We start from the raw sequence: 52,533 nt of genomic DNA, 5'->3' as shown, positions 1-52,533 counted from the left end.
TCCTCGCCGCCTGGGCCTGGGCCAAGAAGACTTACGGCGGCGATGACGCGAAGATCCGCGACTACATCACCAAGCTCTTCCAGCATGTTCCGGTTCTCGACACCGGCGCCCGCGGCGCAACACAGACCTTCGCAGAACGTGGCCTCGGCGACGTGCTGATTGCCTGGGAAAACGAAGCCTACCTCGCCGGTGACGAACTTGGCGCAGACAAGTTCGAGATCATTTCGCCTTCCATCTCGATCAAGGCCGAACCGCCGGTCGCCCTCGTAAAGGGCAATGCGGACGCCCATGGCACGACCAAGGTTGCCCAGGCGTACCTCGAGTATCTATACTCGCCCGAAGCCCAGAAGCTGATCGCCAAGAACTACTACCGTCCGAACGACCCGACCAAGGCAGACCCGGCTGATATTGCCCGCTTTGCGAAGATCAACCTAGCGACGATTGAAGATTTCGGCGGCTGGAAGAAGGCACAACCCGAGTTCTTCGGCGACGGCGGCGTCTTCGATCAGCTCTACAAGCCGGCGAAGTGATACTGATACATGGCATCAACGCAATCCTCCCAAGGATGGCAGTGGAAGCACCCGAGCGTCATTCCAGGATTTGGAATGGCGCTCGGCCTTTCATTGACCATGCTGACCCTGATCGTTCTGATCCCGCTCGCAGCGCTCGCGCTTCGGGCGGCAGCGCTCGGTCCGGCCGGACTTTACGAACTGGTTCTCGATCCGCGCGTCTTCGCGGCGCTCAAGATCAGTTTCCTCACAGCCCTTGCCGCAGCACTCGCCAATGCGGTTTTCGGCACGTTGACCGCCTGGGTTCTGGTCCGCTATGACTTCTATGGTCGTCGCATCTTCGATGCGCTGATCGACCTGCCCTTCGCCATGCCGACCGCCGTGGCCGGCATCGCGCTGACAGCGGTCTATTCGCCGAAGGGTCTCATCGGCCAATACCTCGCCCCTCTCGGCATTCAGGTGGCTTATACGCCGCTCGGCATTATTGTCGCACTGATCGCGGTCGGCTTCCCCTTTGTCGTGCGCACGGTGCAGCCGGTTCTCGAAGAGATCAACCGCGAGACGGAGGAAGTATCCGCCACACTCGGTGCAAACCGCTTCCAGACGATCTTCTTCGTCGTGCTCCCGCCTCTCATTCCGGCGATCCTCACCGGCTTCGCGCTGGCGCTCGCGCGCGGTGTGGGCGAATACGGCTCGGTCATCTTCATTGCCGGCAACCTGCCGTTCAAATCGGAGATCGCACCGCTGCTCATCGTCATCAAGCTGGAAGAGTTCAACTACGCGGGCGCCACAGCCATTGCTGCCGTCATGCTGGCGATCTCGTTCCTGATGCTATTCGTCATCAACGGCATCCAGAGCTGGAGCCAGAAGAGGTTTGGCCATGGTTGATCAATCCGCCACACCCTCTCGCCGCCGCAATCCGGTCAGCGAACCCGTCCTCGTCCGCTGGCTGCTTATCGGCATCTGCGCGCTTTTCCTGGCGCTGTTTCTGGTCCTGCCGCTCGGCACCGTCATCGGACGCGTCTTCGCGGCCGGCTGGGACAGTTTTGCCGAGACGCTCACAGACAGCGACACCAAATCGGCGATCTGGCTGACGCTGTCGGTCGCAGCATTGGCAGTGCCGTTCAACCTTGTCTTCGGTATTGCGACCGCCTGGGCGATCGCCAAGTTCGAGTTCAAGGGAAAGACCTTTCTGACCACGCTGATCGACCTGCCCTTTTCGGTTTCGCCGGTCATTTCGGGTCTCGTCTATGTCCTGCTCTTTGGCGCGGACACATGGCTCGGGCCACAGCTGAAGTCCATGGGATTCCCGATCATCTTCGCCTTCCCCGGTATTTTCCTCGCCACCGTCTTCGTAACATTCCCCTTTATCGCGCGCGAGCTGATCCCGCTGATGCAGGCGCAAGGGACCGCAGACGAGGAAGCGGCAATCTCGCTTGGCGCCTCCGGCTGGCAAACATTCGTTCGCGTCACGCTTCCCAATATCAAATGGGCGCTGCTTTACGGCGTTCTTCTCTGTAACGCCCGCGCCATGGGCGAATTCGGGGCCGTCTCGGTCGTATCAGGCCATGTGCGCGGCAAGACGCTCACCATGCCGCTGCAGATCGAGGCCCTATACAACGACTATGCGACCGACAGCGCCTTTGCCGTCGCCTCGCTGCTGGCCGCACTCGCCCTCGTCACCCTCATACTGCGCACCCTGCTCGAAATGAAATTCGGTGCCGAAGTCGGCAACGGCCGGCACAAATAGGAATACATTCATGGATATCCGCATCGACAAGATCCGCAAGGAATTCGGCGACTTCCCGGCCCTACACGATGTTTCGCTGAACATCCGCTCCGGCGAACTCATTGCGCTTCTCGGCCCCTCCGGCTCCGGCAAGACGACGCTTCTGCGCCTCGTCGCCGGCCTCGAATATCCGACCCAGGGCCGCATCCTCTTCGGCGAGGAGGATGCCTCGTGGAAGAGCGTGCAGGAGCGTAATGTCGGCTTCGTCTTCCAGCATTACGCGCTTTTCAAGCACATGACCGTCTTCGACAATGTCGCCTTTGGCCTCCGGGTGCGCGGCTCCGAAACGCGCCCGCCGAAGGCTGAAATACGCCGCCGGGTCGAGGAACTGATCGACATGGTGCAGCTCTCCGGCATGGAAGGCCGCTATCCCGGACAGCTCTCCGGCGGCCAGCGTCAGCGCGTCGCGCTTGCCCGCGCCATGGCGATTGAGCCCCGTGTCCTGCTGCTCGACGAGCCCTTCGGCGCACTCGACGCCAAGGTTCGCAAGGACCTGCGCAAGTGGCTGCGCGAATTCCACGACCGCACCGGCCACACCACCCTCTTCGTCACCCACGACCAGGAAGAGGCCCTCGAGCTTGCCGACCGCGTCGTCGTCATGAGCCAGGGCAAGATCGAACAGGTCGGCTCGGCCGACGACATCTACGACCGTCCGCAATCCGCCTTCGTCTTTTCCTTCGTCGGCGACAGCGCCAGGCTTCCGGTCACGATCACAGATGGGGACGTGATCTTCAGGGGCTCCGGAACCGGCCTGCGCACGAAGGCCGCCAATGGCGCGAGACACATCTTCTTCCGCCCCGGCGATATCCAGCTGAAAAGCGAAGGTCCCGCATTTGAAGGGCGTATCCTCTCCATGCGACGTCTGGCCGGCGCGCGGATCGCCGAAATCGATGCGGGTCTGGGAGAAGGTGCTGAACGCGTGGAAATCGAACTGCCGCTCGGTGTACCGGCGGAACAGGGCAGCCTGATCCGCTTCCTCCCCCACCGTTTCGCCATCTTCTGAGGAAGCGGCCGGGGTCCTCCCCGGCCCGAGCCGGCTTCAGGACGCGTCGAGCAGATGTTCGAAACCAGAGCCTTCGCGCTCAACCATCTCCCGCATGTCCGACAGGGATTTGTTGTCGAGCACGGAGGCAATCGCCTCGCGCACTTCCAGCATGGTGAGCCGCACGGGGCACACCGTCTCGTCGACGCAATCCTGGCAGCGATGATAGGCGGTGCGGCTAGCGCAGGCAATCGGCGCCAGCGGCCCGTCGAGCACCCGCAGCGCCTGCCCGACCATGATCTCGTCTGCCGAGCGCGACAGACAGTAACCGCCTGAACGCCCCTTCTTCGCATAGACGAAGCCACCGTTGCGCAGGTCAGCCAGAATGGCGTCGAGGAACTTCTTCGACATCCCGTGCGCGGTGGCAATTTCGCTCGACTGTATCACCTCGCCCGCCGGCAGACCCGCCAGATGGAACAGGGCCTTCAGCCCATACTTACCCTTCATCGACAACATTGCCGCAAATTTCCTGTCATGCGCATGTGAATGGCGGTCCGATGCAGGACTCTACACCAGTCTGGCTCACCATCGAATTGAGGGATTTCAGCGACTTAATGCGGATTGATTGCGGACCTGATAAATTTATCTCTACGCCACGAAACGCAAATGTCAACACCGGGAGATTTCGGGCGAACCGAGCGAAAAAAGCGTTTACGCGGCGGAAAATGTTCCGTCACAAAAAAGCTCAAGTGGCAGGAGAGGTGTGATCGCAAGGGACAAATGAAATCGCGCGGCGCTGTCATAGATGCCGACGCGCGGCGATGCAGCAGACTTTCGACAAGACATTTGCGCGAGACCTCACAATGTCCCTTGGTTTTTCACCCTATATCGACACCTATCGCAAGGCCGTCAGCCTGGTTCTGGCCGCCGCCCTCATGCTCGCAGGCTTTGTCGCCGCCGACCCGGCGCTCGCGCAAACCGCGCCCGAAAAGCGGCTGGCTTTCGTGGTCGGCAACGCCGCCTACAAGGCAGGCCCGCTCCCCACACCCGCCAATGACGCCGGCCTGATCGCCCAGACCCTGCAGGCCGCCGGCTTCGATGTGGTGGGCGCCCGCGATCTTGACGACAACGCCCTGCATGATGCGATGCGTGACTTTCTCACCAAGGTCACCGCTGCCGGGCCCAATGCGGTCGCCTTCGTTTACCTTTCGGGCTACGGGCTGCAATATCAGGGCGATAACTATTTCGCGCCCGTCGACGCCCAGATCGCTAACGCCGCCGACGTGCCGGTCCAGACGCTCAGGCTCTCCGATTTCACCAAGGCACTCGCCGCGATCAACAATCGCGGCAGCATCGTCGTGCTGGATGGCGCACGCGCCAATCCTTTCGTGGCGAACGGCCAGCCGCTTGCCGGCGGCCTCGCTCTGGTCGAGCCCGACGCCAGCCAGCTGATCGCCTTCAATGCCACGCCCGGAACCGTCGCCCCACCGGAAAGCGGGCCTTACGGCGCTTACGCCCATGCGCTGGCCGAAACCATCCGCACCGGCGGCCTCTCGCTTGCCGATGTCTTCGACCGCACGCGGCTGCGAGTCGGCGAATTGACGAAGGGCGCGGAAATCTCCTGGGACGCCGACAAGTTCAAGGGGCCCTTCACCTTCTTCAACCGCGCACCGAACGCACCGGCGGCCGACGTGCCGGCCTATGACGCTGCCAATATCCGCAGCAAGCCGATCCGCGATTTCGACGAGCGCGACGCCTATTTCGCCGCGCTCTACCGCGACACACTCGCCGGCTATGAGGACTTCCTCGCCGCCTACCCGAACGACGCCATGGCAAGACGCGTCCGCGCCATTGTTGCCGCCCGGCGCGAGGCGATCACCTGGCGCGAAACCTGGCTGGCCGACACCCCGCAGGCCTATTGGTCATACCTGCGGCGCTATCCGCATGGTCCGCATATGTGGGACGCGCGTCGCCGCCTTGCCCATCTCGAAGCCGCGCTCGAACCGCCGCCGACCTTCACGGTCATCGAATATGACGTTCCGCCGCCGCCGCCCACGGAAATCGTCTTCGTGGACCGCCATGTCCTCTATTTCGACGATGCAGATTTCGGCTATGCGCCGCCGCCACCGCCCGTCTTTCTGGCCCCGCCGCAGCGCGCCTTCATCGAACTTGCGCCGCCCCCGCCGCCGGTCAGCCTCTATGCACTGCCGACACCAGCCTATGTGCCCGTGCCCGCCTGGGTCGAACCACCTGCCTATGTGGAGCCGCCGCATGACAACTTCATCTTCCGAAACATCCACAATACGGTCGTGAACAACACGGTCGTCAACAACAACACCACCAACACAATGACCACCGAGCCCGGATCCGCACAGGCCCCGCCTGCGCCCCCGGCACAAGCTCCAGCAGCGCCCGCGGGCACTCCCCTGGGCCAAAAGCTTGCGGGCACCGCGCTCGCTGCAGGCGCAGGCGCGGCCGCCATGCATGTGGCACTGCCGCCATCGCTGCAAAGGAAGGTTCAGCATCTGCAAAACGCCGGCCAGCCTGCGGCGCCGCAGGCGGCACCCGCCCCGCTCATGGACAACAAGGCGATAGTTCAAACGCCGGCAGACACACACGCACTCCCGGGCGAGAACGGCAAGGCGCTGCCGCCGATCGCCAACATGCCGCCGCTCAAGAACGAGACCCGGCAGGAGCCACCCCGGGCCGCCGCCCATCAGATGGCTGCACCGCAGCCGCCGGCACCTGAAGCTCAGCAACGAAACCTGCCGGCGAACGGCTCCAGCCGCCCCACGCCCGACATCATGGAAGTACCCGCGCGCAGCGCGGATCACCACAGGCCGCGCCCGCTCGACCAGACGGATGCCGCCCCCGCCCCGCCGAAACATCAGCCAGATCCGCAGGCCCTGCCCCCGCGCCCCGACAGGCGCGCCGCCGCGCCACAGCGCGCGGAAGACCCAAGACCCGCACCCCCGCCGAAAATGGCGCGTCAGGACGCAAAGCCTGCACATGTCTCGGCACCCAAGCCCCCTAAGGCACCGAAACCGCCAAAGCCTCCCAAGCCGCCGAAGAAAAAGAAGAAATGCCACGCTGGCCATGAGTGCCACTAGGGTCGAGGCAACCACAGCAGTGGCGGGCGTGGCGCCAGCAATTGCGCCATGCCGGGGCGGCCCGCTATCGCCTCCCCGGAGCCCGCGTCGGGACCGACAAACCTGCCGACATGCCTTCGGCACCTGCCCAAACAGCGTGCCGAAGGTTGACAGCATTGCTTCTACCGGCGGACGCTCAGGCCATGATCATCGGAAATGAAAAAGATCCGCATCCGGATCGGATCTGCCAGCAATCAGGGCTGAAACGATCTCTGCGCCGATCATGGAGAAGGTGATACCGTTTCCGCCGAACCCCATGACTGTGAAAACCCTGTCGAAGCCGGGAACCCGATCGATGATCGGCAATCCGTCGCGGGTCACGCTGAAGGGCGCAGACCACCGATAGGCGGGTTTGCCGATGTTGACGCCGGTCAGCGCCTCAAGCTTGCGGGCAATCACCTTCGCCTTGCTCGAAAGTTTGCCCGGATCGGAACTGCTGTCGGACGTATTCTCATCCTCGCCGCCGGCAATCACCCGACCTGCCTCGTCGGTGCGGAAGTAGAGATACGGATCGGAAGCTTCCCAGACCATCACGTCCCGCAGCCATCTGGGCAGCCCGGTCATAGGCTCAGAAGCCAGCGCCCAGGTGGATGTCACCCGATGGAATGCCGATTTCATCTGCGCAAGATACTCATAGCCTGTGCAGAACACTGCATGATCAGCCACCAGGACCTCCCCCTTGGCGGTGGCAAGCGCAATGCCGCTAGAGAGCTCTGCCATGTCGGTGATCTCGATCGGCGAAACAACCCGGGCGCCCCGCGACATCGCAACACGCAGGAGACCCGCAGCAAGCTGCGCAGGATTGGCCGAAGCCGAGGCCTGCGAAAGAATGGCTCCGTCTCTTTCCATCCCAAAGCCATCCACAAGGTCAGCGCGGTTCAGATACGCAGCCGCAATTCCGATATCCTGCCGCGCCTTCGCCTCTACAGCCAGTCCGCGCGCGCCCGTCACGTCTCCGGCCAGATAAAGCACGGGTCTCGGCCGCATCTGGCAATCGATCTGAAGCTTCGTGACGAGCGTTTCGAGCGCCTCGACCGACGCCGCAGAGCGTAACCAGGCCCGATCCGCACGATCCGCCCCCACCTTCCTGCGCAATCTCGTCAAGGGAACATCGATCTCATGCTGGATCATCGCGGTAGAGGCCGGCGTCGAACCGCGCACCGGCGCGCGGCGATCCAGGACCAGCACCGACCGCCCGTCCCGCGTCAACGCCTCCGCCATGAGCGCACCCGATATCCCCGCCCCGACCACGATGACATCATACCGGTCACGAACGAGCTGCGTCGCTGCATCGACGGTTGAATGCGGGGTCCGAACCCAAAGCGGCGTTCCGATCCGAAGCCTGTCTTTCCGCGTTTCCGCCTTGTGCTTTGCCATGGTACCTTTGAAATAGATGAGAAAAATTGAAACGACCCGACACAAACCCTCGCCGCGCCGCGTCAACGGGACACGGAAGTCCGCGGGGCTTAGGGAAGGAAACGGGAAAGGTGGGGTAAGGGTTCCATACTGGGTCGGGCAGCGCGGTGGGATTCCCCCCCAAGTTCTATTCCGCGGCCTGCGTCCCGCCGCCTCGCAGTCAAGGCCATTTAGAATGGCCGCGAAGCCCACACGGGCGAAGTGTTGTTTGACACCCAGTTCTGGAATTGACGGGCAAAGCCGGGATTATCCGGGAACAAGTGGGAAGTACCGGGAACCTGGGGCTTTCAGCACGTTCGACCGACGTAGCGTGGGCGAGTTGGCTTGACACCACCAGCATGGCGCGGCGGCTCAAAAAACGAAGGCAGTAAACGGGCTCCGCGTTTTGAATAGTCGCCTTCAAATTATCAGTCCGCGCTTCAAAATTGCCCTCAAACGCCTTTGAGTAAGGCCTTAGGCTTTGCCCCCTCTCTGTGAGAGACCATAGACCAGGCACCTGCAACACCACCGTTTCCAATTCGAACTTTGCCATTTTGACAAAGTTGGCTTTCGCACGTTCCGAAGCGCCGAGTTCTAGGCATCGGCACGCGATTTTTAGCTGAAAATACCAGTCCGTAACTTTGCCATCGGACCAGCAAATCCTCTAAGCTTTTGGCGGGCTCGGCAATGACCCGTAGACCGCTCAGAACCGGCATCGTTAATGCGTCCACTCGCACATCAATCGCTTCAGCCAGCTGGATCAGTGTGGCAATAAAACCAAGAAAACTCGGCAGGCGGGGCGATCGGGGGTAAGAGATAAGCGATCTGAAAGTGCCCTGGCGAGTCGCTGCGTTTCAAAGCAAATTTGATATATTGAGGCTTATGCGGCGTGCAAAGGGATCAGAATTAATGTCGACACCACCTAGTCTTGCAAATGAAATTGGACTTTTGCGCCGCATAGCGGAGAATGTTGCAACCAAGCCAGCACCGCAGAAACGAAGCCGGATCACTGAAGACGATCTTCGCGCCGGAGGGTTCTTTTGGGCACGGCAAAGCCCCGATGGCTTGTGCGGCATACTTCGGCCCGGCAACGAACCGTTCAATGAGTTTGCTGAGAAACTATTTTCGAGTTCGCCAAAAATGGAACGTGGGACATCTTTTTCTGCGTTCCAGGAGGAACTCTTTGTAATTCTCACGTCAGATTATTTGGGCCGAGACCCAATGCAAATTGGCGAAGCTGATGTTCTAGCGTTACAAGAACGCCTCGCATTTTGGTTCAAAGAACGAGCAGCTAAGCGGACCATTTTCGTTCCCTGCATGATTTCGCCCTGGCCTTCGCCGCGTTTTTCAATTGGTCCCGTCACGTTCCTATTCATAGAAGACGTCGTGAAGAGCGAATACTATTTGGACCTTAGAGCGCAATCGCCATCCGCGGGCGGCTTGGATCGTCTAATTGAAGCCATGGGGAAGGAGCGCGCCCACTGGCTAGCAGTCGTGAATATCGACGACTGTGACCGAGAGCGAGGGTACGAAATCGGCGACCTCGCAGTTGATCTCGCGCTCGTCGCTCTCCAACTTGCGGCCCCCGGATTAGATACGCGAAACATTTCGCGGCTTGCGACGAGGCGGGGACCCGGAATGAAGGTTTTTCTATCCGTATCTGCCGGTCGTGAAACTGGCGGCTTCTCGAACACGGAGCCAGGACTTTCCATTGGCAACGGCTATCTTGGACACATCATACGCGAAACGAACACGGTGATTTCAGCGGTTGGAAAGTGCGTTCAATCCTTTGCGACGGGAAACTTTCGCCTCCCTAAGCTTGAGCAAGCATGGTGCGATGCGGCCTATTGGCTTCATCAAGGATTGGCGGAGCCCATCGATTCGATTGCCGTAGCAAAACTCGAAACCGCGATCGAAGTTCTGCTCCATGCTGAAAGCTCAGCCGGAAGTGAGGGCCGAATTCTGGCTGCCATGGACACATTTTATTCTCTTAAGCCGGACGACCCAATTACCCCTTCCAGTCCGATTACGACAAAAGCATTTGCAAAGAGATTCGTACGAGACAGATCTAGGGTTCTGCACGGCACGTGGTCCACCTTGAGCGTAAGATTGAGCGGTAGTCGTGATAGCTTGGCAGATCTGGCTAGAACTCTCGTTCGATCCACAGCACAAGAACTCGAACTCTATTTTCAAAGTTCGGCAGCGGCGGACGATACGCAAACGTTTTTGAATTGGGTGAAACACCGCAGGCAGCGAATCTAAGCTCTGCAACCATCTATTGCCGACTGTGAGAAAGCTGCCAGCGAACGGCCCTTCCGTGAACCGTCCGGGTACGGGCGCGGCGGAATGGGAGGACGATAAACTTTGGCTCGGCGAACATAGGAACTTTCTCCTTGACGATAGGTTTATGTTCCTATTTTGTTCACGTATGGTTACTGGAGTCAAGCGGGCCTGCAAGTGGGGTTTCAAGCCTGTGTATAGTGTTGATAAACAAGCACTTTTGCCGCCGATCCTTGCGCAACCGAACCGAATGTTAAACGTTTGATCACGCGCTTGGCGCGAAGGGAGACATCATGAAAAGACGAGTATTTCTAGGGTTCGTTCTGGCCTCGGCGCCGGTGAAAAGCATTGCATCCGATAGGCTCAAGGGAGCACTCGACGAGTTGGAAAAGGCGGCCCGAGCCACCTTCGGCGATGTGCGGTTTGAGGTCTCACTCGACGAGAATAAGCGCGCACCGCTCATGGTGCAGGCTTGGAAACCACGAGATTGAATTCAGCGTGTTCCTGAACGATGTCCTGCCGCTCTTTGGGCAGTCGACGAAAAACGGACAAGAGTGATGCCTCTTCAACCGTGAGGTCGGAGGCATCGGACCGCAGCACATCCCCGATCCCTGTCACGATCCATCCGACATCGATCCGGTGCGTGTCCGACAGCCAAACCAGAAGGGCCATAGGGATTTCGCGAGCACCCTGTTCGTACTTCGCAAGTGTCGGCTCCGGTTTGCCAAAAGCCTCGGCAAACTGCTTTCGAGAGGCGTAGCCGGCTCGTGCGCGAGCCTCTGCAAGCCGCTTTCCCGCCGCCTTCCAGATATCCTTTTCGTCAACCATCGCCATGCACCCATTTTGGGTGTTTACAACACACCCATTTTGGGTTAGTCCTTTCGATAGATACCGAACACAAACCCATTGAAAAGGGAGGCGTTGCAGGCCTCCCTTTCAAGATCGAAGGGCGATTATGCATATGCGCATAGACAAGTCCATGCAGCGCCGGCTCGACGCCATCGCGAAGATTAAGGCCCGGCTCGTCCTGGCCGGCATCACCTTCCGCGACATTGACCGCCGTTACGGCCTCGCCCGTTGCACGGCCTCCCGCACTCTGCAGGAGCCCAACCTGGCCGGAGAACGCGCTATCGCCGCGGCCCTCAAGACCCACCCGCACCTCCTGTGGCGCGAGCGCTACCACGCCGATGGCCGCCGCAAGGATCCGCAGCCGATGGAAAACTACCATCGCCCACTCACTCGCAAGAAGCGCCAGCGCGCTGTTGAGCCGATCGACCCCATCCAGGCGGCGGCCTGACTGCGGCGGGGTGCTCTAGCCCTTCAGGTGTCCATTCCGGCAGGCCGATCCTCCCCTTTAGCCCAGGAAAAGGTCGCCCGGCTGTCACCCCGCCGCTGAGACGAGAAAAGCAGAAATCGAAAGCCCGCACATGTCCAAACTGAAGTCTGAAATCGTCAAGCCGTTCATACCCGCAACGAGCCCTGCCCTTTGCCGCGCCGCCGATTTGTTCTGCGTTTGGTCGGTCGCGGTGGCGGGGCTGGTTGCGGCCATCGCAGCCTTCGCGAGGGCCTATCTGTGAACCCGTACTCGGCTCAGGATCGCCTCGACGCCCAAATGGCCGCCAGCTTCGCGGCCGTCAAAACCATTTTCGCCTGGCTTCCTCTGCGCGACATCATCGAGCCGCCGCATCAGCAGTTCGATGCGATGCTGGCGCGCCAGATCGCCCTCCACATCACCATCCGCACCTTCCATGTCCCAAAGCGCCGCGTCGTCGAGCTGCAGCAACGCTCTCGCGAAGCGGTCAACCGCGCACTTCGCACCATCGATGAGCGCCTCGATAGCCCCGAATTCGCATCCATTTACCGGCTCATACAGACCCGCGCCCGCGAGTTTTTCGGCCAGAAAATGACCGACGCAAGGAATGCAGCATGACCGAGTTCAAGATCATCCCTCTCAAAGACATCTTCGTTCCGGAGCGCCTCCGCGAGGTCGAAGAAGAGCAAGCGCTGATCATCGCGCAGAGCATCGTCGAGCACGGCCTCATCAACCCGATCTCGGTCCGCGCGACGCCTGCCAAAACAGGCTTCAAGTTTACGCTGATCGCCGGCGCTCACCGCATGCGCGCCTTCGAGATCAATGACGAGACCGAGATTGAAGCCCTTGTCTTCAAGGCCGATGCCGCCGAAGGCCAGTTGCTTGAGATCACGGAAAACCTCTTCCGCAACGAGCTTTCCGTCATCGACCGCGCCATCTTTGTCCAATCCTACCGAGAGATTTGGGAGCGAAAGCACGGCAAGATCGAGCCCGGCCGCCCCGGTAATTCCGCCAACTTGGCGGAATTAATCGGCGCAGAAGCCGAGAAGACGACCTTTGCCCAACATGTCGCCGACCGGATGGGCCTTTCCACGCGCTCCTACGAGCGCCTGAACCAGATCGCCCAAAACCTCAATTCGAACCTGCGCGCCAAGCTTCGCGGCACTCCCCATGCGGACAACCAGTCCACGCTCCTGAAGCTCGCGAAATTGGAGCCAAAAAAGCAGGCCGATATCTCCGTCGGGCTGCAATTCGGTGCCGATCTGGAGACCGCCCTGAAGGCCGTCAGCGACCCCAAGCCGAAGCCCGACGCTCAAACCGTCCTTTTCTCCCGTCTCATCGACACTTGGCGGCGCGCCAGTGCCGAGACCAAGGCGAAGTTCGTCGAGCACATCCAGCCCGACATCGACGAGGCCGCCTGATGTCCCGCAACCCGCTCCAGTTCGAACTCTTCGACCAGGACAAGGCGAGCTTTCCCGTCCGCTCTGCCGTTGACCAGCTCGACATCGACAAGTTCCGCAGCCGCATCAAGCGCGCCATGGCCCGCGCCATCCGCGAATGCCCGCATGACCGCAGCGTCATCGCCGCCCGCATGGCGCAATATCTCGGCCTGCCCTCGGTCAGCCGCGCCACGCTCGATGCCTACACGGCCGAGAGCAAGCCGCATGATCCTTCCCTCTCCCGCTTCAAAGCCTTTGTGCGCGCCACCGGCGCTTACTGGCTCTGGGACGAGGTCATCAAGGATGACGGCCTGACGCTGCTCGCCGGTGAGGAGGCGCTGCTCGCCCAGATCGGCGAAATCCAGAAGGAACGCGCCGAACTCGGCAAGCAGCTGAAGGCGCTGATGGCGACGCGCATCAACGTGAAGGACGTGCGCCGATGAGCAAGGTCTCGATCGACAGCCAGATCGGCGCGCTGGAAACCTTCCTCCGGCTGAACGTCCGCATTGATGCCGGCGCGCGCGGCGAGCTGCATATCGACCACATGAAAGCCGCCCTCGAAACGCTCCGTTTCGTCAAGACCCACCAGGACGCCTTCCGCGCCTACATGACAGCCAGAAAGACAGGTCAGGCATGACGCGCGAGTGGTTCACCATAGCCGAGCTGGCCGGCCTCAACCTGCCCGACCTGCCGCCATCAGAGCGCCAACTCGCCCGCGCGGCCAAGGCCTGGGATGCCCACGCCCGGAAGCGCTCTGGTCGCGGCGGCGGCATGGAATACCACATCAACGCACTGCCCGCCGCCGCCCGCCTGAAGCTGCAGATCATGGCCGTGGATCAGGCAAAGACCGATCGCACCGCCAATCCAGTCCGTGAGGCGCTCTGGGCGCGCTACAATGCCCTTCCGGAAGCACATAAAATCATGTGCGAAGGCCGGTTGAAGGCACTTCAGGAAGCCCTCGAACTGGAAGCCGCAGGCCTTTCACAGACCGCCGCCATGCAGCTCTCCGCAAGCCGCCACGATGTGAGCCTCGCCACGATCTACAATTGGTTCGGCATGGTGGTGAACATCCAGCGCGCCGACTGGCTGCCTGCGCTCGCTCCAAACTACGCCGCCACGGCCAAACGCGCCGATTGCCATCCGGACGCTTGGGATTTCCTGAAGTCCGACTTCCTCCGCAACAGCAAGTCCGGCTTCTCCAGCTGCTATCGCCGCATGCTGGACGCTGCCGAGAAGCAGAAATGGGCACCAATCCCCAACGAGCGGTCACTCCGCCGTCGCTTCGACGCCGAGGTGCCGGACAGCGTCGTTATTCTCGCCCGCGACGGCGAGGAAAAAGCAAAGAAACTCTTCCCTGCCCAGCGCCGCAGCCGCACCCACCTTCATGCCATGCAGGCCGTCAACATGGACGGCCACAAGCTGGACGTCTTCGTCCGCGTGCCATGGTCCGACAAGCCGGTGCGCCTCTATCTCATCGGCATCCAGGATCTCCATTCCGGCAAGGTGCTGGCATGGCGCTTGACCGACGCCGAAACCTGGGAGGCCGTGCGTCTGGTCATCGGCGACATGGTCGAGCAGTTCGGCATCCCCGACAAGATTTTCCTCGATAACGGCCGGGCCTTTGCCTCCAAATGGATCACGGGCGGCAGCCGCACGCGCTTCCGCTTCAAGATCCGCGAAGAAGACCCGCGCGGGCTTCTGACGACGCTCGGCGTCGAGACGATCTGGACAACGCCCTATTCCGGGCAGTCCAAGCCGATCGAGCGTGCCTGGCGCGACCTGGCCGAGGAGATTTCCAAGCACCCCTATTGCGACGGGGCCTATACCGGCAACAACCCGATGGCCAAGCCCGAGAACTACGGCAACGCCGCTGTGCCTCTCGATGGCTTCCGCGACCATGTCGCCCGCGAAATCGCCCGCCACAATGCCCGCACCGGCCGCAAGGCCGTCGCCTGCAAGGGCCGGTCCTTCGACGAGACCTTCAGCGCCTCCATGGAAGACCTGTCCTGGGTGGTTCGTTGGCCGACCGAAGGCCAGAAGAGCCTCTGGCTGCTCGCCTCTGATGTCGTGAGAGCCCAGCGCGGCTCCGGCGAAATCCACTTCCAGGGTAACCGATACTGGAACGTCGCGCTCAACGCCCATGCGGGCCAGAAGGTGACGCTCCGCTTCGATCCGGACAAACTGCACCAGCCGATCCAGGTCTACGATCTGAAGAACCGCCTGATCTGCGAAGCAGCCTGCATTGAGGACACCGGCTTCGACAACACGGACGCCGCCCGCCACCACGCGCGTTTGCGCCGCGACCATATCAAGTCGGTCAAGGCCGCAACCGAAACCCACAAGAAGCTCACCGCCCAGGAACTCGCCGACATTCTGGCGCGCGGTGAACAAACCACCCAACCGCAGCCGGTTCGCCCGGCCGTCACCCGCATCGCCACCGGCAATCTCGCGGCGGCGATCGACACTGATCAGATGCTGGCCGACCAGCCGGAGGAGATCGATTTTGCCAAGACATTCGGGCAGGCGCTGAGAGTGATCAGCGGCGGCCTCGACGACTGAATTCCCGGCCCTGCCGGGGATGGACCGACATGTAGTGCGTACGGTTCCAAAAAAGAAAGGGCGGGAAAACCCGCCCGAATTGAGGGCTTCGCGGCCCCTTTTGACGAAGGAACCATAAATGAACATCGCAGCGAACACAACCACATCCAACACCAGCGCCTGGGAACTGGCGGCGACCGCGCCCGAACTCGCGGCCAACCGCACGGATGAACAGATCGCCGACTGGCGGCGTCTGACCGAGCGGCTGAAGCAGCTTTCGGAGGAAAAGGGCTGGTCGAAGGCCGAAGCCGCCCGCCGCATCGGCATGGCGGACGGCACCTTCAGCCAATGGTTCTCCGGAAAATACAGCGGCCGTCTGGATACGACCAACGCACAGGTCGCGAAATTCATCGACCAACAGGACGAGCAGGCCAGCTTCTTCGCCTCGATCCCGCAATCACCCCCCTATTTCCCGACAAGGACAAGCCGGGAGGTCATGGAAGCGCTCGCCTGGGCACATGTCGCGAGCGATCTCGTCACCATCACGCTCGGCGCAGGAATGGGCAAGTCGCAGTCCTGCAAGGAATACAAGGCGCGTCGGCCCAACGTCTGGATGACCACGGTTTCGGAATACACGAAAACCGTCAACGCGATGCTGGTCGAAATCGTCGCGACCCTTGGCATTCATGAACACAACCCGGCGCGGCTTGTCCGCGCGATCGGCGAACGCCTCAAGGCCTCCGGCAATGCTCTGCTCATCATCGACGAGGCGCAGCACCTGATCCCCGAGGCCATCAATCAGCTCCGGCATTTTTCAGATCTCTACGAATGCGGCATCGCGCTCGTCGGCAACAACGAGATTTACGACCGGGTGCGCGACAACAAGGAAAAGAAACGCACCTATGCGCAGCTTCGCCGCCGCGTCGGCATGCGCCTTGACCGGCTGACCCCCTATCCCGAGGACATCGCAGCCTCGATCGCGGCCTGGGGCATCAAGGACGACGCATGCGTCAAGCTGCTCACCGGCATCGGCAAAAAGCCCGGCGCGCTCGGCCAGATCGACAAGACAATGCGGGCCGCCACCATGCTGGCGTTGGCGACGGGTGAGTCGGTCGGCTTCAAGCACATTTCCGCCGCCTGGAAGAACCGCAACGTGGAGGACTTCGCATGAGCGCCGTCCTTTCCACCAGCCTCTCCACGCTCTCCGGCGACATGATGACTGGCCATGTCTCCCCCGCCTACGCTTCCGCCCAGCTCCGCCTCATGGCGGAAATGGCGCTGCTGCTCGAACAGGAGGTGGAAGCGTTCCGCGTGCTGGAGCGAAACCGCGCCCTGGCCCGTAGCCTCGAAGCCGAGTCGATGCGCAGCCTGCACGACCTGGCCCGTATGCCGGACCCGAACTTCCGGCCGATCAAGACGGGAGCCGATATCGTGACGTTGCACCCGAAAACGGGGGGCCGCGACGATGGCTGACCTCAAGCCCTCCGCCGATGTCGAAAATCTCCGCGCGGCTTTCCTGCCATACGCCGGCGTCGGCAAGCATTTCAGCTCGGGCGACATCGCCCAGCTGGTCAAGCAACTCCGCACGATCGGCGAAATGTGCGCCGAGCTGGAAGCCGAAGTGGCTCTCTCGCAGCAGGCGCAGTCGCGGCGGTTGATCGCGGTGGGCCAGCGCCGCAGCGAACCGGCCGTCATCGTCGCCGGCCGCCGCCTCGAAGGCCTCTCCCCCGTCATCCAGGCGCTCGCCAGCGCCTGGGAAACCTATGACCAGGCGCGCGGCACGGCCGGAGAACGCCAAGCCTACCTCAACCTCAATCTCAGACTGAACGCGCTCCAGGCAGCGCTAAAGGGAGCATGAAAATGGAAGCTGTTATTCTGGAAGGCCCGCGTGAAGATGGCGTGCTCCTCGTCAATGGGCGCGAGTTCATGATCGACGCAAAAGAGCGGCACGTCCCTCTCGCCAACATCAAGGCCGAAGACAAACTCCAGGACGAAACGGTACGGAAGATCATCCGCTACGCCTTGGAACTCAATGCGCAAATCGACCGCTTCCGGGCGCACACGATGCTCGACCTCGGAAGTCTCGACGCCCTGCTGGAACAAGAATACGGCGCGAAGATCGGCGGCAAAAAGGGCAACCGGACCTATCAGTCCTTCGACGGCCTCATGCAGGTCAAGGTGCAGGTCGCTGACCAGATCGACTTTGGCCCGCAACTGCATATCGCCAAATCGCTGCTCGACGAATGCATGATCGAGTGGACCGCAGACAGCCGACCTGAGATCCAGTCAATCATCACCCGCGCCTTCAACACCGACAAGGAAGGCCAGATCAACCGTTCGGAGCTGTTCATGCTGCTCCGCCTCGACATTGAGGATGAGCGCTGGCAGCGCGCTATGGACGCGATCCGTAACTCGATCCGCATCACCGGCTCGAAGGAATACGTCCGCTTCTACCACCGCACCTCAATCAACGATCAGTTCCAGGCGATCACGATCGACCTTGCGAAGGCAGGTGCGTGATGAGGTCGATAACAGCACAATCCTCTTGTATAAGAAAATCTCCTCGCTTCACTCTGACACGGCGAACATCAAAGAGACATTTCAGCAGCATATCTGCGCATAAGCCGCTGAAAACGATCATCCAATCCCGTCATCAGATCCGGCAATTCGCGGAGTGCTTCTTCGGCCTTGGCGTAATTGTCTTCGATGAAATCATCCGGGAAATTCATGTTTACAGCGAAAACCTCGCAAAGCTGAGCAGCCGAGGTCTCAAGTTTCCCGATACCATTGTCGAAACGAGTGTAGGCTGCCAACAGATCAGCATCCATGACCTGTTGGGCGTCGGCCCAGCGAGATCCACGCAAATTGTAGGTAGCTGCGGCCGCCCACCCGCGAAGAGAGCGAACGACTTTTTCCGCCTCTCGATCCTTTGCATAGACAGCACGCAAGTTCGGCAATTCTTTCGACGCCAGCGCTGTGCAGATTTCGCGAAGTCCAGCAAGATCAGCTCGTTCAACTCGTTCAAGTCGCAGCCAATCCGGTCGAAAACTCAGGGAAATAACTTCCCTATGACGCTGGTTGGCGCGCCCCTCCACCACAACCATCACGATGATAGTACAAAGGGCCGCAAAGACCGCCAGCACACCCGCCAGCATGCCCTGATATTTGTAGATCCAACGAGCAGTAGACCTGTCCGGCCCCATGCCCAGCCAACTAACGAATTCCCCCGGAGCCCTGCTCCAAAACGGGCTTGTTTCCGGAATGGTGGGAACAACGAGCCAGAGACACGCGCCCAGGACGAAAGTGACAAACACAATGACGACGGTGTTCTGGACCGTCAGAAACCTTTTGAACCACATAACCTAAACGCCACTTCAACTTTTCCAGGTCTACGTTTGCAATTGCCGGATTGCAGCGAGCAGCGGAGGCGGGTGCCATGAAAAGCACGATTGCCGCCATACACGTCGCTAAAAAGCAGCTTGGCCTGGATGAAGACACCTATAGAGCGAAGTTGGAAGTTATCACCGGCAAGACCTCAGTCAAGAATATGACCGAGGCCGAGCGCGAGAAGGTTTTGAACGTCTTCCGGTCGGAGGGTTTCAAGCCAAAGGCGGACCGCCGTCCAAACGGCCGGCTGAAACTCTCCGGCCGGTTCGCCGGCAAGCTCCAGGCGCTTTGGATCGCCGGCTGGAACCTCGGTATATTTGACCACCGCGACGACGCGGCACTAGAGGCTTTCGTCAAGCGTCAGACCGGTCTGGATGCCGTGCGGTTCTGCCGAGATGCGGTCGACGCACGCAAGGCGATCGAGGCGCTCAAGGCAATTCTTGCCCGCGAGGGTGGCGTGGATTGGACCGTCAACAACCTCGCACAAGACTTCACTCAGACGGATGGACATCGGGTCGCAAGGGCACAATGGAGAAAGCTTGGGGGTGCCCCGGCAGATTTCTGGCCAGTCGTGACGGACCTTATTGATTTCGACGTCTTGCACCGAGATTTTTCGAGCCAGCAATGGATCGAAGTCATGAACGCGCTCGGCAAGCGCATCCGCGCGGCCAAGAAGGCAGGTGCGCAATGAACCACCGCCTCGCCTCCCCGGCCGTCACCAACCAGCGCCACCAGGCGGCCGCCAGCCTCGACTATTTCCCCACGCCGCCATTCGCCGCCCGTGCGCTGATGGAAGAGTTGATCATCCCGATCGTCGGGCCAGTTTCCCATCTGGTCGCCGATGACCCGGCCTGTGGAGAGCTGCACCTGGTCGAAGGTCTGCTCGGTAGCTTCGCTTGGGTTCAATATTCGGACGTCGAAGATTGGGGCCGCCAGCCACCACTCCGCGACTTCACATTCCAGACCCGCGCCTCTCTCCTTGAACGGGGCGCGGTCGTTCCGGACTGGATCATCACCAACCCGCCCTTCAATCTCCTGGAAGAGTTCATTCTGAAGGCGCTGGAGATCGCCACGGTCGGCGTCGCGATGTTCGTCCGTATCAACGCCCTGCCCGGCCAGGGCCGTTACAATCGGATTTACCGTGACACGCCGCCAACCGTCGTCGGCGTCTTTGCCGAGCGCATCGCTCTCATCGAGGGCGCTTACGACCCGGAGGCTTCGACCGCGACCGACTACATCTGGCTCGTCTGGATAAAGGGCGAAGCACCCCGGCCGACCTTCTTCTTCCCGCCCGGCATGGCCGCGAAATACACGCGCCTGTCCGATCTCCGCCTCGCCAAGCCCGGCGAAGCCGCCCGCCGCGCCGCCGCGCGGAAAGCCGCAGCAAAGGAAGGTGCGTGATGAAGGAAACCGGCCTTTATCCCATCGTCTCCGATCATGCCGTGCTCCGCTACCTGGAGCGCTGCCACGGCCTCAATGTCGAAGTCATCCGCGCCCAGATCCGCGAGAGCGTCCGAACCGGCGTCCGCTACGGCGCGTCTGCCGTGATCACCGATGGCGTCAAATACGTCCTGCGCGAGGAAACTGTAGTGACCGTCCACACGCGAGGGGGAGCCTGATGGGTGCTCTCCGATCGGATCGTGGTCTCGACCTCTTCCAGACCGTCGAAAATCGCGCGGCTTTGAAGAGGCTTGAAGAGCGCCGAAATGCGCTTTTGAAGTCTCTTCAAAACGCCCGCCCCGGCTCGCATCGCCGCTGGAAGATCCAGGCTCGCCTCTGTGATGTCACCACCGAGCTGATGCGCCGGCAGCTGCTGGATCAAGCGGGAGGGCGTGGATGAACGCCGACCTGACGGGAGAATTGATGGCTGCCCTCGGCGAGGACGGTTTTTTCGTGCTCACTGAAGCCTATGCAGGCGTTCGTCTCTATGTTCCCGCAAACATCGAGCGATCCGATCTTCCCGAAACGATAGGCCGTGATCACGCTGCCCGACTAGCCAAAGCGTATCCGGGCGGATATATAAGAGTACCTCTAGCGCGCGAGTTTCGTGCGCGCCGCTATGTGGCCAGCGGCATGACGATCCGCGAGATCGCTCTGAAGCTCGGCCTCACCGAAACGGGCGTGAACAAGCTGATCAAGCGAGCCCGTCACGCTGCGCCGATTGTGCGGCCATCGCGCAAAGATCCCCGTCAGCTCGATCTCCTTTGACCCGACCGCCTGGGCGGTCATGAATGGCGCTCGCCATAGCGGCTAGTTTGGCTCCAATCGCGGAGCTAAATCATGCCGAAACTCACATCCCTCGTCACCGCAGCCACATTGCTCGCCATTGGCGGCGTCAGCACCGTCGCCGCGCGACAGCATGTCGATATGATCGACGACAATCTGCCGGGCCTGATGGAGCAGTTCGCGATCAACACGCCGCTGCGCATCGAGCATTTCCTTGCCCAGGTTGCCCACGAAAGCGACAGCTTCGCGGCGCTGGAGGAATATGCGTCCGGTCGCGCCTATGAAGGTCGTGGGGATCTGGGAAATGTACGCCCTGGCGACGGCGTCCGCTTTAAGGGTCGCGGCCTGATCATGGTGACAGGCCGCGCGAATTACCGCGCATTTACGAGTTGGATGCGTTCGTTCAATCCGAATGCTCCTGACTTCGAGGCGCAACCCGATCTTGTTGACGATAAGGAGTGGGCGTCCTGGTCGGCAATCTGGTTCTGGGATGTCAAGCGGCTCAATGTCGTCGCAGACCGGGACGATCTGCGTGCTGTCACGAAAATCGTCAATGGCGGTTACAACGGCTATGCCGACCGGGCCGCCAAGCTCGCGCGCGCCAAGGCGATTTTCGCCAAGGCTGCCGGCGATGCCGTCGCCGCTGTCCAGGGCGCGCCCGCGCTCCATCGTGGCAGCAAAGGCGATGCCGTCGGGGATCTTCAGGAGCAGCTCAAGAAGCTCGGTTATTATCATCTCGCCATTGATGAAGATTTCGGCGGCGGCACTGAGGGTGCCGTGATCGCCTTCCAGATGGCAAAAGGCCTGCTTGTCGATGGCGTCGTCGGGAAAAACACAGCCGCCGCGATCAAGGCCGCGTTGATCGGAGCGGTCGCCTGATGGAAAAGCCGCGCTACTCCGCCTCCAAACGCATGATCTACGGCTCACTCGTGGCCGCCTGGGGGCTCGTCTACCTGTTGGCCTATGGCGCGATCTTCCGGCCGCAGACGGAAACGTCGGTTGCGTTCACGTCATTCGCGTCACTCGTCATACCGCTGACATTTGCGCTTATCGTCGCCCTTCTCGGCGTCCATCGCGGCTTTGGATCGCTAGATATGCGCACCCAGCTCAAGCATGGCCCTTTGGCCCGAGACCAGCCGGCGTTGCCGTCCCCGGAAGCCGCAACGGACGGGGGCCAGACATGAGCGCGTTGTTCGCCGGGATATCCGGCAAGGCTCTTGCTATAGCCCTCGTCCTCCTCGCCGCCGGCGGTCTCATGATCGGGGCGGCAAGTCTCATCTTCAAGGCATCAGAGAATTTCAAGGCGGTCACCGACCAGGCCGTCACCAAGGCAGAGGGCGCGATGCGCGCCGAATGCAAAGCGCAGATCGCGCAATCCAATTCAGAGGCCAACGCCAGGATCGCCGCGCAGTCGCGCGCGATCGTCCAGGTGCAGGCCGAAGCAACCGACAAGATCGCCGAGATCGAGAGAGACCGGGCGGCAGCGAGGAAAGACAATGAAAGCCTACCGAATGGCGGTTCTTGCGGCATCGACGCTGCTCATATCCGCCTGCTCATCCGCTGAACAGCCGAAGCCGGATATTACCGTGCGCACGGTCTTTGTCAGTCCCGATCTGCCACCGGCAGCAGCAGCACCCGACCCGCAGCTGAGCAATCCGCCGCGCGACATCGCCCTGTTGAGTCAGCAGGAAACGACTGATTTCTGGAACGAAGACCGCTCCGGTCTGAAGGCCTGCATAGTCCAGAAGCATGCTGCTCTTCGCGCGATCACCGGAGCCGCGAAATGAACGAGCGTTGCGACGAGATCGAGCGCGCTGCGCACTATGTCGAGGCTGAGAACGCCCGCACGATCGCCGAGGCGCGCGCTGCCCTTGCTACCTCCGGAACGGCCGAGTGCATTGAATGCGGCCGTGAGATCGAACCGAAGCGCCGCGCCGCCATGCCGGCCGCGCGTCGCTGCATCGAATGCCAGAGCCTGATCGAGGCGGAGAAGTACCACAAATGATTGACCTCTCCCTCATGAAGGACTGGCTGGGCGTGATTTCCACCTGCATTGCGGTTCTGACCGCGATCTATGCCTGGCTAACCAAGCGCGCGGCCGACAATTCCAGAGAGCTCAAAGACCTGACGACTAAGGTCACCGAACTTGCCACAGCGACCGACAAGCGCCTCGGCAAGATCGAGGCCGATATGAAGCATATGCCTGACGCGGAGGCACTGGTGGAGTTGAAGCTGGCGCTCGCGGATATGAAAGGGAGCTTTGGTCGCTTCGAAGAGAAGATGGCAGCGGTGTCGCGAACGGTGGTTCGCGTGGAAGAATTCCTGCTGAAGAACGGAGGCGAACGAGGCGACCGATGAGCGATTTTGAGAACTACCTGGCTGAAGATGCGCGCTTGGTTATCCTGAAGGAACTGGCAGCTCAGCCCAATGCCAGCCTCAACGAGACCATTTTGACGAAGGTTCTGGAAACTTTCGGCTATAACAAGTCGCGCGAATGGGTACGCACCCAGATGCGGAAGCTGGCCGAACTTGGTGCCGTTTCCATTACCGAGGCAGGCACCGTCCTGATCGCCACCCTGAGACAGCCCGGCCTCGATCACGTCAAGCGCCGCGTTTTCCTTGACGGGGTTAATCAGCCCTCCTTGGATAGGTGATCGAATGGCTGGCCGCGGACGTCTCTCAAGCCTTGACCTCTTGCCGGAAGAAGCCCGCGACGATCTCATCTGGGCGATCGGCGAGCTGAACAAGCGTGAGCGGACGCAGGCGGACATACATTTCGAGTTCAACGATCGCCTCGAAGCCAAGGGCATCGAGACGATTTCGCGCTCGGCCTTCAACCGAAAGGCCATGCGTCTGGCGAAGCGGACGCTGCAGCTTGAAGAACGTCGCCATATCTATGCCGGCATCGCCGAGCGCTTGACGCCGGAGGAGATCGGCAAGGCCGATATCGTCCTGGGCGAGTTCCTGAAGACGCTGCTCGACGAGCTGCTCGACGGCGATGGCCTCGATTCGAAGAATGCCATGGAGCTGGCGCGCGCTTATAAGGACACCGTCATGGCGCAGCGCCACTCGGCTGAACTGCGCGAGAAGGCCGAGGCGCTGGCGAAGGCGAAGCTGGAGAAGGCCGTGTCGCAGGTTGAGGGCGCGGTTGAGGGAACGAAACCGGACGGCAAGGAAGTCCTGCGCAAGATTCGCGAAGAGATTTACGGGATCTTCGACAATGGCTGAACCGGCAGTTCCGCTCTACGGCTACCAGCGCCGCTGGTTCCTCGACAAGTCGCGCTTCAAGGCTGGCATGTTTGCTCGTCAGACCGGCAAAACATTCACGACATCGCTTGAGGTCGTCGATGATGGTTTCACAGCAGCCGTCCAACAGCGGCGGTCGCCCTGGGTGATCCTCTCGCGCGGGGAACGGCAGGCGCGCGAGGCGATGAACGAGGGTATCAAGCCGCATGCCAAGGCCTATGGCATGGTCTTTGAAGAGAATGAATTCGACTGGCAGGGAGAGACGGGCACTCATAAGGCCCTTGAGGTCATCCTTCCATACGGCAATTCGATCATGGCGTTGCCGGCCAACCCGGACACGGCGCGGGGCTTCTCTCGCAACGTCTTCCTGGACGAATTCGCGATCCACAAAGATAGTCGTGAAATCTGGGGTGCACTCTTCCCGGTCATCTCAAAGGGCTGGAAAATCCGCGTCACATCGACGCCGAAGGGCAAGGGAAACAAGTTCTACGAGATCATGACGTCGGAGGGCGACACATGGTCTCGCCATATCGTCGATATCTACCAGGCCGTCGCGGAGGGGCTGCCCCGGAATGTCGACGAGCTGCGCGCCGGCCTCGCCGATGATGAGCTATGGTCACAGGAATTCGAGCTGAAGTGGCTCGACGAGGCGAGCGCCTGGCTGCCTTACGACCTGATCTTCGCAGTCGAAGACGATGCGGCCGGGGATCCTTCGCGTTATCAGGGCGGTGTATGCTTTGTCGGTCGCGATATCGGCCGCCGCAAGGACCTGCATGTCATCTGGGTGTGGGAGCTGGTAGGCGATGTCCTTTGGTGCCGCGAACGCATCGAGCAGAAGGGCGCGACATTCCTTGAAATGGATGAAGCATTCGACGAGATCATGCGGCGTTACCGCGTCGGCCGCGCCTGCATTGACCAGACCGGCATGGGCGAAAAGGTTGTCGAGGATGCCCAGCGCCGTTACGGCAGCGCCATAGAAGGCGTTCTCTTTACAGGCCCGAATAAGCTTGTCATGGCGACGGAAGGAAAGAACAAGTTTGAGGATCGGAAGGTCCGCATTCCTGAAGGCGACCTCAAGCTGCGCGCGGATCTGCACAAGCTTCGGCGCGTCTCGTCCGCCACAGGCGCGCCCCGCTTTGTTGCCGAGCGCGACGATGACCATGCAGACCGCACCTGGGCAGCATTCCTCGGCATCCATGCCGCGAGCGATGGCGCCTCCGAATACGCCTACAGGCCCGCGAGCACTGCCCCGTCAAGCCCCTGGGCACGGCCGCAGGACGATGAAGATTCCGGGTTGGTCGGAAACTTTGGCTTTAAAGGGAAAATCTACTGATGGCTGGTCTTCGCGACTTCCTCAACATCATCCGCAATCCGAAGGAGCTGCTTGAAAAGATCGCGGCCGGCAGGGTCGGGACAACACGCGACCCTCATTCGCCGTCGCCCGCCAACGGCATGACGCCAGTCCGACTTGCGCGGATCCTCGATGCCGCAGCTCATGGCGATCCGCTCGCCTATTATGAACTCGCCGAGGACATGGAAGAGCGGGATCCGCACTATCTTGCAGTTCTCAACACCCGCAAGCGGTCGGTTGCGCAGCTGCCCATCACCGTCAACTCCGCCTCCGACGATCCGGCGCACAAGAAGCATGCCGAGTTTATCCAGGCATGGATCAAGGGCGGTGTCCTTCGATCGGGTCTCTACGATATGCTGGATGCGATCGGCAAAGGCTTCTCCGTCATGGAGGTCGATTGGCAGACAACGCCCGAGGGATGGATGCCGCGTTGCCTCGACTGGCGCTCGCAGCGCTTCTTCGACTTCGATCGCGAGGATGGCGAGACTGTCATGCTGCGCGATCTCGGCCAGCTCGTGCCGCTCGCGCCTCACAAATTCATTGTTCACCGCTCGAAGGCCAAGTCCGGTCTGACGGTCCGCTCCGGCCTCGCCCGCATCGTCGCCTGGTCGTGGATGTTCAAGCATTTCACGGTCAGGGATTGGGCAATCTTCGTCCAGAACTACGGCCAGCCGATCCGTATTGGCAAGTACGACAACAATGCGACCGAAGAGCAAAAGGACATTCTCTGGAAGGCTGTCTCCCGGATCGCGGGCGATTGCGCGGCGATCCTGCCGAAGTCGATGGAGATCGAGTTCCAGGAGATCGGTTCGAAGAGCGCGTCCACCGACATGTTCGAACGCCGCGCCGACTGGTTTGACAAGCAAGTTTCCAAAGCCGTGCTCGGCCAGACCACAACCACGGACGCGATCTCAGGAGGCCATGCTGTCAGCCAGGAGCACCGGCAGGTTCAGCAGGACATCGAGCGATCGGATGCTCTCGATGTATCTGACACCCTCAATCAGCAGCTCATTCCGAACCTGATTGCCTTCAACTTCGGACCGCAGGACAAATACCCCACGGTTTCCGTGGGGCGGCCGGACGAACCGCCGCTGAAGGAATTTGCCGACGCCTTCGCGCGCCTTGCGCCGCAAGGCCTGACAGCACCGGCCTCGCATATTCGCCAGCGCATGGGCATCCCCGCGCCACAGGAGGGCGAGGAAATCATCGGCGGCAAGATGATGGGGCCGCGCGGCGGCCAGGTCGGAGGCCAAGACCCAGGCAACGACCCGACGCCGGCCAAGCAGGCCATGGACCGGCTCTTCGCCTCGGCCCATTCCAGCCGTCGCCTCGCGCTGCCGGCCGATCCCGTCGAGGAACTGACGGCTCGCCTGGAACAGGACGCGGCTGCGGCGCTCGACGAACAGATCGACACGGTGCGGGCGATCTTCGAAAAGGCCGATAGCCTGGAAGACGCCGCCCGCCAGCTCGCGGATCTCGATCTCGATCCTGAAGCCATGGCGAAGGCCATGGCGAGTGGCATGGTTCTGGCCCATCTTGCGGGGCAAGCGGCACTGGTTGACGCCCTTGGTTCGACCGATGACTAGCGCCACGAGGACGGCCGCAGGCACGCTCCTGGGACGGTGGGCGCAGAAAAACCCGCCGAGCGCGTCCACGGCCTTCAAACCGGCTTCAAATTTGAAGGTAAGGTCCGTTCTTCGGTCGCTGATGGCGGCGGCTGTCAGCGTCTTCGATCAGCCCTTCGAAGAAGCCGCCCGTTACCTCCGCCAGAAGGCAGCGGTCCCGACAAAATCCTATCGCGATGTCTGGGACGCGGCGCATTCCAAAATGTTCATGGTCGCCGGCGCGCAGACCGAAGCGCTGGTCAAGGATTTCCAGGGCGCTGTGGCCAAGGCCATCGAGAAAGGCACCACGCTCGACGAGTTCCGCAAGGACTTCGACAAGATCGTCCAGACCCATGGCTGGCAATACAACGGCACGCGCGGATGGCGGTCTAAACTCATCTTCGAAACCAATTTGAGCACGGCTTATTCTGCGGGCCGCTATGCCAAGCTCACCGCGCCCGACACGCTCAAACAGTATCCCGGATGGCGTTACAATCACTCTGGGGCGAAACATCCGCGCCTGGAACACAAGTCGTGGGATGGGAACACCTGGCCAGCGAAAGATCCAATATGGGGGAAGATTTTCCCGCCGAACGGCTATGGCTGCGGCTGCTTCGTGACGCCGGTTTCATTCCGCGCCATCGAGGTCAAGGGCGGCTATGACAGTGTCCCTGACCTCGACCAGGTCGGAACAGACCAACCGCGCGGTGTCGATCCGTCCTTCGCGTACAATCCGGGTGCGGCTTGGCTAGCACGCACAGCGCCAGGTCCAAAGGCGGTGACGGCAAGCCAGGTACAGATCGCGAACTTCGTCAAGGCGGCGCTGCGCGGCAAGTGGCCGGATGGATCATGGACGCCGGTCGGTGTCGCGCGTGGCGAGGTCGCGGAGAAGCTGCAGGTCGCGGCGAAAACCGAGATCAGGCTATCGGCCTCGACGATTCGCAGTCACACCCACCACGACAAAATCACGGCCGACGGCTACGCCACCCTTCCGAAATGGCTCCTGACCAACGGCGAGCTTGTCGAGGATGCGAACGGTCGGCTGTCCTTCGTGGGTGAATTTGAAGGCAAGGATTATCAGGCAGCCATCAAGGTTGTTGCGAAGGAAGACCATGACGAAGTCTATCTGATCTCGCTGCGCCGCGCTGAGAAGCGAAAAACCAAGAAGCTGAAAAGGAAATGACGCGCGGGGGGCCGGAAATCGCCTGGTCCCAATCTCCAAATGAGGAGTGCTTCCTGCTCGCGCGTCTTCCTGAATATGGGGCATTCCACCCGGAAAGACAAGCATGGCTGGCATAACCGTCACCTATGAGCTGAAGGACAGCGGCGTCTTGAGCGGGCTGAACGGCCTACTCATGATGTTCCGTAACACGCAGCCCATGATGGCCGCGATCGGCACTGGCCTCGTGGCCTCGACTCATATGCGTTTCGTATCGCAGAAAGATCCCGAGGGGCAGGCGTGGGCTCCCCTCAACCCGCTTTATGCGGAAGGGAAACGCAATGCGCGAATCCTCACAGAGAGCGGCCGGCTGCGCAATTCCATCAACGACCAGGCCGGCAACGGCTGGGTGCGGGTCGGCACCAATGTTCTTTACGCCGCCGCGCAGCATTTCGGGGTGACGATTGTGCCAAAGAAGTCCGATCACCTCTATTTCCGGATGGGGGGCCTGTTCATCCAGGCGGACGAGGTCACCTTGCCGTCCCGCAAGTTCATGGGTATATCGAGAGATGACGAAGACATGATTGCCGACACCGTGCAGGACTTCGTCATGCGCCTCACCAAAGCCCGTTGATGACCCGACCGCCCCTGCGGTCATGAACAGCCATGAGGCCGGTTGCTAAAACCGGTTCATGCTGAACCAGACCGCTTCCATCGTTATCGCGCTTAATGCTGCCTCCGGTGTTCCGGATTGGCTGCAGCTGTTGCCATCCACCAGCTTCTCTGGCGTGGATGGGCGCGGCCCCTATGAAGCGCCCGACCTCAACATGCTTGTCGCGAAGTTCGCAAGCGAGGGACGTAAGCTACCGATCGACGAGAACCACGCCATCGACATCTTGGGAAAGAATGGCAAGCCATCACCGGCCCGAGGCTGGATCGTTGAAATGCAAGCGCGTGAAGATGGTCTCTACGGTCGCGTTGAGTGGACTGCCGAGGGTCGCGAGCTTGTAGACGGCAAATCTTACGGCTTCATCTCGCCGGTCTTTTTTCACACCAAGCAGAAGCCTTTCCGCATTGTCAGCGTCGATCGCGCGGCGCTGACGAACGATCCCAATCTTCCCTTTCTGAAATCACTGAACTCTAGACAGGAGCCAGACATGCTGGAGCTGCTGAGGAAGGCTCTTGGCCTTCCCGAGACCGCAACCGAGGAACAGGTCCTCGAGGCGGTTTCTTCCGCCCATTCCGCCCGCACGAAATATGACACGCTGCTGAAGCGCGTCGGCGGCCTGGTCGCTTCGGATGGCGACGAGATGGCCGTCGTCACGGCGCTGCAGTCGCGGCTCGCATCGGCTACCGCAGCCGGCGGCGACGAAGTCGTCAAGTCGCTGAACAGCCAGATCGCAACGCTCAACAGCGAGCTGGCGACCCTGAAGGCTTCACACGCCCAGGATCGCGCCGTCTCCGTCATCGACGAGGCGATAAAGACCGGCAAGCTCTTCCCGGCGCTGCGCGACCACTACATCGCGCGCCACGCCAAGAACCCGACCGAGGTCGAGGAAGAGCTGAAGCTCCTCCCGTCGATCCATTCCGGCTCGCTCAAGGGCCGCAACCCTTCCGACGACAGCCGCGACGGACAGCTTTCCGAGGCTGATCGCATGGTCATCGCCCAGATGGGCGTATCGGAGGAAGACTTCCTCAAGAACCGCAAGCTGGAGAAGGGAGTCTGACATGGCCGCCAGCAATGATGTCGATCGCCGGACGCGCAATGGCGAAGAACTGAGCTTCCCGGCCGCTGCGGCCACGCTCTACTACGGCGGCACGATCGTCGCCGTCACGGCGGCCGGCGTCGCCGTCAAGCCGGACAACGGTTCTGCCGTCGTCTGTGTCGGCTGGAACAAGCACCGGGTGGATAATTCGGCCGGTATCGCCGGTGACATGCAGGTTCGTGTTTCGAAGAAGCCGATCCTTATTCCTCTCGCCGGCGCTACGGCCGCAAACATCGGCGCGTCGGTCTACGCGATCGACGACAACACCTTCAGCCTCACCAATCCGGGCGGCAAGCTCGTCTGCGGCACGATCTTCGCGGTCGATGCTGACGGCGTCTGGCTGCAGCCGAAGTAAGGGACACCTTCCATGGATATCAATGCCTCCTCGCTCCGGTCGATCTATACCGGCCTCTCGACTGCCTTCAACGGCCGCTTCGGCTCTGTCGCGTCGTTCTATAACACGGTTGCGATGACCGTGAATTCGACGGGCGCGCAGAACGAATACCCGCGTCTGGATGATCTGAAGGGCATCCGCGAATGGGTCGGTGAACGCATCTACAATCGCCTCGGCGGTTCCAGCTTCGTCATCAAGAACAAGCGTTTCGAAGAGACGATCACCATCAACCGCGACAACATCGCGGATGACCAGCTCGGCATCTACTTCAATGTCGCTGCCCAGATGGGCCAGAACGCAGCCGAGTTCCCGGACCGGCTCATCTTCCCGCTCCTGAAGAACGGCGAGAACGCGGTCTGCTATGACGGCCAGTATTTCTTCGACATTGACCATCCGGGCTTTGACGCCAATGGCGCTGACACCGTTGTCTCGAACTTTACCTCCGGCGCTTATCCTGCCTGGTATCTGATGGATGACAGCCAGGTGCTGAAGCCGATCATCTACCAGACCCGCGAAGCCTTCGGCATCGTGGCCCGCCAGAACCCCGACGATCCCCGCGTCTTCGACTACAACGAATACACCTGGGGCTCCACAGGCCGCATGAATGCCGGCTATGGCGCCTGGCAGACGATCTACAAGTCGAAGGCAGACCTGAATGCCGCGAACTACGAGGCAGCCCGCGTCAAGCTCGCCTCACAGTACAAGCGCTCCGGCGAGCCGTTGAACATCGCAGGCAAGGTGCTGCTGGTGCCGCCGGCGCTGGAAGGCGCGGCGCGCAAGCTCATCATCAACGAACGCAATGATGCAGGCGCAACCAACGTCTGGAAGGACACGGCGCGCATCGTCGTGATTCCGCATCTGGCCTGACGGACGAGGCCGCAACCGGCCCGATGGCCTTCCTGCGCGGATCTCACCCGCGCGGGATTTTCCAGAACCGCGAAAGTCGCGGCTCCGGCAAGTCCCGAAACTAGGAGATCGACATGACTTCCAAGGTCACCATCATCTGCCGGCGTCCCGGCATGTATCGCAACGGCGTCTCACATGAGGCGAAGGCCGTCTATGACGCCGACCATTGGACGCCCGAGCAGCTGCAGAACTTCCGCAACGACCCCGCATTCGAAGTCATCGAGGGCGAGGACCTGTCCGAAGACGTCAACACTCTCGCTTCCGAAAACAGCACGCTCAAGTCCCAGGTTGCCGACCTGACGTCCAAGTTCGCCGCCATGACAGCCGAGCGCGATCAGCTTTTCAGCCAGGCGGAACAGGCGAAGACCCTGATCGCGAAGCTGGAAACCGAAATCACCGATGCCAAGGCTGCCGCCGAGACCGTCAAGGCCGAGCTGGAGCAGCTGAAGGCCGCAGCCGCCAAACCGGCCGATGAAAAGGCCGGCGGCAAGAAATAACCCCAAAAGCACAAGCCCAACGGCGGGGCGGCAATTCGGCCGCCCCGCCATACAAACAATAAGGCAGAGCGATGAACAACGGTCTTCCCGTTTCCGGCTACAAGCCGCAGTCCGACGATAGCGTTGGCAAGGTCAACGTGAACAAGCGCCTGGAAGAGATGGTGCTTCGTCAGCTCGATGAGCTGGCTGCTGATCCGGACACCGACAAGCGCTGGCTTGCGATCGGCCGCACCTCCATCGAACAAGGCTTCATGGCCGCCAATCGCGCCATCTTCAAGCCCGGCCGAATCGAGCTTTGAGGAACATCCGATGTACGCGACCGCAACCGACATGATCGCCCGCTTTGGAGAAACGCAGATCCTGCGTCTGTCCAATCCGGAAGACTTGACCGCAACGACGGTTAATGTCGCCAAGGTCAATCAGGCCATTGCCGACGCCACAGCGCTGATCGACGGCTACCTGCGCAAGCGTTACGCCGTGCCGGTGCTTGCGCCGCCGGTCGATCTGATCGCCGGCTGCTGCAAGATCGCCCGCTACGAGCTGGCCCAGGGCGAGCGCACCACGCCGACCGAGCAGATGAAGACCGACCGTTCCGACGTCATGAAATGGCTGGAACAGATCTCGCGGGGCGTCGTGCATCTGGACGCACCGCTTGCAGACGGCGCAACGGGCCAGGCGATCGGCTCCGGTCCGCGCTACAGCGACAGGCCCCGCGACTTTGACCACACCACATTGAGGGACATGTGATGGTCAATAAGTCGCTCGCCCCGATCGCCGTCCAGGAGCCGCTTCTCGTCGAGCGGCTGCGCACCGGCTTCCCCGCGCAGATCTTCACGATCGAGCGTGTCTCTTCGGCCATGACGAAGAATGAGTTCAACCGCTGGATCAACAACGGTTGCTTTCTCGGTCTTGCCTGGAACGGCATGAAGGCCGGAGACACCGAACGTCGCCTGACCGGCGATCAGCGCTGGAGCCTCTTCATCGTCTACCGCTCGACCGGCAGCCTTGAAGCCCGCTTCAAGGGGGATTCGAGAGGCCTTGGAATGGACGCCATGGTCGATGTTGCCTGCGCGCTCATCCACGGCTTTTCCAACACGACCGGCCGCTGCGCCGTCACGGCAGCGAACGCTGTCGTTCCGGAAGGTTTTGCCGATGACGCGGTCGTCGTCGCGCAGGTGGATTTCACCTTCTCATTCGCCACCGACACCGCCGCGCTGGACATCGAGGCCAGCGACGATCTCGCCGCGATCGGCGTGACCTGGTCGCTCGCCGATGCGCCGGAAGGCGCACCCACCCAAACCGACATCATCAATCCGGGAGCCTGAAAATGGCAGAGACGAAATTCCTGAAACAGGGCGAAGGCCGCACGGTGCGGCAGGAGAACGGCCAGCCGTGGCCGGCCGAGGGGATGGAGGCGGAAGACACGCTCTATATCCGCCGGCGTATCCGCGATGAGGACTTGGTGCCAGCCGATCGGCCGACCGAGCCTGCGCCGTCCATCGAGGAGCCGGCCGAGATCGCAAAGCGAGGCCGCAAGCCCGCCGAGACTGAAGGAGACGCCAAATGATGACGTTCAACGAGATCCCGACAAACTGGCTTGATCCGGCTGTTTTCGGCGAGGTCAAGCCGAACTACACCAAGAAGGGTGTTCTGGCTTACCCGGAAAAGACCATCGTCGTCAGCCAGAAGCTCGCCGGCGGCACGCTGACTGCCGGGCGTATCGTCGAAGTGACCCGCGCCGATGAAGGCTATGCCCATTTTGGCGAAGGCTCGATCGGTGCAGAGCAGGTCGTGGCCTTCCGCAAGGCCAACAAATCGACGCCGCTCTATGTGATGGCCATGGATGATGCAGCCGGCGCGACGGCGGCCACGGGCACGATCACGTTTGCGGGCGCAACCTCCGTTTCGTCCACGCTCTATTTCAAGATCGGCGGCCGGCGCGTCTACATCACGGCGCTGGCGACCGATACGCCCACCGCGCTGGCAACCAAGCTTGCGGCGGCGGTCAACGCTGACACGCGCTGTGTCGCCAGTGCGACCTCGGCGCTGGGTGTCGTCACGCTTACGGCGAAGAACAAGGGAGCCTGCGGCAACGAGATCAACGTTCGCGTCGATCGGAAGGCCGCCGATCTCCCGGCTGGACTGACTGCTACGATCGTCGACATGGCTGGCGGTGCAACCAACCCCAACCTGCAGACGGCGCTCGACGCCATCGACGTCAGCTGGTTTACCAAGATTTGCGTTCCGTGGAACGACACGGCCAACCTGCAGCTGCTCGATACGTGGCTGAAGGCGCGTTACGTCGCCACCGCAAAGCTCGACTGCCACGGCTTCGTTTACAAGTCCGGCACCTTCGGCCAGCGCACCACCTTTGGCGACCTGACCAACTGCGCCTTCGTCACCTGCGGCGGGCTCTATCGTAGCCCTACGTCGCCTTGGGTCCACGCGGCGACGGCGATGGCCGTTGCTTCGTTCTTCCTCACGCAGGACCCCGCGCGCCAGCTGAAGAGCCTCGTGTTGCCCGGCGTCGAGGCTCCCGACCCTGCGGACCAGGACACGCAGGAGGAACGCAACTTCCTCCTTCAGCACGGCATGTCGGCCGACATCTGCATGGATGACGGCACCGTCGTGATCAACCGCATGATCACGACCTACAAGAAGACCACGCTCAACGTTGCCGATGATGCCTGGCTGGACATCATGGTGCCGGCCACCAACAGCCGCATCCGCTACGACTGGTCGGGCTATGTGAACCTCACCTATCCGCGCGCCAAGCTGGTGGACGACGATCGCGCCGTCTCGGTTCGCCGGGCGGAGGGCGACACAGCCGCAGGCGCTGCCGTCGTTTCGCCCCGCATCATGAAGGGCGCGTGGGCGTCGCGTTGCCAGGTCTACGAGCGCAACGTCTGGATCGAGAATGTCCAGGAGACACTGGCCATGTCGATCTTCGAGCGGGATGCCGACACGCGCAATCGCATGAACTCGAAGCAGGTCTACCAGATCGTCGGCAACCTCATGGTTCAGGCCGCGTCCCTGGAATTCCTCGTCTAACCTGAAGGAAGCAAGACATGCAGGTCTTAGGCATTATCGACATCTACTGGAGAGGTCGAAATATCCCCGTCGAAAAGGGCGCGAAGCTTCGGCTCGGCGGCATCAAGAACAACGCCGTCACCTATGGGCGTACCGTTGCCAGAGCCCAGGAATACCAGGGCTCTGAAGTTACCGCGACCACGCATGTCGAGCGCGGTCAGTCGTTGCTGGGCCTGCTCGATGCGGGCGAAGGCGAGCTGCAGGTCGTGTGCGACACCGGCCAGACCTATGTCTGGCCTGACGCCTTCCTGGAGGGCGACCGGCCCGACGCGACCGGCGGCGAAGGCGGCAAAGTGGAACTCAAATGGGCGGCCGGCGAGCCCGAGGAGATCATCGGATGAAAAAGCCGCTTGAAGTTGACCTGGACGCGCTCGAAGAGCGTTTGGAGAAGCCCGTTGTGATCGTTGAGGAAGACGGAATTGCCAACAAGGCAAGCCGCATCATCGACGAAGATGGCGATCCGATGGACAAGCTGCCCGAGCAGGCTGTCCAGAACGAGGACGGATCGGTCACGCTGCCACTCTCTGAAACGGTGACCGTGACGACCCGGAAGGACGGGAAGGTTCGCGATCGCGTTTACAGCGAACTCGTCTTCCATCGCCTGCGCGGTGTTGACCTCCGGTCGATCAACTCAACCTCGGCCGAGATGCAGACCGTCATGGCTCTTGCCAGGTCAACCCGCATCACCGCGCCTCTCATGTCGGCGATCTACGACCAGATGGATGGTGCTGACATCACGGCAGCGGCGCAGGTAATTGGCCATTTTTTGACCCGTGGCCAGAAAACACGAACGTGATGATGGGCATGCTGGCCGACGAGACAGGGTTCTCGGCGGCCAGCATTCTCGACATGGACGTGCATGACCTGACCTTCTGGTGGAATGCGGTCATGAGCTGGCGACGATCTCTTAAAGAGGAAAGCTGAAATGTCCGGACGGAACATGGCGCTCGACGTTCTCGTCCGGCTGAAAGACCTGCTGTCCGGACCGCTCAAGCGCGCGACCGGCGTCGTGAAGGGTTTTACAGATACGATCCGCAAGATCGGACTTGTCGGGACGGCGCTTGCCGCCATCTCGTTCACCGCGCCGATTGCGCAGGCGGCCGAGTTCCAACAGAAGCTCCTGGATATAGCAACCACAGCCGAGCTGACGCACAAGGCGGCATTCGATTTCGTCAACCAGCAGAAGGCGCAATACGAGGGGCTGTCCTTCACCTATGGCCAGTTCTCCGACACGATAGCCGCCGGCGCTGGCAAGATGATTGCCGCCGGCCTCGATCGCGCATCGGTGGAGACCTCTCTCGGCGCGATCGCCAAAAATGCAACGGCTGCCAACGCACAGTTCGAGGATGTCGCTGGCGTGGCAATATCGCTGATGCAAACGCTCCGGATACCGGCTGATCAGATGGATAGCTCCATCGCCGGGCTGATCGTTTCGGCCAAGGCGGGCTCATTCGAGTTCAAGGAAATGGCTCGCTATTTCCCGACACTGACATCGCAGGTTGCCAAGTTCGGGGTAACCGGACGCGAGGCCGTGAACTTCCTGGGCGCAGCCCTGCAGATCGCCATGAAAGGTACGTCCGAACCTGCCGAGGCTGCAAACAACCTCAAGAACTTCCTCTCGAAGATCCTTGCACCCGTCACCGTCAAGACGTTCAAGGAAGCCGGTGTCGATATCCAGGCGGTGATGCAGGATGCGGCCACGAAGGGCATCAACCCGATCGAGGCGGTCATCCAGAAGATCATGAAGCTGACGGGCGTTTCCGCAAAGGAAATACAGGGCCTCATGGATAAGGCAAAGGCCAACGGTCTTTCGGGTGCGGAAGCGCTGGGCTATGTGCGCGAGCAGCTCGAAAAAATTCATGGCGCCGGCAAGCTTGGTGAACTCTTCCAGGATCAGCAGGTTCTCGACTTCCTCATTCCATTCCTCGCACACCTGGAGGAATACAAACAAATCAAGGAAGACGTCGCGAAGGCAACAGGCGCGAATTCGCAGGCGGATTTCGAGACCCAGATTCAGGGGCTCAATCGCCAGTTCATGATCTTCCAGGAGATCGGTGTCCAGGCCGTTCGGGAAGTCGGACTCGCCTTCGGCGTCTGGCTTCCGGCGATCAACCAGCACCTGATCGAAGCCCTTAAGTGGCTTCGCGAAACGGACGAACGCACGGGCGGCATGGTGCGCCATATGCTGTCGCTCGGCGGGGCCGCAGTGGCCGCTGCTGCGGCTCTGGGTGTGCTTGGCGTCGTCGCGCCGATTATCTCCGGCGGTCTCTCCCTGCTTGCTGGGCCGCTGCGCTTGCTTTGGACGGCACTTTCCTTCATCCCCGCCGCGTTGGGCGCGGTTGGCGGCGCTCTCGCGGGCATATCCGCGCCGATCTGGGCGACGATCGCGGCGGTAGCGGCTCTTTCCTTCGCAATCTATCGCTACTGGCAACCCATACAGGCGTTCGTCACGGGCTTCGCATCATCGTTCAAGGGACCGTTTGAAGCGACCGTCTCGTCATTCCAGTGGTTCTTCTCTGCCATCGGCCTGGAAACGTCCAAGCTCGGCCCCCTGCTCGATGGCATGAAAACGACAATGACGGCCTGGTGGAACGACCTGAAGTCGTTCTTCAGCGGGATCGACTTCGGCAGCATGTTTTCGATGAAGCAGTATTCCGCTGCTGACCTGGCCTCCTTCAACCAACTGGGGCGAGACCTCGGCGATTCGATCGTCAACGGGATCAAGTCCGCGGTAGACGGGCTGATTGAGTGGTTCAGCAGCCTGCCCTCGCGGATCCTGGCGGCAATCGGGAAGATTGACCTGTCCGGCATCATCAGCTGGCCATCGCTGCCTTCCTGGCTCGGCGGCGGCGGACCGCCCGGAACCCCACAACCGGCGACCAAGGCCGAGCAGCCAGCCAACCAGAATGTCAGCGTCGATGTTACCACGACGGTCAAGGCCGCACCCGGCACGACCGTTACCGGGCAGAGCGTCCAGACCAGCGGCGCGAAGAATAGCGGCATCAATACCGGCAAGTCCGTTGGAGCACCGTAATGGCACCGTTGCCCGGCCTCGTCAGCGGTTCTTATCGGGGGATCGCGTTTTACGTTCCGACCGCATCATCGCGACCCGGCCGCCGAGTGGCGCGGACATTTCTGCCTGGTGTCGATGATGCGGCCTATGACGATTTCGGCCGCGCGCCGCGCGAGATCTCGATCGACGGCCTGATCATCGGCGACGACTATCTCGCCCAGGCCGCAGCCCTGGAAGCGGCTTTCGAAACGCAGGGCCCGGCCATGCTGGTGCATCCGTTCCGTGGCCCGATGATGGTTATCCTCACTGAACCGGCGACCATCAACTATTCCGACCGGGAAATGCGGATCGTGCGCTTCCAGGCGCGTTTCGAGCTGGTTGGAAGCGGATTTGAAGCGGGCTTGAGCGGGCTTTTCGGCATTGCCTCGATCGTCGTGGCTCTGGTCACACTTGCCACATCGCTCTCGTCCTCGGTGGAGAAGCGCACGATTTCGGCTGCGCGCTCGCGGGCTACGACCAGGTCGCTGCGGATCATCAAGCAGACAATGTCGAACCTGCAGCCGGTGAGCAGCTCGCGCCGGTTCGTGCCGCGTCTCAAGGCGCAGGTCTCCCGCGCGACGGCCGACACGCCCACCGCTTTGGACGCTGTTGTCGTGACGGCCGCAGCCATGATCGGCGACGCGACGATCAAGCCTTGGGTCTCTGAGGCCGAGGAGAGCACTGCCGAAGCCGCGCCGCCGGCGGAGGCGCTCTTTGCCCTCGGCGTACGGGTCGCCACCGCGCTCAAGGGCGAAGTGGCAGATGCGCCGTCCGCGCCGGACCAGGCGTTGCTCTTTGCTGCGTCCATCCATGTCGTCATCCAGGCCGTGTCCCAGATCGACTACTGGTCTTTCGAGAGCACTGATGCGGCGCTGACCGCCCGCAATCAGGCGTTGGAATGTCTCTCCGGACTTGCCGAGACGGCCGATCTCCTTTCGAATAGCGCCTATGCCGGCGAGATGGCCGAGATTATCCGGCAGCTTTACGCGCTCCAGGCGGAGATCACCGGCACCGTCAACGAGATCATCGGCCGGCTACCGCAGACGCTGGTCTTCGAAACCGATCGGCCGGTTGATGCCTGGGTGCTCGCCAACCACGTCGCCGGCGACAACCCGGCGATCGTCGAGGCTGTCTATGCCGATATCGTCCGACGCAACCGGCCGCGCCACCCGGCCGCGATGAAGCCCGGAAAGATCAGGGTCATCAAGCCATGATCGGGGAAAAAGGCATCCGCATCTGGATCGAGGGGCGTGAGTTCAAAGGCGCGAAGGAGAAGGAAGTCTCCCTCGATATGGAAGACTTTTCCGCGTCCTTCTCCTTCACCTGCCGCGACCAGGAGGCGAACGCGGATGCCCTTGTGGCCGCGCTCGGGCCGTGGAACGCGCGATTGAAAGCACAGAAGAAGGTGAAGATCACGGTCAGCGGCCAGCTCGTGCTTGTCGGCAAGATCGAGAAGCGGTCGAGCGAGTTCTCGGATCAGACGGCCGAGATCACGCTCTCGGGCCGTTGCAAGGCCGGCGATATGGTCGATTGCGCTGCCATGACCAAAGGCCCGGCCGAGTTCAAGAACGTCAAGCTGGAAGATGCGGCGAAAAAGATTGCTGCACCCTATGGCCTCGGCGTCCGCAGCGAGATCGACACGGGCGAGCCGTTCCCCAGGTATTCGCTGGATCTCGCCGAGACCGCGCATCGGGCAATCGAAAAGGGAGCGCGTCAGCGCCAGGCGCTCGCCATGTCCGACGGGATCGGCAATATCGTCATCACACGCGCCGGGTCGAAGAAGGCCGCCGGCGCAATCAACGCGCCGGGCAACGTCAAGTCTGTCTCGATGGGTGAGGATTGCACCGGCCGCTTCTCGGAAACCATCGTCCACGGCCAACATGAGAAGGCCGGCAAGGAACGCAAGGGTGACGCGGCGCTTGACAAGACGGCCGAGCCGTTGACGCCAGCTGCGCGCGCCGGCGGCGATGGCGAGGCCACCAAACAGGAGCGCAAAGGCACGGTCGCCAAGGGCGTGGCGAAGGACGAAGAGGTCGAGGGCTACCGGCCGAAGGTCTATCTGGCGCGCACCAAGGCCGAGCAGATGAGCGCCCAGGAAGAGGCCGAGTGGCGGCGCAATACCGCGCGCGGCAAGGGCGAGCAGATCACCTATGTCGTTTACGGCCATGATGTAGATGGCGAGCTATGGCGACCGAACACGATCGCACCCGTGAAGGACAGGTATAACGCTATCGATCGCGACATGCTGATTTCCAAGGTCCGGCTCCACGAGACCGAGGACGAGGCGATGGATACGGAACTGACGGTGACCAGCCCCGAAGCCTTCGCCAAGAGCAAGGGCGGTGGCACGACGGGCGGCAAGGGCGCGAAGAGCCGGACGAACAAGGCGAGCGGCAAGCTCGACACGACAGCGGAGAGACTTTGATGAGCGAGATCGCTGAGCTGCGCGCACAAATTCAGGAGCTGCACAACATCATCCGTGGGATGATGCGCCGCGTGACGATGAAGAACGTGAATGACGGCGGAAAGACACAGACCGCGAGCATCGAAGTCGCTGACGGTGTCTGGCGGGATGGCATTGAGGTCATGCAGCCCTATGGCTTTGCCAGCCATGTTGGTGATGGGGCGCTGGGTCTGGCGCTCGCTTTGGGAGGCGACGAGGGCGATATCATGCTGATGCCGGTCGCCAACCCCTCCGCCAGGATGGGAAAGCTGGACGAAAACGAGGTCGGCCTCTACAATGCCGCTGGAGACAAGTTCGTTCTCGGAGCCGGCGGCGAGATGACCTTGAAGTCGGGACAGCAGATCACGATCAAAACTGACGCCGGCGTCTTCATCACCGCGCAGATCCTGAAGGTCGAGGGCGACATTGAGGCGACTGGCGACGTCAAGGACCATGCCGGAACCATGCAGGAAATGCGCGACAAGTATAATGTCCACAATCACACCGGCGGCCCACCTCCCACGCCCTTGATGGACTGACCCGACCTCCATTGCGGCCATCGACAAGCCCGACCGCCTGGGCGGTCATGACGTGGTCGCGCGCGCGCGGGCAATCTGCCCGGCATGTTTTGTGACCTGGCTCTCTCTTTTGACGATCTGACCCAAACCTGCGACCTCGCGTTCGCGGACGACGGCGACCTGTCGATCGACGTGACGGCCGAGACGCCCTTGCTGCTGTCGATCGGGCTCGATCGGCGCGCAGCCGAGGGCGATGAGCTGCCGGATGGCGTCACCAATCTCTACCGGCCGGACACCTATTATCAGCGGCGCGGCTCCGTCCTTGATGCCTGCGACCGCTTTGGCGAATTTCAGGGCTGTCGGATGTGGTTGCTCGGTCGGGCAAAACAGACCGAAGAAACGCGCCTGCTCGCCGAATACTGGCTCGGCGAAGGCACGACCTGGGCGAAGGCCCAGACCGGATCGCCCGCCGAGATCGAGGCATGGTGGGCGGCGCGCGGCCTTCTCCGGTGGCGTGTAGCAACGGGTGACGACGAGATCACGGCCGGCAAGAGGGTCACCTGATGCCGATAACAATCCCATCCCTCAAAACACTGGCTGAGCGCTGCGCCACGGCTTTCGAGGCCGGCGCGGACGCGGTGTTTTCCGCCAAGGGCGTCACATGGTCGGCGCAGAAGCTTTCGTTCGCGGTGCGGTCGGCGCGCGGCATGCTCGCGCTTGTTTTCCGATCCGTCGCGCCGGAGATCCGCGCCATCCACGATCACGTCGCCTGGTGGGGCCGGCAGTATTTCCCTGACACAGCCGAAGAGGAGCAGGTCTATCGGCATGCGAGCATCTGGAATGTCGATGGGCGCGAGGCGGACTTTGCCGTTGGATCGGTGACGATCACGGGAACGCCGGGGGCACCTATTCCGGCCGGGCTGGAGATGTCGTCGAGCGAAGGGCTGATCTGGTTGACCGATGCCGCCGCTACGATTGGCGTAGGCGGAACGGTTGTCGTATCCGCCACAGCTGCCGGCGCAGGCGCTGCCTATAACTACGAGGCCGGGATCAAGCTCGCCACCGTCGAGCCGAACCCCGATGTCACCTCGATCGAGATCACAACCGCCTTTGCCGGTGGCGCAGACGAAAGCACCTGGGAAGAGCTGCAGGCCGCAGTCGTTGAACACATCCGCAAGCCGCCCCAGGGTGGTGCCGGCTATGATTATGTCGCCTGGGTGAAATCGAAGTTCAAGGTCGCCGCCGTCAAGGTCATTCCCGAGGTGATCGGACGCGGCTCTGTCGGTATTGTCGTTGCCATGAAGGACGATGACGGCACCGTCCGGTCGCCGACCGATCCGGAGCGGGCGGCAATTCTTGCCTATCTCGGCGCGATCGGGACAGCAACGGGTGTCCGTCCCGTGACGGCCCGGGTGAGCGTCCATGCCGCCGCCATCGTGGCACAACCTGCTTCTATCCGACTGCGACCGGACAATGCCAAGACCAGGGCTGCGGTCGCAGAAGCCTACAAGCGCTTCTGGGCCGTGCTTGGATCTCCGGAAGACGACGGCAATGAAAGCCCGATCGGTGCGACAATCGAGCGCTCGCGTCTGTCTGAAGAGATTTCGGCGGCTGACGGCGAATATGCACATGACCTCGTCGTGCCGGCCGCCCGCTATACGCTTGACAATTACACCTACCCCGTCGCCGGGACGATCACATGGGTGGCACCATGAGAACGGTTGACGACATTCTCCGGACAATCTTCGCGCGCCTCCCTCGCGGCTTTGCCGTCCCGAAAGTGACGGGCGGCTTCGGCCTGGTGATGCGCGCTTTTGCGACCGTCCTGAAAGATGCCGAGGACGCGGCGGCTGAAATGATGGACGAGATCGATCCGCGAACGACCGTGAAGCAGCTTGCTGATTTCGAGCGTGTCCTTGGTCCCGACCCGGCCGGCCGAGACCGCAGGGTGGCGACGATCGGCGACAGGCAGAGGCTGGCACACCAGCGCTGGACGGCCAAGGGCGGACAGAGCATCCCCTATTACATCGGCATTGCAGCCAAGCTCGGCGTCACGATTACCATCGACGAGTTCTGGCCGACACGCGCTGGGATGATGGTCGCCGGAACTCCGCTGATCGCGGAAGGCGAGCAATTCACCTGGCGCGTCAACATGCCGGCCCTCCCGGTCATCCCGTTCAGAGCGGGCCAATCGCAGGCCGGGGAATCGCTCGCAGCCTTCTCGGTCAATGGCGATCTGGAAAAGTACTTTCACCTGATCAAGCCGGCCCACAGCAACCTCATTTTCAATTATCCCGGAGCCTGAGTAGATGGACCGTATAGACAGTTTCAATGCCATCGACCTTGGCGGTGGAAAGAAGGGCTTCCAGGATCAGATCCTTTCTTTCGGATCAGGTAGCCAGGAAGGCACCTGGGTTAGCGCCCTCTGGCTGAACAGCGTGCAGGAAGAAATCCTCGCAGTTATTGAAGCGGCCGGTTTCGTCGCCGATCGGACCAAATGGAACCAGCTTACAAAGGCGATCCGGTCACAGCGGCTGAACTATTTTGAAGTCGGAGGAACGGCCAACGCATTGACGGTTGCTTTGTCGCCTGCGCCGGCCGCATGGACCGAGCTGGTCGGCGTGCCGATGCGGCTGAAGATCGCCGCGCCGAATACGGATGCCGTCACGCTCTCGCCGAACGGCCTTTCGCCGAAGGCATTGGTCGCCTTCGGCAACAACGCCCTTAAACCGGGTCAATTGCCAGGCGGCGCGATTGTTACGGCGATCTTCGACGGCACCAATGTTCAGGTTTCGGTGCCGCTCGCCCCTCGTTTTTCGAGCAGTGTCACGGTGATCAGTGCGCCCGGCCCTGGCAGTTACACCGTACCGGCCGGTGTCTATCGGATAGGCCCTGAGCTGTGGGCTGGTGCCCCCGGCGGCGGCGGCGGATCGAACACGAACAACGGCTACGAGGGGACAGGGGGTGCGGGGGGCGGTTATGCCTACAAGGAAATCGATGTCACTCCCGGCCAAGTGATCCCTTACGTCAATGGTGCAGGAGGTCTCGGCGGCAGTCCCGGCAATCCCGGCGCGCCGGGCCAGACGACATCCTTCGGATCGTATTTTTCGGCGACGCCGGGAGAAGTCGGTGTGCACGGAAAATTCGGCGTTTACGGCAATGTGACGACGGGCGGTATCGGTATCGGCGGCGATATCAATATTCGCGGTGGCAATGGCGCGGGGGCTTTGCCGGCCGCTTCCGATGGGACAGGCATAGGCGGACAAGGCGGTGGATCACCGTTCGGTGCGCCGCCAGCACCGGCATCCGGGGGGCCGGGCGTGGATGGCTTGTGGCCCGGCGGCGGCGGTGGCGGCGCGGGTGGGACTGGCGGCAACTATGGCGGCCGAGGCGCAAACGGCGGCATCATCATCCATATTCTGTGAGGTCATCATGTTCTATGCGCGCATTAAGGACGGTGTCGCTGTCGAGGTTGTCGATCTTGGCAAGTTTCATCCGGACGATATCTATCATCCTGATCTCGCTCAGGACTTCGTGGTCGCGCACGATGCCGTGAAACCGGGCGATGTTTACGACGGTCGGGCTTTTTCATCGCCGCCGACTATCGAGCCCACGCAAGGCGAGCTGCGGCAGATTAAGCAGGCGTTGATTGAGGAAATTAACGCGGCGGCCGAGGCGGAACGCAAGCGCTACATCACGGCCGGCGAAGGCCAGGCGATGACTTACACGGAAAAGCTAGCCCAGGCGCGGGCATTCCTGGCCGCGACAGAGCCAAACGCTGCCGATTATCCGATGATCGCCAACGAAGTCGGCATCACGGCCTCGACGGCTTCCGGCGTGGCAAGTGCAGTCATCGATGCCTACACGGCCTGGGTCGCGATCGGAGCGGCGATCGAGAAGATCCGGATGCAGACGAACATGGCGATTACGGAAGCGGCTGACGCGGATGCGGCTCGCGCGGTCCGGAACACTGTCGTTTGGCCGTCGGCCAGCTGAGGAGAGAAAAACCATGGCAGAGCGCATGTCTACCAACCTAGTGGAATTCACGTCGCCGGCGTTTACGCCGACGGTGGATTCGATCTTCCAGTTCAAGAGCGATGGCGAGCAGGCGACGGTCGATGTCGAGACACGGCTGAACGGCTCTGCGCCGTGGATTGTCGTGGACACCATGCATGCGACAAGCCGGAAGCTCATCCGCGTCGCGCAGCTGCCGGCCGTGCGCTTCACTTTGCGCAACGGCAAAGGCAACTCGTATGTGTGGGATTCGGAGTGATGCTGTCGAGCGGTCTGACAATCCCGATCGAGCGCCAGATCTCGAAGGCGGGCGCGGTCAAATCGTTTTCTGACACCCTTAGCAAGGGTGTGCGGGCACGGCCTGTCTTTGACGCCACGCCGGTGCCATACGCCCTCTTCGCGCTGCAGCTCGTCCGATCTGGATACACCGGTCCGATTGTCACTCTGCGCCGGACGTCCGATAATGCGGAGACTGCCTTTTACCCGAGACCTAGCGGCTACCTATCGCGCGCCGAAATCATGGGCTGGGCGGGCACATCGGAATTGCGCGTCAAGATCTGGCACGATCAGATGGGCGCGCACGACGCATTGCAGACCATCACAGCCCAGCAGCCAGTATTTGACTGGTCCGGTGGCGAGCCAATGATCTATAACGTCAATCTGCCTACAAGCTTGGGGCTGCAAAACGCTCTCAGCTTCGCGCGCAATCTGGGCGGAGTATCCGTCGCTGTCGTCGGCGACGGAACCACTGGAATTGCAGAAACGCTTGATATTGCTTCTTTCCGTGCCGGATCGGGAAATTCCCAGTTCAGCCTGCGCGCGCAGTCCGGAAAATGGGGCGCATTCTTACGCCGCATCAATAACGGTAATTTTGCCTTACCCGTCTCAACAAAGGCGACGACCGGCACCGGCTGGACATCCGCCATCATGGAGGCCGACCTCGCGAACAACGCGCCGCGTGTCACGGTCGATGGTGTGACGACCACGAGAGACAGCTTTGACGCGGCTCTCACTTCGGACGAGGATGCGACCGACGCGCCTCGTATCGGCGCATCTCCAGACGGTGGTGCGGCCTGGTTCGGCTTTATCCGAGCGGTAGGGTTTTTCCGGAAAGCTTTTTCTTCGTCCGAACGAGCTGCGGTTGGCGCAGCACTTGACTACCTCAAACCTCGATCTGCGAACCGATATCTGGCCTGCTGGGGCGATAGCCTGACGCAAGGCGGATATCCAGCCTATCTCGCAACGATGATGGGCAGCTATCGCTATGTCTACGACGGTGGTGTCGGAGGGGAAAGCATTGCTTCCATCCGTGCTCGGCAGGCTGCCGACGTCTATTACAATGCGCGCATCAACCTGCTTGAGGGTGGCCGCAACGGATTTAAGACGCTCACTGCAACCGAAATCGAAGCAGACATGGCTCTCATGGTGGCCCATGTTGTCGGTGGCCGCTTTCTGGTCGGCGCTGTAACGCCCTTTGCGAATGATCCGGCAACTGGCTCCGGAGCAGACACGCCGGATGACACGGCAAAACGGCTGGCACTCAACGCGCTGAGGCAATCATCCTACGGGGATCGCTACGTTGACCCGATGCCGTATTTTGCATCGGCAAGCAACGGCTCGGCGGAAGACCTAGCCGACATCGCTGCCGGCTGGATACCGCGCTCGCTGCGCTCTGATGGTGGTCACCTCAATGCGGCCGGTCAAATGGCAAAGGCCCGTGCCTACAGAGATAAGCTCATCTCACTCGGCTGGTGATTTGGTGTAGGACTCGACAACCAGAGATGCTCGGATATTCTGGCGAAAGATTTTTTTAAAAAGGTTTGATCATGCGTAATCGTTTTTTATGGGTATTAGCTCTCTTGCTGGTCAGTTGCGGTGGTGAGGACACGCTCGCAATACGTGGCGACAGCACTGCGATCGCATCGCGGTCCGGCATTGCCAAGGTCTACAATCTTGTGCCCTCTTGGGACGGCAAACGCTGGTGGGTGATCGTTTCGTCGGAGTTGGGCCGAAAGCCTTTCAACGATGGCGTGGGCGGCCAGGATATGCACACGATGCGCGTCAAGATGGAGGCCGACCAGTCGCACCGCAAGATCACGACGATCATCTATGACCGCCGGAATGATGATGAGGACGCGCAAGCGTATGTGGCTGACCTCTCGGCAGCGGTGGCGACGCTCCAGACTGACCACTTCCTGATCATGCCGCAGGTTGCGCAGTCTGCCGGCAAGCCTGAAACAACTGATCAGGTTGCCGCTATGGCCGAAATTGATCGGCAGGTACTGGCGCGTTGGCCGCACAACACGTTCACATATGTCGAACGTCAGGCTTTCCTCGGTGAGCTTTCGGCCGACGATACGCGCTTCGACGGACTGCATCGGAATGAAAAAGGCCAGATGATCGAAGCTCGCTATATTGGCGGCTGGCTAAAGCAGCGCGGCTGGTAAAACGCACACCGCGCCCATCCATCAAATGTGGCCGCCGGCGGCGACCATAATCCAGAAGTACCAGGTGCCGGCCTAAGCCGGAGGCGGGGTCAAGTTTGGCGACCGAACCCGCCCGGAAGCAAGAAGACTTAACTTCACCACCCGTAGCCCCGAAGGGCTGCGCGGCTTGTGAGCGAGTCCAGGTAAATCCACAATGGCGGTTACAGCCCTCCACGACGTTATCCCCGCGAATCCGCCCGCTGCCTACATCGGCGGCAAGAGACTGCTCTCAAAGACCATCATCGAGCGGCTGCGTTCGATCCCGCATGACGGCTACGCGGAGCCTTTCGTCGGGATGGGCGGGGTGTTCCTGCGCAGGCCATTCCAGCCGAGGCTTGAGGTCATCAACGACATCAACGGCGAGGTTGCCAATCTTTTCCGGATCCTGCAGCGGCATTATCCGCAGTTCATGGACACCCTTAGGTTCCAGATTACCTCACGGCGGGAATTCGAGCGGCTGCAGCGCTGCGACCCCGCGACCTTGACCGATCTGGAGAGGGCAGCTCGCTTCCTCTACCTCCAGCGCACGGCGTTCGGAGGCAAGGTCGATGGTCAGACCTTCGGGGTGTCCAGGACAACTGGCGGCCGTTTCAATGTATCAAAGCTTGGGCCGCTCCTGGAGGACGTGCACGAACGTCTCGCCGGCGTTGTGATTGAGAACCTGCCCTGGGCTAAGCTGATTGAGCGTTACGACCGGGAAGGCATGCTCTTCTATCTCGACCCGCCCTACTACGGAAATGAAGACGACTATGGCCCTGACGTCTTCGGTCGAGGCGACTTCGAACATATGGCCGAAGTTTTAAAGAGGCTTCGAGGACGCTTCATTCTGTCCTTAAACGCGGCTCAAGGCGTCTTCGAAACCTTCCGAGCGTTCTCGATCGAAGAGGTAGATTGCACCTACTCGGTCAGCGGTGGGGCTGGTAAGAAGGTCCGCGAAGTGATTATTTCGGGAGCCCCTTGATGCCGCTAGCAACAATCGCCGCCGCTCTGTTCACCACTGCTGTCGTCGCGCAAACGAATGAACAAAAGCTGCTTTCGGCACTATGGATTGAATGGGGACTCGCGCACTGCGATGTTTCCATTATCCCCGCGTCAACAGCAATGTTCGCAAACATGATAATTGGAGGAACGGAGAAAAGTACGGTGGAGGCTGCGCGCCTGCAGGTTTCTGAGGGGATCAAAGCCGCCCACCGTGATGATATTGCCGGGGCCTGTGCCGAACTCGCCAATGCGCTTAAGAGCTGATCCTGAGTGTTCTAAAAGCCGGTGTCAAAAATTCAAAAGCGCGCGGCCCGCTACACGAAGGCTAGCCACAAGATAAGATAATGAAATCAATAATTAATGGTGGGCCCGGAGGGACTCGAACCCCCAACCAAGCGGTTATGAGCCGCCGGCTCTAACCATTGAGCTACAGGCCCTCGCCGGTCGTTGGTCGGCGGTGCGGCGGGCAATGGTGAACCGCAGCGACGATCCGATTAAACGAATTCGCCTGCTGCTTCAAGCACCCGCCGCATTTGCCACACAATCAACAGACACATCTTGCCCCGTCCGGGAAGGGTGATTGATCACGGAGAGTATTCGGCGCTTTTCCACGACGACGTTAGAGACGAGGCTTGAGGCGCGTATCGGTCTCGAGCCTGAAATCCATGACAGGCCGTCCCCGGCCGTCTTGAACTGGAGGGACCATCATGTTTCATACCCGCACGCTCATGACTTCGCTGGCCGTTCTGGCGCTGGTTTCAGCGGCCCCTGCCACGCGCGCGGCAGAGGAGCAGGCGCGAATTACCGTCACCGGCGAAGGTACAGTTTCGGCGGCGCCCGACATGGCCATCATCCATGTGGGTGTTCTGAAGACCGCAGCCACCGCCCGTCAGGCGCTCGATGACGCCAACAAGGCCCTGTCCGACACACTGGCCGGCCTGAAGACCAAGGGAATCGACGCGCGCGACCTGCAAACCTCCGGCTTCTCGGTGACGCCGCAATTCGATTATTCCGGCAAGAATGGCACCGCGCCCAAGCTCACCGGCTATCAGGTCTCCAACATGCTGACCATTCGGGTGCGCGACATTGGCGGGCTCGGCAAGGTGCTGGACGAAGCCGTGACCGATGGCATCAATTCCGGCGGCTCATTGAGCTTCGGCAACAGCAACGAGAAGGAGCTGGTCGCAGAGGCCCGCAAGGCGGCCGTCGCCGACGCCATCACCAAGGCCAAGGCGCTGACCGAGGCAGCCGGCGTTTCGACCGGAGACGTGATCTCCATCTCGGAGGACCCGCAGTTTATGCCGCAAGTGCCGATGGCGGCGCGCATGAGCATGGCAAAGCAGTCGACGGACAGCGTACCGGTTGAAGCGGGTGAAAGCGAATATCACGCCCGCGTGACCGTGACCTTCGCCATCAACCAGAAAAAGCCGTAACGGCCCTTTGATCCACGAGACCGGGCGGAACTGCATCGGCTGTCCCGCCCGGCCTTTTCCGGATTGTTGGAAACGAAAAAAGCCGCTGCACCTCTTCAGATGCGGCGGCTCCTTGCAAGAATGCAAACATCAGGCCTTACAGCGGCGGGCAGCCCGGAACATTCGCGAATTGAACCTGACGGAGACGGCGACCGACCTGTCCTTCAACGATCACGCGGCGCGGCGTAACGCGAACGACTTCCGGATCTTCAAGACCCATGCGCCAGGCGCGGCGGACAGCCTCGCGCTCGCTGCAGCCATAACCGGGCGGCGGCGGCGGCGGGCGGCGATAGCCCGGCTCATCGTAGAAACGCCCCGGTGGCGGCGGCGGCGGGCGATTGCCGTAACCCGGCCCGTTGTCGAAGCCGAAATAAATGCCGTCAGCCAACGCGGCCACGGGTGCTACCGAAAGACCTGCACCACCAACCATGGCTGCAAGCAGTACCCTCGTGAGAAACTGTTTCATATCCTCTTCTCCATGAAAAGCCCTTGCCGGCTTTTGCCGCCGAACCGCTTCGAATATCGTCTTAAATACCCCAAACGAGATGAATGTTCCCCGAATCTCCCGTTCAGACCCCGTTCATCTCCGCGAAACATTAGCAGATACAGAAAACAATGAGATATTTTTCAGACAGAAACGCCTGATAGAAAGCCGTTGCGCAACAAAAAACCAACGCTATGATTCTCTGCGAAGCACGGGACGGGACATGTCGACAGCAGAATTGATTGATCAGATCGCAGCGGAAGAAGCCCGGCTCGTTTTTCGAGCCTTTAGCGAGGCCGAAGCCCTGGAAATCGGCATGGCGCTCGTTGCCACCGCCCGCGTGGAAGGCGCGCGTGTGGTGATCAACATCCGCACACCGGACAGAACGCTGTTTCATGCAGCTTTGCCCGGTGCAACGCCCGACAACGACGAATGGGCCAGACGCAAATCGAACACGACGCTGCGCTATCACAAGTCGTCGCTGGCCGTTGGCGAAGCCCTGCGGCAGAAGGGCCGCGTGCCGGGCCCCGACATCGGTGTCGACCAGATGAATTTCTCTCACCACGGCGGCAGCTTCCCGGTCCGCGTCGCGGGAACCGGCGTGGTGGCGGCAATTACGGTCTCTGGCCTTGCCCAGGCGGAAGACCACGGAATGATCGTCAAGGTCCTGAAGGATTATCTGAAAGGCTGAACATCGTGAATCTGATGATCCGTGCCGGATTGATTTCGTGCCTCCTTCTGTCCGGTCAGGCCGCCTCTGCAGCGGCCTTGCCACAAGGCTCGAGCGACACGAAGGTGAAGCCCTCCTTTGACTGCTCGACAGCCGAACACGCAATCGAGGAACTGGTCTGTGAGGATCCAGAACTGGCGGATCTCGACGTGCAGCTCGCCTCGGTGTTCCAGAGCGCCCTGAAAAAGGTCGAGGCCATGCCAAACACCGCACCCGAAATCCGGCATATGAAAGCCTATCAGCTGCGCTGGTCACGCGAGCGCAATGCATGTGCCAAGAGCGAGGATGTCAAGGCCTGTACGCTTGACAGCTATCACCGTCGCATCGCCGATCTTCAGGCCCGCTTCCTTCTGGTGAAGACGAAATCGCCAGCCATCTATACCTGCCGCGGCAATCCGAAAAATCAGCTGATCGTGACCTATGTCGAAAGTGCGCCGCCGTCCGTTCGTCTCGATCACGCCGGCAAGACTGCCGTCGCCTTTCAGGACGACGAGACCGACGAAAAGCGCTTCGTCGGCCCCAAGGGCATCAGCTTCGAGGTCGAGGGTGACATGGCGCTGATCAACTGGCCCAAGGGCAACGAGTTCGACTGCATTCTGCGCAAGTGAGAGTCAGGCTCAAAAAAATCACGGCGTTTGCTTCGGCGCGGCGCCCAGCCGTGTCAGCACCTCCGCGGGGATGCCCATCTCCCGGATGATCAGGCGGTGATCTCTCAATCCGCAAAGCTCCCGCTGGACAAAATAGGCCCAGACCGCCTCCCCCGCCTCGGCAAGCGCGGCCGCGCGTGTCTCCGGCGAAGCGGCCGCCAGTGCGGCCAGCGCCTTTTCGGCCTTGCGCCCCTGATGGCCGAGCGACGATGCGCTTTCGGACAAGGCCTCAGCCTCGAAATTCGACAGGGCGCCGTCAAACTGCCCGGCTCGGGAAAGACGCGCCAGATCGCGCGGCATGCGTAAGGACATGGTTCCTATCCTTTCGATCAGTTCGTCGGGAAGCCCCGCGCTCGCCATTCGGATTTCGGCACGGGGGCCCCGACCTTGAAGGCGAACGAGACAACCCGCGTCGCATCAGCGTCAAGTTCGCATTGAAAGCTGATTTCGTACCACGCGCTGCGTGTGCGGAAATAAGCCTTCGGAATGGACAGTACATTGCCCTCGCGCGGCGCCGCCGAAGGCACGATTTCTGCCTGATAGGGAGGCGATCCGTGGATCAATTGCTGACCCAGTTCCGTGGCGCAGAGCTGCTTGATCCGCTCGGGCCGCGACAGGCCGCTCATCGTCACGATGGCCGCTCGTCCGCCCATATCGTTGGCCGAATAGAGCTTGCGCGCCTTCTTC

At 61.3% G+C, this 52,533-nt stretch carries 70 protein-coding genes and 1 tRNA gene (2 of these 71 running past the window's edge); 63 read left to right on the top strand and 8 right to left on the bottom strand.

Annotation, left to right across the window (positions count from 1 at the left end; all coding sequences use genetic code 11):
• The 4 genes in view from LQK83_RS01430 to LQK83_RS01415 are tightly spaced (at most 10 nt apart) and all read left to right on the top strand, a layout consistent with a single transcriptional unit that may run on beyond the window.
• Positions 1 to 530, top strand: partial view of a sulfate ABC transporter substrate-binding protein gene (locus LQK83_RS01430; RefSeq protein WP_230835512.1) — the 3' portion only. The gene continues 490 nt to the left of window position 1, outside the view; only the last 530 of its 1,020 coding nucleotides appear in the window; the start codon falls outside the window, past its left edge; it ends in the stop codon at positions 528 to 530.
• A gap of 9 nt (positions 531 to 539) precedes the next feature.
• Positions 540 to 1,397 (top strand): sulfate ABC transporter permease subunit CysT, encoded by an 858-nt coding sequence (gene cysT / locus LQK83_RS01425; protein ID WP_230835511.1) that lies wholly within the window; start codon positions 540 to 542, stop codon positions 1,395 to 1,397.
• Entirely contained in the window at positions 1,390 to 2,259 is an 870-nt protein-coding gene (gene cysW / locus LQK83_RS01420) for a sulfate ABC transporter permease subunit CysW (protein WP_230835510.1), read from the top strand. Before cysT ends, cysW begins: the two co-directional genes overlap by 8 nt.
• A gap of 10 nt (positions 2,260 to 2,269) precedes the next feature.
• Entirely contained in the window at positions 2,270 to 3,301 is a 1,032-nt protein-coding gene (locus LQK83_RS01415) for a sulfate/molybdate ABC transporter ATP-binding protein (protein ID WP_230835509.1), read from the top strand.
• Between the two features lie 36 nt (positions 3,302 to 3,337).
• Here LQK83_RS01415 and LQK83_RS01410 read toward each other — a convergent pair whose 3' ends face one another.
• Positions 3,338 to 3,796: an RrF2 family transcriptional regulator gene (locus LQK83_RS01410; protein WP_230835508.1), complete on the bottom strand. Its 459-nt coding sequence runs from the start codon at positions 3,794 to 3,796 to the stop codon at positions 3,338 to 3,340.
• Between the two features lie 347 nt (positions 3,797 to 4,143).
• On the opposite strand from LQK83_RS01410, the gene LQK83_RS01405 reads away from it, so the two are divergent.
• Positions 4,144 to 6,390 (top strand): caspase family protein, encoded by a 2,247-nt coding sequence (locus tag LQK83_RS01405; protein ID WP_230835507.1) that lies wholly within the window; start codon positions 4,144 to 4,146, stop codon positions 6,388 to 6,390.
• 186 nt (positions 6,391 to 6,576) lie between these two features.
• On the opposite strand, the gene LQK83_RS01400 is transcribed toward LQK83_RS01405, so the two are convergent.
• The gene (locus LQK83_RS01400; protein WP_230835506.1) at positions 6,577 to 7,806 is read right to left on the bottom strand and encodes an NAD(P)/FAD-dependent oxidoreductase; all 1,230 of its coding nucleotides are present in this window, start codon (positions 7,804 to 7,806) and stop codon (positions 6,577 to 6,579) included.
• Between the two features lie 927 nt (positions 7,807 to 8,733).
• Between LQK83_RS01400 and LQK83_RS01395 the strand changes: the two genes are divergently transcribed.
• A complete protein-coding gene (locus tag LQK83_RS01395) occupies positions 8,734 to 10,086 on the top strand; it encodes a hypothetical protein (protein WP_230835505.1) in 1,353 nt (450 codons plus the stop codon).
• Between the two features lie 477 nt (positions 10,087 to 10,563).
• On the opposite strand, the gene LQK83_RS01390 is transcribed toward LQK83_RS01395, so the two are convergent.
• Positions 10,564 to 10,938, bottom strand: a complete 375-nt coding sequence (locus LQK83_RS01390) for a helix-turn-helix domain-containing protein (protein WP_230835504.1) — start codon at positions 10,936 to 10,938, stop codon at positions 10,564 to 10,566.
• A gap of 127 nt (positions 10,939 to 11,065) precedes the next feature.
• Between LQK83_RS01390 and LQK83_RS01385 the strand changes: the two genes are divergently transcribed.
• The 11 genes from LQK83_RS01385 (at position 11,066) to LQK83_RS01335 (ending at position 17,913) form a co-directional block, all read left to right on the top strand.
• On the top strand, positions 11,066 to 11,401 hold the full coding sequence (locus tag LQK83_RS01385; RefSeq protein ID WP_230835503.1) for a helix-turn-helix domain-containing protein: 336 nt from the start codon (positions 11,066 to 11,068) through the stop codon (positions 11,399 to 11,401).
• A gap of 130 nt (positions 11,402 to 11,531) precedes the next feature.
• Entirely contained in the window at positions 11,532 to 11,681 is a 150-nt protein-coding gene (locus tag LQK83_RS01380; protein WP_230835502.1) for a hypothetical protein, read from the top strand.
• 35 nt (positions 11,682 to 11,716) lie between these two features.
• Positions 11,717 to 12,034 (top strand): hypothetical protein, encoded by a 318-nt coding sequence (locus LQK83_RS01375; protein ID WP_230835501.1) that lies wholly within the window; start codon positions 11,717 to 11,719, stop codon positions 12,032 to 12,034.
• Positions 12,031 to 12,837 carry a ParB N-terminal domain-containing protein gene (locus LQK83_RS01370; protein WP_230835500.1) on the top strand — a complete coding sequence of 269 codons (807 nt, stop codon included), beginning with the start codon at positions 12,031 to 12,033 and terminating at the stop codon, positions 12,835 to 12,837. Before LQK83_RS01375 ends, LQK83_RS01370 begins: the two co-directional genes overlap by 4 nt.
• The gene (locus LQK83_RS01365) at positions 12,837 to 13,298 is read left to right on the top strand and encodes a hypothetical protein (RefSeq protein WP_230835499.1); all 462 of its coding nucleotides are present in this window, start codon (positions 12,837 to 12,839) and stop codon (positions 13,296 to 13,298) included. The genes LQK83_RS01370 and LQK83_RS01365 overlap by 1 nt, the downstream gene beginning before the upstream one ends.
• Positions 13,295 to 13,492, top strand: a complete 198-nt coding sequence (locus LQK83_RS01360) for a hypothetical protein (RefSeq protein WP_230835498.1) — start codon at positions 13,295 to 13,297, stop codon at positions 13,490 to 13,492. Before LQK83_RS01365 ends, LQK83_RS01360 begins: the two co-directional genes overlap by 4 nt.
• Positions 13,489 to 15,414: a transposase domain-containing protein gene (locus LQK83_RS01355; RefSeq protein ID WP_230835497.1), complete on the top strand. Its 1,926-nt coding sequence runs from the start codon at positions 13,489 to 13,491 to the stop codon at positions 15,412 to 15,414. The genes LQK83_RS01360 and LQK83_RS01355 overlap by 4 nt, the downstream gene beginning before the upstream one ends.
• A 118-nt stretch (positions 15,415 to 15,532) precedes the next feature.
• A complete protein-coding gene (locus LQK83_RS01350; protein WP_230835496.1) occupies positions 15,533 to 16,564 on the top strand; it encodes an AAA family ATPase in 1,032 nt (343 codons plus the stop codon).
• Complete coding sequence (locus LQK83_RS01345) at positions 16,561 to 16,866, top strand: hypothetical protein (RefSeq protein WP_230835495.1); 306 nt, start codon at positions 16,561 to 16,563, stop codon at positions 16,864 to 16,866. Before LQK83_RS01350 ends, LQK83_RS01345 begins: the two co-directional genes overlap by 4 nt.
• On the top strand, positions 16,859 to 17,251 hold the full coding sequence (locus tag LQK83_RS01340; protein WP_230835494.1) for a hypothetical protein: 393 nt from the start codon (positions 16,859 to 16,861) through the stop codon (positions 17,249 to 17,251). Before LQK83_RS01345 ends, LQK83_RS01340 begins: the two co-directional genes overlap by 8 nt.
• Before the next feature lie 2 nt (positions 17,252 to 17,253).
• Entirely contained in the window at positions 17,254 to 17,913 is a 660-nt protein-coding gene (locus tag LQK83_RS01335) for a DUF3164 family protein (RefSeq protein WP_230835493.1), read from the top strand.
• Between the two features lie 68 nt (positions 17,914 to 17,981).
• On the opposite strand, the gene LQK83_RS01330 is transcribed toward LQK83_RS01335, so the two are convergent.
• Entirely contained in the window at positions 17,982 to 18,752 is a 771-nt protein-coding gene (locus LQK83_RS01330) for a hypothetical protein (protein WP_230835492.1), read from the bottom strand.
• A 77-nt stretch (positions 18,753 to 18,829) separates the two neighbouring features.
• Here LQK83_RS01330 and LQK83_RS01325 point away from each other — a divergent pair, with 77 nt between their 5' ends.
• From LQK83_RS01325 to LQK83_RS01120, 43 genes are all read left to right on the top strand, one after another.
• Complete coding sequence (locus LQK83_RS01325) at positions 18,830 to 19,471, top strand: gp16 family protein (protein WP_230835491.1); 642 nt, start codon at positions 18,830 to 18,832, stop codon at positions 19,469 to 19,471.
• Positions 19,468 to 20,181 (top strand): SAM-dependent DNA methyltransferase, encoded by a 714-nt coding sequence (locus LQK83_RS01320; RefSeq protein WP_230835490.1) that lies wholly within the window; start codon positions 19,468 to 19,470, stop codon positions 20,179 to 20,181. Before LQK83_RS01325 ends, LQK83_RS01320 begins: the two co-directional genes overlap by 4 nt.
• Positions 20,181 to 20,399, top strand: a complete 219-nt coding sequence (locus LQK83_RS01315) for a hypothetical protein (protein WP_230835489.1) — start codon at positions 20,181 to 20,183, stop codon at positions 20,397 to 20,399. Before LQK83_RS01320 ends, LQK83_RS01315 begins: the two co-directional genes overlap by 1 nt.
• The gene (locus LQK83_RS01310; protein ID WP_230835488.1) at positions 20,399 to 20,620 is read left to right on the top strand and encodes a hypothetical protein; all 222 of its coding nucleotides are present in this window, start codon (positions 20,399 to 20,401) and stop codon (positions 20,618 to 20,620) included. The genes LQK83_RS01315 and LQK83_RS01310 overlap by 1 nt, the downstream gene beginning before the upstream one ends.
• A complete protein-coding gene (locus tag LQK83_RS01305; protein ID WP_230835487.1) occupies positions 20,617 to 20,988 on the top strand; it encodes a hypothetical protein in 372 nt (123 codons plus the stop codon). Before LQK83_RS01310 ends, LQK83_RS01305 begins: the two co-directional genes overlap by 4 nt.
• A 72-nt stretch (positions 20,989 to 21,060) precedes the next feature.
• Positions 21,061 to 21,885, top strand: coding sequence for a peptidoglycan-binding protein (locus LQK83_RS01300; protein WP_230835486.1), 825 nt, complete (start codon positions 21,061 to 21,063; stop codon positions 21,883 to 21,885).
• Positions 21,885 to 22,190 (top strand): hypothetical protein, encoded by a 306-nt coding sequence (locus tag LQK83_RS01295; protein ID WP_230835485.1) that lies wholly within the window; start codon positions 21,885 to 21,887, stop codon positions 22,188 to 22,190. Before LQK83_RS01300 ends, LQK83_RS01295 begins: the two co-directional genes overlap by 1 nt.
• The gene (locus LQK83_RS01290) at positions 22,187 to 22,570 is read left to right on the top strand and encodes a hypothetical protein (protein WP_230835484.1); all 384 of its coding nucleotides are present in this window, start codon (positions 22,187 to 22,189) and stop codon (positions 22,568 to 22,570) included. The genes LQK83_RS01295 and LQK83_RS01290 overlap by 4 nt, the downstream gene beginning before the upstream one ends.
• Positions 22,503 to 22,793, top strand: a complete 291-nt coding sequence (locus tag LQK83_RS01285) for a hypothetical protein (protein WP_230835483.1) — start codon at positions 22,503 to 22,505, stop codon at positions 22,791 to 22,793. The genes LQK83_RS01290 and LQK83_RS01285 overlap by 68 nt, the downstream gene beginning before the upstream one ends.
• Entirely contained in the window at positions 22,790 to 23,011 is a 222-nt protein-coding gene (locus LQK83_RS01280) for a TraR/DksA C4-type zinc finger protein (RefSeq protein WP_230835482.1), read from the top strand. The genes LQK83_RS01285 and LQK83_RS01280 overlap by 4 nt, the downstream gene beginning before the upstream one ends.
• Positions 23,008 to 23,364, top strand: coding sequence for a DUF2730 family protein (locus tag LQK83_RS01275; protein ID WP_230835481.1), 357 nt, complete (start codon positions 23,008 to 23,010; stop codon positions 23,362 to 23,364). Before LQK83_RS01280 ends, LQK83_RS01275 begins: the two co-directional genes overlap by 4 nt.
• Positions 23,361 to 23,660, top strand: a complete 300-nt coding sequence (locus LQK83_RS01270; protein WP_230835480.1) for a VpaChn25_0724 family phage protein — start codon at positions 23,361 to 23,363, stop codon at positions 23,658 to 23,660. The genes LQK83_RS01275 and LQK83_RS01270 overlap by 4 nt, the downstream gene beginning before the upstream one ends.
• Positions 23,661 to 23,664: 4 nt before the next feature.
• Entirely contained in the window at positions 23,665 to 24,234 is a 570-nt protein-coding gene (locus tag LQK83_RS01265; RefSeq protein ID WP_230835479.1) for a DUF3486 family protein, read from the top strand.
• A complete protein-coding gene (locus tag LQK83_RS01260; RefSeq protein ID WP_230835478.1) occupies positions 24,227 to 25,585 on the top strand; it encodes a terminase large subunit domain-containing protein in 1,359 nt (452 codons plus the stop codon). The genes LQK83_RS01265 and LQK83_RS01260 overlap by 8 nt, the downstream gene beginning before the upstream one ends.
• Complete coding sequence (locus tag LQK83_RS01255; RefSeq protein WP_230835477.1) at positions 25,585 to 27,189, top strand: DUF935 domain-containing protein; 1,605 nt, start codon at positions 25,585 to 25,587, stop codon at positions 27,187 to 27,189. The genes LQK83_RS01260 and LQK83_RS01255 overlap by 1 nt, the downstream gene beginning before the upstream one ends.
• Positions 27,161 to 28,390 (top strand): phage head morphogenesis protein, encoded by a 1,230-nt coding sequence (locus tag LQK83_RS01250; protein ID WP_230835476.1) that lies wholly within the window; start codon positions 27,161 to 27,163, stop codon positions 28,388 to 28,390. Before LQK83_RS01255 ends, LQK83_RS01250 begins: the two co-directional genes overlap by 29 nt.
• A 103-nt stretch (positions 28,391 to 28,493) precedes the next feature.
• Positions 28,494 to 29,000 (top strand): phage virion morphogenesis protein, encoded by a 507-nt coding sequence (locus tag LQK83_RS01245; RefSeq protein WP_230835475.1) that lies wholly within the window; start codon positions 28,494 to 28,496, stop codon positions 28,998 to 29,000.
• Positions 29,001 to 29,058: 58 nt separating this feature from the next.
• Positions 29,059 to 30,093, top strand: a complete 1,035-nt coding sequence (locus LQK83_RS01240) for a phage protease (RefSeq protein WP_230835474.1) — start codon at positions 29,059 to 29,061, stop codon at positions 30,091 to 30,093.
• A gap of 1 nt (position 30,094) precedes the next feature.
• On the top strand, positions 30,095 to 30,487 hold the full coding sequence (locus tag LQK83_RS01235) for a hypothetical protein (RefSeq protein ID WP_230835473.1): 393 nt from the start codon (positions 30,095 to 30,097) through the stop codon (positions 30,485 to 30,487).
• A 12-nt stretch (positions 30,488 to 30,499) separates the two neighbouring features.
• Positions 30,500 to 31,393, top strand: a complete 894-nt coding sequence (locus tag LQK83_RS01230; protein WP_230835472.1) for a Mu-like prophage major head subunit gpT family protein — start codon at positions 30,500 to 30,502, stop codon at positions 31,391 to 31,393.
• 113 nt (positions 31,394 to 31,506) lie between these two features.
• On the top strand, positions 31,507 to 31,929 hold the full coding sequence (locus tag LQK83_RS01225) for a hypothetical protein (RefSeq protein WP_230835471.1): 423 nt from the start codon (positions 31,507 to 31,509) through the stop codon (positions 31,927 to 31,929).
• A 71-nt stretch (positions 31,930 to 32,000) separates the two neighbouring features.
• Positions 32,001 to 32,228 (top strand): Acb2/Tad1 domain-containing protein, encoded by a 228-nt coding sequence (locus tag LQK83_RS01220; RefSeq protein WP_230835470.1) that lies wholly within the window; start codon positions 32,001 to 32,003, stop codon positions 32,226 to 32,228.
• Positions 32,229 to 32,238: 10 nt separating this feature from the next.
• Positions 32,239 to 32,676, top strand: a complete 438-nt coding sequence (locus tag LQK83_RS01215) for a gp436 family protein (RefSeq protein ID WP_230835469.1) — start codon at positions 32,239 to 32,241, stop codon at positions 32,674 to 32,676.
• A complete protein-coding gene (locus LQK83_RS01210; protein ID WP_230835468.1) occupies positions 32,676 to 33,254 on the top strand; it encodes a hypothetical protein in 579 nt (192 codons plus the stop codon). Before LQK83_RS01215 ends, LQK83_RS01210 begins: the two co-directional genes overlap by 1 nt.
• Positions 33,255 to 33,256: 2 nt before the next feature.
• Positions 33,257 to 33,496 carry a DUF2635 domain-containing protein gene (locus tag LQK83_RS01205; protein ID WP_230835467.1) on the top strand — a complete coding sequence of 80 codons (240 nt, stop codon included), beginning with the start codon at positions 33,257 to 33,259 and terminating at the stop codon, positions 33,494 to 33,496.
• The gene (locus LQK83_RS01200; RefSeq protein ID WP_230835466.1) at positions 33,493 to 34,980 is read left to right on the top strand and encodes a phage tail sheath subtilisin-like domain-containing protein; all 1,488 of its coding nucleotides are present in this window, start codon (positions 33,493 to 33,495) and stop codon (positions 34,978 to 34,980) included. Before LQK83_RS01205 ends, LQK83_RS01200 begins: the two co-directional genes overlap by 4 nt.
• Positions 34,981 to 34,997: 17 nt before the next feature.
• Positions 34,998 to 35,360 (top strand): phage tail tube protein, encoded by a 363-nt coding sequence (locus LQK83_RS01195; RefSeq protein ID WP_230835465.1) that lies wholly within the window; start codon positions 34,998 to 35,000, stop codon positions 35,358 to 35,360.
• Positions 35,357 to 35,815 (top strand): hypothetical protein, encoded by a 459-nt coding sequence (locus LQK83_RS01190; RefSeq protein ID WP_230835464.1) that lies wholly within the window; start codon positions 35,357 to 35,359, stop codon positions 35,813 to 35,815. Before LQK83_RS01195 ends, LQK83_RS01190 begins: the two co-directional genes overlap by 4 nt.
• Positions 35,812 to 35,943 carry a hypothetical protein gene (locus LQK83_RS21595; RefSeq protein ID WP_269065136.1) on the top strand — a complete coding sequence of 44 codons (132 nt, stop codon included), beginning with the start codon at positions 35,812 to 35,814 and terminating at the stop codon, positions 35,941 to 35,943. Before LQK83_RS01190 ends, LQK83_RS21595 begins: the two co-directional genes overlap by 4 nt.
• Before the next feature lies 1 nt (position 35,944).
• Positions 35,945 to 38,053, top strand: a complete 2,109-nt coding sequence (locus LQK83_RS01185) for a phage tail tape measure protein (protein ID WP_230835463.1) — start codon at positions 35,945 to 35,947, stop codon at positions 38,051 to 38,053.
• Positions 38,053 to 39,285: a DNA circularization N-terminal domain-containing protein gene (locus tag LQK83_RS01180; RefSeq protein WP_230835462.1), complete on the top strand. Its 1,233-nt coding sequence runs from the start codon at positions 38,053 to 38,055 to the stop codon at positions 39,283 to 39,285. Before LQK83_RS01185 ends, LQK83_RS01180 begins: the two co-directional genes overlap by 1 nt.
• On the top strand, positions 39,282 to 40,496 hold the full coding sequence (locus LQK83_RS01175; RefSeq protein WP_230835461.1) for a phage baseplate assembly protein: 1,215 nt from the start codon (positions 39,282 to 39,284) through the stop codon (positions 40,494 to 40,496). Before LQK83_RS01180 ends, LQK83_RS01175 begins: the two co-directional genes overlap by 4 nt.
• Positions 40,496 to 41,053 (top strand): phage baseplate assembly protein domain-containing protein, encoded by a 558-nt coding sequence (locus LQK83_RS01170; protein ID WP_230835460.1) that lies wholly within the window; start codon positions 40,496 to 40,498, stop codon positions 41,051 to 41,053. The genes LQK83_RS01175 and LQK83_RS01170 overlap by 1 nt, the downstream gene beginning before the upstream one ends.
• A gap of 84 nt (positions 41,054 to 41,137) precedes the next feature.
• The gene (locus LQK83_RS01165; protein WP_230835459.1) at positions 41,138 to 41,596 is read left to right on the top strand and encodes a phage GP46 family protein; all 459 of its coding nucleotides are present in this window, start codon (positions 41,138 to 41,140) and stop codon (positions 41,594 to 41,596) included.
• Complete coding sequence (locus LQK83_RS01160) at positions 41,596 to 42,747, top strand: baseplate J/gp47 family protein (protein WP_230835458.1); 1,152 nt, start codon at positions 41,596 to 41,598, stop codon at positions 42,745 to 42,747. The genes LQK83_RS01165 and LQK83_RS01160 overlap by 1 nt, the downstream gene beginning before the upstream one ends.
• The gene (locus LQK83_RS01155) at positions 42,732 to 43,337 is read left to right on the top strand and encodes a YmfQ family protein (RefSeq protein WP_230835457.1); all 606 of its coding nucleotides are present in this window, start codon (positions 42,732 to 42,734) and stop codon (positions 43,335 to 43,337) included. The genes LQK83_RS01160 and LQK83_RS01155 overlap by 16 nt, the downstream gene beginning before the upstream one ends.
• Before the next feature lie 4 nt (positions 43,338 to 43,341).
• Entirely contained in the window at positions 43,342 to 44,457 is a 1,116-nt protein-coding gene (locus LQK83_RS01150; protein ID WP_230835456.1) for a glycine-rich domain-containing protein, read from the top strand.
• A gap of 7 nt (positions 44,458 to 44,464) precedes the next feature.
• A complete protein-coding gene (locus tag LQK83_RS01145) occupies positions 44,465 to 45,028 on the top strand; it encodes a hypothetical protein (protein ID WP_230835455.1) in 564 nt (187 codons plus the stop codon).
• A 13-nt stretch (positions 45,029 to 45,041) separates the two neighbouring features.
• The gene (locus LQK83_RS01140; protein WP_230835454.1) at positions 45,042 to 45,305 is read left to right on the top strand and encodes a hypothetical protein; all 264 of its coding nucleotides are present in this window, start codon (positions 45,042 to 45,044) and stop codon (positions 45,303 to 45,305) included.
• Positions 45,305 to 46,801 carry an SGNH/GDSL hydrolase family protein gene (locus tag LQK83_RS01135; protein ID WP_230835453.1) on the top strand — a complete coding sequence of 499 codons (1,497 nt, stop codon included), beginning with the start codon at positions 45,305 to 45,307 and terminating at the stop codon, positions 46,799 to 46,801. Before LQK83_RS01140 ends, LQK83_RS01135 begins: the two co-directional genes overlap by 1 nt.
• A gap of 71 nt (positions 46,802 to 46,872) precedes the next feature.
• On the top strand, positions 46,873 to 47,493 hold the full coding sequence (locus LQK83_RS01130; RefSeq protein WP_230835452.1) for a hypothetical protein: 621 nt from the start codon (positions 46,873 to 46,875) through the stop codon (positions 47,491 to 47,493).
• Between the two features lie 193 nt (positions 47,494 to 47,686).
• Positions 47,687 to 48,493, top strand: a complete 807-nt coding sequence (locus tag LQK83_RS01125; RefSeq protein WP_230835451.1) for a DNA adenine methylase — start codon at positions 47,687 to 47,689, stop codon at positions 48,491 to 48,493.
• Positions 48,493 to 48,777 carry a hypothetical protein gene (locus LQK83_RS01120; protein WP_230835450.1) on the top strand — a complete coding sequence of 95 codons (285 nt, stop codon included), beginning with the start codon at positions 48,493 to 48,495 and terminating at the stop codon, positions 48,775 to 48,777. Before LQK83_RS01125 ends, LQK83_RS01120 begins: the two co-directional genes overlap by 1 nt.
• A 97-nt stretch (positions 48,778 to 48,874) precedes the next feature.
• On the opposite strand, the gene LQK83_RS01115 is transcribed toward LQK83_RS01120, so the two are convergent.
• Positions 48,875 to 48,950 (bottom strand) — tRNA-Ile (locus tag LQK83_RS01115).
• Positions 48,951 to 49,220: 270 nt separating this feature from the next.
• On the opposite strand from LQK83_RS01115, the gene LQK83_RS01110 reads away from it, so the two are divergent.
• A complete protein-coding gene (locus LQK83_RS01110) occupies positions 49,221 to 49,946 on the top strand; it encodes an SIMPL domain-containing protein (protein ID WP_230835449.1) in 726 nt (241 codons plus the stop codon).
• A 136-nt stretch (positions 49,947 to 50,082) separates the two neighbouring features.
• On the opposite strand, the gene LQK83_RS01105 is transcribed toward LQK83_RS01110, so the two are convergent.
• Positions 50,083 to 50,451 carry a hypothetical protein gene (locus tag LQK83_RS01105; RefSeq protein WP_230835448.1) on the bottom strand — a complete coding sequence of 123 codons (369 nt, stop codon included), beginning with the start codon at positions 50,449 to 50,451 and terminating at the stop codon, positions 50,083 to 50,085.
• A 241-nt stretch (positions 50,452 to 50,692) separates the two neighbouring features.
• On the opposite strand from LQK83_RS01105, the gene LQK83_RS01100 reads away from it, so the two are divergent.
• Both LQK83_RS01100 and LQK83_RS01095 read left to right on the top strand, forming a co-directional pair.
• Positions 50,693 to 51,160, top strand: coding sequence for a heme-degrading domain-containing protein (locus LQK83_RS01100; RefSeq protein ID WP_230835447.1), 468 nt, complete (start codon positions 50,693 to 50,695; stop codon positions 51,158 to 51,160).
• A gap of 5 nt (positions 51,161 to 51,165) precedes the next feature.
• On the top strand, positions 51,166 to 51,807 hold the full coding sequence (locus LQK83_RS01095; protein ID WP_230835446.1) for a lysozyme inhibitor LprI family protein: 642 nt from the start codon (positions 51,166 to 51,168) through the stop codon (positions 51,805 to 51,807).
• An 18-nt stretch (positions 51,808 to 51,825) separates the two neighbouring features.
• Here the strand turns inward: LQK83_RS01095 and LQK83_RS01090 are convergent, their stop codons facing one another.
• Both LQK83_RS01090 and LQK83_RS21720 read right to left on the bottom strand, forming a co-directional pair.
• Positions 51,826 to 52,158 carry a DUF6665 family protein gene (locus LQK83_RS01090; protein ID WP_230835445.1) on the bottom strand — a complete coding sequence of 111 codons (333 nt, stop codon included), beginning with the start codon at positions 52,156 to 52,158 and terminating at the stop codon, positions 51,826 to 51,828.
• Between the two features lie 17 nt (positions 52,159 to 52,175).
• On the bottom strand, positions 52,176 to 52,533 hold the final stretch of the coding sequence (locus tag LQK83_RS21720; RefSeq protein WP_230835444.1) for a DUF930 domain-containing protein. 560 nt of this gene lie beyond the right edge of the window; only the last 358 of its 918 coding nucleotides appear in the window; the start codon falls outside the window, past its right edge; it ends in the stop codon at positions 52,176 to 52,178.

Source organism: Rhizobium sp. C1 (assembly GCF_021026335.1).
GTDB lineage: Bacteria > Pseudomonadota > Alphaproteobacteria > Rhizobiales > Rhizobiaceae > Ensifer_A.
This window is presented reverse-complemented; position numbering and strand designations above follow the sequence as displayed.

Excerpts from the sequence above, each read along its gene's own strand:
- cysT (WP_230835511.1), top strand. The coding sequence starts at position 540 with ATGGCATCAACGCAATCCTCCCAAGGATGGCAGTGGAAGCACCCGAGC.
- cysW (WP_230835510.1), top strand. The coding sequence starts at position 1,390 with ATGGTTGATCAATCCGCCACACCCTCTCGCCGCCGCAATCCGGTCAGC.
- LQK83_RS01415 (WP_230835509.1), top strand. The coding sequence starts at position 2,270 with ATGGATATCCGCATCGACAAGATCCGCAAGGAATTCGGCGACTTCCCG.
- LQK83_RS01410 (WP_230835508.1), bottom strand. The coding sequence starts at position 3,796 with ATGTTGTCGATGAAGGGTAAGTATGGGCTGAAGGCCCTGTTCCATCTG.
- LQK83_RS01405 (WP_230835507.1), top strand. The coding sequence starts at position 4,144 with ATGTCCCTTGGTTTTTCACCCTATATCGACACCTATCGCAAGGCCGTC.
- LQK83_RS01400 (WP_230835506.1), bottom strand. The coding sequence starts at position 7,806 with ATGGCAAAGCACAAGGCGGAAACGCGGAAAGACAGGCTTCGGATCGGA.
- LQK83_RS01395 (WP_230835505.1), top strand. The coding sequence starts at position 8,734 with ATGTCGACACCACCTAGTCTTGCAAATGAAATTGGACTTTTGCGCCGC.
- LQK83_RS01390 (WP_230835504.1), bottom strand. The coding sequence starts at position 10,938 with ATGGCGATGGTTGACGAAAAGGATATCTGGAAGGCGGCGGGAAAGCGG.
- LQK83_RS01385 (WP_230835503.1), top strand. The coding sequence starts at position 11,066 with ATGCGCATAGACAAGTCCATGCAGCGCCGGCTCGACGCCATCGCGAAG.
- LQK83_RS01380 (WP_230835502.1), top strand. The coding sequence starts at position 11,532 with ATGTCCAAACTGAAGTCTGAAATCGTCAAGCCGTTCATACCCGCAACG.
- LQK83_RS01375 (WP_230835501.1), top strand. The coding sequence starts at position 11,717 with ATGGCCGCCAGCTTCGCGGCCGTCAAAACCATTTTCGCCTGGCTTCCT.
- LQK83_RS01370 (WP_230835500.1), top strand. The coding sequence starts at position 12,031 with ATGACCGAGTTCAAGATCATCCCTCTCAAAGACATCTTCGTTCCGGAG.
- LQK83_RS01365 (WP_230835499.1), top strand. The coding sequence starts at position 12,837 with ATGTCCCGCAACCCGCTCCAGTTCGAACTCTTCGACCAGGACAAGGCG.
- LQK83_RS01360 (WP_230835498.1), top strand. The coding sequence starts at position 13,295 with ATGAGCAAGGTCTCGATCGACAGCCAGATCGGCGCGCTGGAAACCTTC.
- LQK83_RS01355 (WP_230835497.1), top strand. The coding sequence starts at position 13,489 with ATGACGCGCGAGTGGTTCACCATAGCCGAGCTGGCCGGCCTCAACCTG.
- LQK83_RS01350 (WP_230835496.1), top strand. The coding sequence starts at position 15,533 with ATGAACATCGCAGCGAACACAACCACATCCAACACCAGCGCCTGGGAA.
- LQK83_RS01345 (WP_230835495.1), top strand. The coding sequence starts at position 16,561 with ATGAGCGCCGTCCTTTCCACCAGCCTCTCCACGCTCTCCGGCGACATG.
- LQK83_RS01340 (WP_230835494.1), top strand. The coding sequence starts at position 16,859 with ATGGCTGACCTCAAGCCCTCCGCCGATGTCGAAAATCTCCGCGCGGCT.
- LQK83_RS01335 (WP_230835493.1), top strand. The coding sequence starts at position 17,254 with ATGGAAGCTGTTATTCTGGAAGGCCCGCGTGAAGATGGCGTGCTCCTC.
- LQK83_RS01330 (WP_230835492.1), bottom strand. The coding sequence starts at position 18,752 with ATGTGGTTCAAAAGGTTTCTGACGGTCCAGAACACCGTCGTCATTGTG.
- LQK83_RS01325 (WP_230835491.1), top strand. The coding sequence starts at position 18,830 with ATGAAAAGCACGATTGCCGCCATACACGTCGCTAAAAAGCAGCTTGGC.
- LQK83_RS01320 (WP_230835490.1), top strand. The coding sequence starts at position 19,468 with ATGAACCACCGCCTCGCCTCCCCGGCCGTCACCAACCAGCGCCACCAG.
- LQK83_RS01315 (WP_230835489.1), top strand. The coding sequence starts at position 20,181 with ATGAAGGAAACCGGCCTTTATCCCATCGTCTCCGATCATGCCGTGCTC.
- LQK83_RS01310 (WP_230835488.1), top strand. The coding sequence starts at position 20,399 with ATGGGTGCTCTCCGATCGGATCGTGGTCTCGACCTCTTCCAGACCGTC.
- LQK83_RS01305 (WP_230835487.1), top strand. The coding sequence starts at position 20,617 with ATGAACGCCGACCTGACGGGAGAATTGATGGCTGCCCTCGGCGAGGAC.
- LQK83_RS01300 (WP_230835486.1), top strand. The coding sequence starts at position 21,061 with ATGCCGAAACTCACATCCCTCGTCACCGCAGCCACATTGCTCGCCATT.
- LQK83_RS01295 (WP_230835485.1), top strand. The coding sequence starts at position 21,885 with ATGGAAAAGCCGCGCTACTCCGCCTCCAAACGCATGATCTACGGCTCA.
- LQK83_RS01290 (WP_230835484.1), top strand. The coding sequence starts at position 22,187 with ATGAGCGCGTTGTTCGCCGGGATATCCGGCAAGGCTCTTGCTATAGCC.
- LQK83_RS01285 (WP_230835483.1), top strand. The coding sequence starts at position 22,503 with ATGAAAGCCTACCGAATGGCGGTTCTTGCGGCATCGACGCTGCTCATA.
- LQK83_RS01280 (WP_230835482.1), top strand. The coding sequence starts at position 22,790 with ATGAACGAGCGTTGCGACGAGATCGAGCGCGCTGCGCACTATGTCGAG.
- LQK83_RS01275 (WP_230835481.1), top strand. The coding sequence starts at position 23,008 with ATGATTGACCTCTCCCTCATGAAGGACTGGCTGGGCGTGATTTCCACC.
- LQK83_RS01270 (WP_230835480.1), top strand. The coding sequence starts at position 23,361 with ATGAGCGATTTTGAGAACTACCTGGCTGAAGATGCGCGCTTGGTTATC.
- LQK83_RS01265 (WP_230835479.1), top strand. The coding sequence starts at position 23,665 with ATGGCTGGCCGCGGACGTCTCTCAAGCCTTGACCTCTTGCCGGAAGAA.
- LQK83_RS01260 (WP_230835478.1), top strand. The coding sequence starts at position 24,227 with ATGGCTGAACCGGCAGTTCCGCTCTACGGCTACCAGCGCCGCTGGTTC.
- LQK83_RS01255 (WP_230835477.1), top strand. The coding sequence starts at position 25,585 with ATGGCTGGTCTTCGCGACTTCCTCAACATCATCCGCAATCCGAAGGAG.
- LQK83_RS01245 (WP_230835475.1), top strand. The coding sequence starts at position 28,494 with ATGGCTGGCATAACCGTCACCTATGAGCTGAAGGACAGCGGCGTCTTG.
- LQK83_RS01240 (WP_230835474.1), top strand. The coding sequence starts at position 29,059 with ATGCTGAACCAGACCGCTTCCATCGTTATCGCGCTTAATGCTGCCTCC.
- LQK83_RS01235 (WP_230835473.1), top strand. The coding sequence starts at position 30,095 with ATGGCCGCCAGCAATGATGTCGATCGCCGGACGCGCAATGGCGAAGAA.
- LQK83_RS01230 (WP_230835472.1), top strand. The coding sequence starts at position 30,500 with ATGGATATCAATGCCTCCTCGCTCCGGTCGATCTATACCGGCCTCTCG.
- LQK83_RS01225 (WP_230835471.1), top strand. The coding sequence starts at position 31,507 with ATGACTTCCAAGGTCACCATCATCTGCCGGCGTCCCGGCATGTATCGC.
- LQK83_RS01220 (WP_230835470.1), top strand. The coding sequence starts at position 32,001 with ATGAACAACGGTCTTCCCGTTTCCGGCTACAAGCCGCAGTCCGACGAT.
- LQK83_RS01215 (WP_230835469.1), top strand. The coding sequence starts at position 32,239 with ATGTACGCGACCGCAACCGACATGATCGCCCGCTTTGGAGAAACGCAG.
- LQK83_RS01210 (WP_230835468.1), top strand. The coding sequence starts at position 32,676 with ATGGTCAATAAGTCGCTCGCCCCGATCGCCGTCCAGGAGCCGCTTCTC.
- LQK83_RS01205 (WP_230835467.1), top strand. The coding sequence starts at position 33,257 with ATGGCAGAGACGAAATTCCTGAAACAGGGCGAAGGCCGCACGGTGCGG.
- LQK83_RS01200 (WP_230835466.1), top strand. The coding sequence starts at position 33,493 with ATGATGACGTTCAACGAGATCCCGACAAACTGGCTTGATCCGGCTGTT.
- LQK83_RS01195 (WP_230835465.1), top strand. The coding sequence starts at position 34,998 with ATGCAGGTCTTAGGCATTATCGACATCTACTGGAGAGGTCGAAATATC.
- LQK83_RS01190 (WP_230835464.1), top strand. The coding sequence starts at position 35,357 with ATGAAAAAGCCGCTTGAAGTTGACCTGGACGCGCTCGAAGAGCGTTTG.
- LQK83_RS01185 (WP_230835463.1), top strand. The coding sequence starts at position 35,945 with ATGTCCGGACGGAACATGGCGCTCGACGTTCTCGTCCGGCTGAAAGAC.
- LQK83_RS01180 (WP_230835462.1), top strand. The coding sequence starts at position 38,053 with ATGGCACCGTTGCCCGGCCTCGTCAGCGGTTCTTATCGGGGGATCGCG.
- LQK83_RS01175 (WP_230835461.1), top strand. The coding sequence starts at position 39,282 with ATGATCGGGGAAAAAGGCATCCGCATCTGGATCGAGGGGCGTGAGTTC.
- LQK83_RS01170 (WP_230835460.1), top strand. The coding sequence starts at position 40,496 with ATGAGCGAGATCGCTGAGCTGCGCGCACAAATTCAGGAGCTGCACAAC.
- LQK83_RS01165 (WP_230835459.1), top strand. The coding sequence starts at position 41,138 with ATGTTTTGTGACCTGGCTCTCTCTTTTGACGATCTGACCCAAACCTGC.
- LQK83_RS01160 (WP_230835458.1), top strand. The coding sequence starts at position 41,596 with ATGCCGATAACAATCCCATCCCTCAAAACACTGGCTGAGCGCTGCGCC.
- LQK83_RS01155 (WP_230835457.1), top strand. The coding sequence starts at position 42,732 with ATGGGTGGCACCATGAGAACGGTTGACGACATTCTCCGGACAATCTTC.
- LQK83_RS01150 (WP_230835456.1), top strand. The coding sequence starts at position 43,342 with ATGGACCGTATAGACAGTTTCAATGCCATCGACCTTGGCGGTGGAAAG.
- LQK83_RS01145 (WP_230835455.1), top strand. The coding sequence starts at position 44,465 with ATGTTCTATGCGCGCATTAAGGACGGTGTCGCTGTCGAGGTTGTCGAT.
- LQK83_RS01140 (WP_230835454.1), top strand. The coding sequence starts at position 45,042 with ATGGCAGAGCGCATGTCTACCAACCTAGTGGAATTCACGTCGCCGGCG.
- LQK83_RS01135 (WP_230835453.1), top strand. The coding sequence starts at position 45,305 with ATGCTGTCGAGCGGTCTGACAATCCCGATCGAGCGCCAGATCTCGAAG.
- LQK83_RS01130 (WP_230835452.1), top strand. The coding sequence starts at position 46,873 with ATGCGTAATCGTTTTTTATGGGTATTAGCTCTCTTGCTGGTCAGTTGC.
- LQK83_RS01125 (WP_230835451.1), top strand. The coding sequence starts at position 47,687 with ATGGCGGTTACAGCCCTCCACGACGTTATCCCCGCGAATCCGCCCGCT.
- LQK83_RS01120 (WP_230835450.1), top strand. The coding sequence starts at position 48,493 with ATGCCGCTAGCAACAATCGCCGCCGCTCTGTTCACCACTGCTGTCGTC.
- LQK83_RS01110 (WP_230835449.1), top strand. The coding sequence starts at position 49,221 with ATGTTTCATACCCGCACGCTCATGACTTCGCTGGCCGTTCTGGCGCTG.
- LQK83_RS01105 (WP_230835448.1), bottom strand. The coding sequence starts at position 50,451 with ATGAAACAGTTTCTCACGAGGGTACTGCTTGCAGCCATGGTTGGTGGT.
- LQK83_RS01100 (WP_230835447.1), top strand. The coding sequence starts at position 50,693 with ATGTCGACAGCAGAATTGATTGATCAGATCGCAGCGGAAGAAGCCCGG.
- LQK83_RS01090 (WP_230835445.1), bottom strand. The coding sequence starts at position 52,158 with ATGTCCTTACGCATGCCGCGCGATCTGGCGCGTCTTTCCCGAGCCGGG.